The organism is uncultured Microbacterium sp. (assembly GCF_945952435.1).
Classification (GTDB): domain Bacteria; phylum Actinomycetota; class Actinomycetes; order Actinomycetales; family Microbacteriaceae; genus Microbacterium.
In genome coordinates this window covers 1-55,577 of sequence record NZ_CAMFHZ010000019.1, presented here as the reverse complement: position 1 = coordinate 55,577, position 55,577 = coordinate 1, and the positions used below count along the sequence as shown (strand labels likewise).

Below are 55,577 nucleotides of genomic sequence, written 5' to 3'. Positions count from 1 at the left end.
TGCGGTAGCCCATCGCGGGGTTCAGGTCCATGACTCTCTCCTTCTTCGGTACCCCTACGCTCGTCCCTAAGGCCCCCTCGCCCCATCGGGCAGATGCCCTAATCCACGCAGGCGGGCACCTCAGATCCGGATCCCCGCCCACCGACCGCGGCCCGCCGGAGGGCGTGTGGCCTGCCGCCGACTACCGTGGAGGCATGCGCACGCTGGCCGCCCTCCGCTCCGCTCGCCGCGCGCCGCTGCTGCAGGTGGCGAAGTCGGCGGCGGCCACGATCGCGGCCTGGCTCGTCGCCGGATGGCTCGTCCCCGGGCATCTCCCGGTGTTCGCCGCGATCGCGGCACTTCTCGTCGTGCAGCCGAGCGTGAACCAGTCGCTCGCGAAGGCGATCGAGCGCAGCATCGGCGTGATCGCGGGGGTCGTGATCGCGGTGCTGCTCACGATGGTGCTCGGAGGGCTCAGCTGGGTCGTCCTGCTCGCCGTCGTCGTCGCGATGCTCGCGGCCTGGTCGTTCAAGGCCACGACCGGCACCGCGAACCAGGTCGCGATCTCCGCCATGCTCGTGCTCGCGCTCGGCGCATCGAGCCAGGACTACGCCGTCGACCGCATCATCGAGACGCTGATCGGCGCGGCCATCGGCTTCGTCGTGAACGTGTCCATCGTCCCTCCCGTGCTCGTCGCGCCGGTCCGCCGGGATCTCGCGCTGCTCGGCGGCGAGCTCGCCGCGAGCCTCGACCGGCTCGGCGAGGCGCTCCCGCGCGACACGGCGCCCGAGCGCCGTCAGGAGCTCATGCTGGAGGCGCGACTGCTGCGGCCCATGAAGGACGCCGCGGACGCCTCGCTGCTCGCTGCGGAGGAGTCGCTGACCCTCAACCCCCGCGGATCCGCCCATCGCGAGGAGCTCTCCTCGATGCGCGAGCTGCTGGACCGCCTCGGCCCGATCGTCACGCAGGTGATCGGGATGACCCGCGCCTACGTCGATCAGTACGACGACACGCTTCCCGCCGAGCCCTCGGTCCCCGCGATCGCCGAGCAGCTGCACCGGGCCGGGCACGACGTGCGCCTCGCCGTGCAGCTCGCGGAGGTGGTCGCCGAGCCCGAGGCCCTCACCTCCGCGATCCCGGCGCTGACGTCGCCGTTGGAGATCCGTCCGCCGTCCTCGCGGAACTGGGTGCTGATCGGCTCGCTCACCGAGGACCTGCGCCGCATCCGTGCGGGACTGCGGGACGAGCCCTAGGCGACCCCGCGCTGCGCGAGCCGGACGGAGAGCGCGGGGTCGGATCCCGGCTCAGTAGCCGATGAACTCCTCGACCGGCCCGAAGTCGGGGGCCTCGCGGATCTCCACGGCGGATCCGAGCCCGTCGGTGTCGAGGACGTGCACCGTGTTGCGCCCCGCACGCCAGAGCGGGCCGGGAGCGTAGAGCGTGACCTGCGGACCGATCGCCGCATATCGGCCGAGCAGGAATCCGTTCAGCCAGACGAGGCCCCTGACGCCGTCCGGGAACGCGAGCCAGGCGTCCGCCGGATCCGCGACGTCGAACACGGCGCGCGCGAGGCCGTCGGGGGCGGATCCGCCCGCGGGCGTCACGTCGGGAACGTCGAGGCCCAGCAGGCGGTGCGTCCACCCGTGCGCGAAGCGGCGCCCGATGAGCACTCCGCCGGGGATCCCCTTGCCCTGCCCCGTGAGCGGCCCGTAGTTGATGCGCCCGAGACTCTCGACGACGATCGTGAGCACGCCCGACCGCAGGGAGAGGTCCCCGGCCGAGGACACGCCCGGCAGCGTCAGCGTCCGCTCTCCGTCGCGCTCCAGCACGCCGAGACGCTCGTCGTCGACGTACACCACCGCGCGGTCGTGCAGCACGGGCAGCGCAAGGGTCGCCCCGGGAGCGAAGTCGATGCGCGACTCGTAGGCGACCAGCCCGTCCTCCGCACCCAGCTCCTCGAAGCTCAGCGGCTGCGGGGAGAAGGATCCGGCCGGGGCCGACCTCACCACCTCGAGCAGCGACGCGTCCCGCGCGAGCGGAGCGGTCGCCGCGGGCTGCCGGCGCGGGGGTGCGGGGATCTCCGGCAGGTCGCCGTCGTGGAACGGGGCGAACAGGGCGCGCAGCGCGTGGAACTTGTCGTTCAGCGTGCCGTCCTCGCCGATGGGCGCATCGGAGTCGTAGGAGGTGACGGTGGGCTGCAGCACGCCGTCGTGGTTCGCGCCGGCCCAGAGCCCGAAGTTCGTCCCGCCGTGCGCCATGTAGAGGCTGACGGATCCGCCCGCCTGCAGCAGCTCCTCGACCGTGCCGATCATGCTCGCCGCGGACCGGACGTGATGGCGTTCGCCCCAGTGGTCGAACCAGCCGCCCCAGAGCTCCGCGCAGACGAGCGCGTCGCCGGGCGCGCGCAGGTGCACGGCCTTGTCGACGCCCGTGCCGAAGGTGAACGAGCCCATCGCCCCCGCCACGCTGCCGTTGCGCACCATGTCAGCCGTGGTGCCGTCGGCTGTGGTGAGCAGTTCGACGATCCCCCGCGCGCGCAGACCGTCGCGGAGGTGTTCGAGATAGGCCGTGTCGCTGCCGTACGAGCCGTACTCGTTCTCCACCTGGACGGCGGTGATCGGACCGCCGTACGCCGCCTGCAGCGGGGCCAGGCGCGGGATGAGCTCGTCGCACCAGGCGTCGACCGCGGCGAGGAAGGCGCGATCGCTCGTGCGGACCGCACCGGTGCGGCCGCTCACCCAGAACGGGATGCCGCCGTTCGACCACTCCGCGCAGATGTACGGGCTGGGTCGCAGGAACACGTCGAGGCCGATCTCGCCCGCGAGACGCACGAAGCGCTCGACGTCGCGGCCGCCGGTGAAGTCGCGGACGCCCTCGACACGCTCGTGGAAGTTCCACGGCACGTATGTGTCGACCGTGTTCGCGCCCATCGCGGCCAGGCGACGGAGCCTGTCCTCCCACAGGTCGGGGTGGATCCGGAAGTAGTGCACCGCTCCGGACAGCATGCGGAACGGGCGCCCGCGCTTGAGCAGGGCGCCGTCCTCGACGGTGAGCGCAGCGGGCGGGGTGTCGACGGCGGAGTCGGTCATGGCTCTCCTGAACGGCGTATGTTTACGTCACCATTGTGGACCATGCACGGCCGATCCTGCACGATCCCGTCGTGACCGGGGACCGCACGACGAACGCCGGAGGCTCCGAGACGGGGTCTCGGGCGCCTCCGGCGTTCACGGTCCGGCCGATCGAGCGCCGAATGCTCTGCCGTCGTCAGTTGCGGCTGGTGCGGTTCTTCGTGATGAGGCCCCAGACGAACGAGAAGACGAGTGCTCCGATCACGGCGATGAAGAACGAGCCCCACGACCACGGGTCGCTGAACACGGCGCCGATGCCCTTGCCGCCGAACAGGCCGAACAGCAGGCCTCCGACGAACGCGCCGATGAGGCCGAGGATCATCGTGCTGATCCAGCCGCCTCCCTGCTTGCCCGGCAGGACGAGCTTGGCCAGCGCACCCGCCAGCAGACCGACGATGATCCATCCGATGACAACCATGATGTGTCCTTCCACTCCCAAGGAACGAGCGCATCGCTCCCCCTCATTGTCGCCAGGACGGGGATTCGACGCCCCTTCGCGCCGGGGGGTTGACGGGGCGCCGTCGAAGCCGCTACCGGGTGCGGCTTCGGTCGCCGCACACGACGCCGCCCCGCGCAGGCGCGGTCGATACGCTGGCGGGATGAGCACGCACATCGCCGCCGCCCCCGGCCAGATCGCCCCTCTCGTCCTGTTCCCCGGCGATCCCCGCCGCGCGCAATGGATCGCGGAGAACTTCCTCCAGGACGCGGAGTGCTACTCCGAGGTGCGCGGCATGCTCGGGTTCACCGGCACCTGGAACGGGCACCGCGTCTCGGTGCAGGGCTCCGGCATGGGGCAGCCGTCGATGGCGATCTATGCGAACGAGCTGTTCCGCGACTACGACGTGCAGTCGATCGTCCGGGTCGGATCCTGCGGGGCGCTCACCGAGAAGGTCGCCCTGCGCGACATCGTCATCGCGAACGGCGCGTGCACCGACTCGGGGATGAACCGGATCCGGTTCCACGGCCAGGACTATGCGCCCGTCGCCGACTTCCCCCTCCTCCGGGCAGCCGTCGATGCGGCCGAGCGTGCGGCCGAGGAAGACGCCCTCGCGGGGAAGGTGCACGTCGGCCTGCTGTTCTCGAGCGACCAGTTCTACAGCACCCGCCCCGAGCTCACCGACCCGTTCGTCCAGCACGGCGCGCTGGCGGTCGAGATGGAGACGAGCGGGCTCTACACCCTCGCCGCGTTCTACGGCCGACGCGCACTGAGCATCTGCACGGTCTCCGACCACCTCGTGACCCACGAGGAGACGACGGCTCTGGAGCGCGAGCAGACGTTCGGAGACATGGTCCGGATCGCCCTGGGGGCCGCGACCGCCGTCTGACCCGGTCCTGCGTCTCGCCGCGCGACCGTGCTCAGGGGCGTATCTCGCGCAGCCGCGCGATCCGCCCCTGGATCGGCCGGTTGCGGCATTCGGTCCTGAGAACGCACCGGCACTCCGCTCGCCCGCCTCCCGTCCGGCGGGTGGGATGATCGAGGGACCATGTCTGCGCGCCTCGATCCGTCGTCCGTCCGCCCGGTCGAGGGAGCCCCGGATCCGGACGAGGTCTACCTCGCCTTCGTGGACTGGGCGGAGCACTCGGGCATCTCGCTCTACCCCGCGCAGGACGAGGCGGTCATCGAGATCGTCTCAGGCAAGAATCTGATCCTCTCCACGCCCACGGGCACGGGAAAGTCGCTGGTCGCGGTCGCCGCGCACTTCGCCGCGCTGGCCGACGGCCGCCGCACGTACTACACCGCTCCCATCAAAGCCCTGGTCAGCGAGAAGTTCTTCAGCCTCCTCGATGTCTTCGGCGCCGAGAACGTGGGCATGGTCACGGGCGACTCCGCGGTGAACGCGGACGCGCCGATCGTGTGCTGCACGGCGGAGATCCTGGCGAACCTCGCCCTGCGCGAGGCGGGCGCCGCCGACGTCGGGCAGGTCGTGATGGACGAGTTCCACTTCTACGGCGATCCCGACCGCGGATGGGCGTGGCAGGTGCCGTTGCTCACGCTGCCGCAGGCCCAGTTCGTGCTCATGTCGGCCACGCTCGGCGACGTCACCACGCTCGCCGCCGACCTCACCCGCCGCACGGGGAGGAAGACGGCGGTCGTGACAGGGGTCGAGCGCCCGGTGCCTCTGCACTTCCATTACGAGACCTCTCCGATCCACGAGACGATCGACGAGCTGCTGCACACCGACAGGGCCCCGGTCTACGTCGTGCACTTCTCTCAGGCCGCGGCGATGGAACGAGCGCAGGCGCTCGCGAGCGCGAAGGTCGCGTCGAAGGAGCAGCGGGAGGAGATCGCGGCGCTCATCGGGGGATTCCGATTCACGACCTCCTTCGGCAAGACGCTCTCGCGCCTGCTGCGCCTGGGCATCGGCGTGCACCACGCCGGGATGCTGCCGAAGTACCGGCGACTCGTCGAGCAACTGGCTCAGCGCGGGCTGCTCCGCGTCATCTGCGGCACCGACACGCTCGGGGTGGGCATCAACGTGCCGATCCGCACGGTGCTCCTCACGGCGCTCACCAAGTTCGACGGCACCCGCATGCGCCAGCTCAACGCGCGGGAGTTCCATCAGATCGCCGGACGCGCGGGCCGCGCCGGTTTCGACACCGCGGGAACGGTCGTCGCGCAGGCGCCCGAGCACGAGACGGAGAACCTGGCGGCGATCCGCAAGGCCGGGGACGACCCCAAGAAGAAGCGCAAGATCATCCGCAAGAAGGCGCCGGACGGATTCGTCTCGTGGGGCGAGCCGTCCTTCCAGAAGCTCATCGCGGCCGAGCCGGAGACGCTGACCTCCCACATGCAGATCACGAGTGCCATGGTGCTCAACGTGATCGCGCGCGGGGGAGACGTCTTCGCGAATATGCGCTCTCTGGTATACGACAATCACGAGCCGCGAGCCCGGCAGCGAATCCTCGCGCTGCGCGCGATCGGCATCTTCCGGACCCTGCGCGAGTCGGGCATCGTCGAACGGGATCCGGACGGCGCGATCCGCCTCACCGTCGACCTGCAGCCGAACTTCGCCCTGAACCAGCCGCTGTCGCCGTTCGCCCTCGCCGCGTTCGATCTGCTCGATCCCGAGGATCCGGCCTTCCCCCTCGACATGCTGTCGATCGTGGAGGCGACCCTCGACGATCCGCGCGCGATCCTCTCCCAGCAGGAGTTCCTCGCGCGGGGGGAGGCCGTCGCCGCGATGAAGCGCGAGGGGATGGAGTACGACGAGCGCATGGAGGCGCTCGAGGACATCACCTACCCGAAGCCCCTCGACGAGTTGCTGACGACCGCTTTCGAGACGTTCGGCGCGGCGCAGCCGTGGATCCGCGACTTCTCGGTGCGCCCGAAGTCCGTCGTCCGAGACATGTACGAGCGAGCCATGTCGTTCGGGGAATATGTCGCTCAGTACAAGGTCGCGCGTTCCGAGGGGGTCGTGCTGCGCTACCTCTCGGATGCCTATCGCGCCGCCTCCCAGACCATTCCGGAGCACCTGAAGACCGAGGAACTGCGCGATCTCATCGAGTGGCTGGGCGAGCTCGTCCGCCAGGTCGACTCGTCGCTGCTCGACGAGTGGGAGGAGCTCGTCGCGGGGCACCCCCTCGACCACGAGGACGGACCCGTGGTGCCGCCCGCGCCGAAGCGGCTGACCGCCAACGTGCGCGCGTTCCGGATCCTCGTCCGCAACGAGCTGTTCCGCCGGGTCCAACTGGCGGCGCGCGAGGACGTGACGGCCCTGGCCGAGCTGGATCCCGAACTCGGATCCGACGGATGGGATGCCGCGCTCGACGCCTACTTCGCCGAGCACGACGAGATCCGCACCGGGCCGGACGCCCGCAGCGCGTCCCTGCTCCTGTTCGACGAGAAGGGCGACCCGGAGCACCCTGGCCGCACCTGGCGCGTACGGCAGATCCTCGACGATCCTGCGGGCGACCACGACTGGGGCCTCGACGCCCTGGTCGACCTCGACGCGTCGGACGAAGCCGGCGACGCGGTCGTGCGCGTCACGGCGTTCGACCGGCTCTGAGCGTCACGCCACCGGCAGCACGATCTCGGTGACCGCGGCGGTCGGACGAGTGGTCGCGGGGTCGGTGCGGTAGATCTCGAAGACCGGCTCGTCGCGCGGCGCGTGCCCCGACGCGGGAAGCCAGGCGCCGTAGAGGCTCCGGTAGGCGCGGTGCATGGCGGAGTACGGGCCGACGTACCGCAGCACGGCGTGACGACCTCCGGGGATCGTCCTGCGCTCCAGGCCCTCGGGAAGCTCGGCATCGGCGGCGAGCACCACCCCGGCCCACGACCGCAGGGCGGCCGCGGGCGTGGCACCGGGATCGTCGCGGTAGACGGCGACGAGATCCCCCGGCACGGCGACCCCCAGTCGAGGATCCGTCGAGCGCGGCACCCCGGAAGGCGCGGGCATCCGGTCCCTGACGTGCGCGAAGGCCTTTCCGATCGCGAGGTAGTCGCCGTGATGCGGCGCCACGGCGAGGACGGCGGGCGCGAGCTCGCGGATCTCCACGTCGACCGCGGCGACTCCCGCGTGGGCGGTCGTCTCGGTGGTCGTCGCGGCCGCCTCGGGAAGCGAGCCCGACGACCTCAACGCGGAGGGCGTGAGGCCGTACGCGCGCACCAGGGCACGACCGAACGTCTCGGCCCGTCCGAACCCGGCCCGACGGGCGATGCGCCCGACGGGCAACGAGGTCTCGACGAGCATCGCGGCCGCGCGCTCCAGACGCAGCCGCTGCACGGTCTGGGCGGCCGTCTCCCCTCGCACGGCGCGGTAGACGCGGTGCCAGTGATAGGGCGAGAACCGCGCGACCTCCGCGAGGATCGAGAGATCGAGGTCGTCGTCGAGGTGGGCGTAGATGTACGCCGTGACGTCGTCGAGCTGGCGTTGGTACTGCTCGGCTCTCACTCTGCCGAGCGTAGTCCGAGGGAGATCTCGATCGCGCCCTCCGGGCCGTAGCGCTCGAAGTCGGAGACGTAGGTGAGCGCGAGGTCGTCCCTGGCCCAGATGCGCTGCCAGGCCTCACCGACCAGATCCGGCCTGGCGGGTTCCAGCGCGATCACCTCCCGCTCCGAGGCGGGGATCTGGGCGGCGGAGAGCCCGTCCGGCACCGCCGTCCCGGACGGCACCCTGTGGCCGATCACGAGCGTGTACGCGCCGAGGTTGTCGACGCCGGAGTGCTCGTGGTCGGTGTAGACCGCGAACACCTCCTGGGCGTCCGCCAGCCCCAGCCGCGCCGCGACGTCGGCGCGCGAGAAGGCGGCCCAGTGCGGCGGGATCGTGCGCAGCGCCTCGCTGTTGCGGGTGCGCAGGGGGAGTCCGATGACCGTGAAGGCGTCCTGGTGGGTTCTCATGCCCTCACGTTCGCGGATCCGGGATGACGTTTCTTGCGCAGCAGGATCCCGTGTCGGTGCCGCGGCGTATCGTCGGGGACACGGATCGTCGGGGGCACGGATCGAACGGAGGGCCGTCATGAGCGAAGACGCAATCGGGGGCGCACGGCACACGGAGGAGGGGACGTCGGCACGGCAGGGCACGGAGGAGGGGACGCCGATCCGGCAGGGCATCGTGCCTTCGTATCTGTTGTCCCGGCTGGCCGAGTCGGGCCTCTATCGGCAGGCCGCCCAGGCGGCGCGGCAGACCTTGATCGCGCCGTCGCCGCTGCAGCATCGCACGCAACTGCGGCTGTCCATCGACGAGCACGGTTCGCTCGTCGCCGAGGTCGAGGCGGCGCCCGACCGCACGATCAGCGATGCGCACAACACCGAGGAGCTGCCCGGCACGGTGGTGCGACGGGAGGGCGACGCGCCCGTCGCGGACACGGCGGTCGATCAGGCCTACGACGGCCTCGGAGCGACGTTCGCGATGCTCCTCGATGCGTTCGAACGGAACTCGATCGACGGCGCGGGCGCTCCGCTGGACGCCAGCGTGCACTACGGCACCGATTACGACAACGCGTTCTGGAACGGGGAGCGCATGGTCTTCGGCGACGGGGACGGCGAGGTGTTCCAGCACTTCACCGCGTCGACCACGGTGATCGGGCATGAGCTCGGGCACGGCGTCATCCAGTCGACCGCGAACCTCGAGTACGCGGGCCAGCCCGGTGCCCTGAACGAGTCGATCGCCGACGTGTTCGGCGCCCTCACCGAGCAGCATCTGCGGGATCAGACCGTGGATCAGGCGACCTGGCTGATCGGCGCGGGGATCTTCACGAAGAACGTCAAGGGCGTCGCCCTCCGCTCGATGCTGCACCCGGGCACCGCGTACGACGATCCCGAGCTCGGCAAGGATCCGCAGCCGGCCGACATGAGCGGCTACGTGCAGACGACCGACGACAACGGCGGCGTGCACATCAACTCGGGCATCCCGAACCGCGCCTTCGCGCTGTTCGCGGTGGCGGTGGGCGGCAAGGCCTGGGAGACCGCCGGATCGGTGTGGTACCGCGCCCTCACGGGAACGCTCTCGCCGAAGGCGACGTTCGCGGAGTTCGCCGAGGCGACGATCCGCGAAGCCGAGGCGGTGGGCACGTCGACCGCCGATGCGGCGCGCGCCGCGTGGACGTCGGTGGGGGTCGTGGCCACCGGGGCAGGCGCAGACTCCTCGACGCGCACGAAGAAGGCGGACGCTCCGAAGAAGGGCGAGGCTCCGCGGAAGGGCGAGGCTCCGAAGAAGCCGAAGAGCGGCAAGAAGTCCCCGAAGGGCGAGAAGAAATCTCCCGAGGGTGAGAAGAAGCCCGCGAAGCGCGAGACTGGGAAGGCGGGGAACGCGTAGGAGCGATCGAGGAGCGGGAATGCCTGAGTCGGCTGACGAGACGGATGCCGCCTCGGGTGCGCTCACGATCCTCGTCGTGCGCTCCGGCGGTCTCGCGGGCATCTCGCGACGCTGGACCGTGGAGGCGCCTCCCGGCGATCCCGCTCACTGGGAGGGTCTGGTCGACCGCTGCCCGTGGAACGACGATCCCGGCTCCGAGTCGGGTGCCGATCGATTCGTCTGGCGGATCGACGTCCGCCGAGGGAAGGCGCAGCACGAGCGCACGATCCCCGAGGAGGCGCTGACCGGTCCGTGGCGCGAACTCGTCGACGCCGTCCGGGCGGCGGGCCCCGCCTGAGCGTCCACCGCGGAGTCGAGACACCGCCGGCGACGGCACCGACCCGGCCCGCTGACGATGTATCGCGGCTCGCGCCCGTCGGAGGGTGCAGCGTATCGAGCGCAGCGCGCCTTCGGTCAGCTCACCCGTCGCTCAGCGCACCGGTCCGAGCTCACGCTGCGCTCAGCCCGCCCGTCGCTCAGCGCACCGCTCCGAGCGCACCGGTGTCTCACCTCACCGGGTCGTCTTCGGGGCCCGCGTCGTCTTCGTCGTCGCTGCGGGTGTCGTCGTCCTGATCGGACCGTCCCGGCGCCGCAGCGCCGGTGCGTGCCTCCTCGGCGGCGGCCGACACCGCACCGCTCACGTCGATCGACACACCGGTCCCACCGTCGAGACCGAGCGCGAGGGGGTCCAGCACGGGCGCCTCCGGAAGGTCCGTGGCGTCGTCGCGGTCGAGCGGCTCGGACGGAAGCGGCGCCCACGCGGCCTTCTCCTCCGGTTTCTGCGAGAACATGCCCATGACTCCATTGTGCGCGCCCCGCCCCGCCCCCGCGCGAGGACGCACACAGGATCCGATCCGGGGCAAGATCGTCGAGCGCGGCGGATCAGCCTCGCAGCGAGGCTCTGGCCGATGGCCGCGACACGTCGGGCACGAGCACGGCCAGCACCCGCACGAAGGTGGTCATCCACACCAGGCCGAGTCCGACCGCGACGGCTTCGAGGCCGGTGGCCGAATACACCCCGAGCGGCACACACAGCAGGATGGCCCCCGCGAACGACGGACCGAGGCCGATCGTCGTCACCAGGATCGCGGTCGGCGGGCCGGGGAGCGCGAACGCGGTGCTCAGGGCCGCGGCGGCGAAGAGCACGAGGGTGCCGATGGCCGCGACCCAGTGCACGGCTCTGTCGAGCGTGATCGGCACGACGCCGACGCCGGCGAGCGCGACGCCGGTCGACGCCCAGAGCACGACGACGGTTGCGATGCGCCGCAGACGCTCATCTCCGAGGAGGCGGTGGAGGTCGCGCCCGATGTACGAGCCGATCGTCGCGAACAGGAGCCCCGCAACGATGAGTGTGCCGTTGAACGCCCAGCCGCCGACCCCGAGACCGAGCTGGGAGAAGTTGCGCTCCCACCAGAGCGGATCCGCCGCCGTCGCCATCGCGAACAGCGTGCCGATCGTGAGGAAGCCGAACAGCAGCGTCGAGAGGTCGCGCGTGCGCACGCCGACTCCCGCGGTGTAGGCGAAGCGCCCACCGGTGGCCGCGGCGACCCCGCACAACAGCGCGCCGCCGAGCGGCGAGAGCGCGAATCCCTGCAGTCCCTGCGTCAGGATCACGCCGGCAAGCAGGACGCCGAGCGCGGACACTGCGGCCACCGCGACCGTCAGCGCCGCCGCGGACAGATGGGAGACGGTCGCCTGCCACGGCGGCATCGGCCGGGTCTCCCCCCGCCGGTTCTGCAGGCTGCTGATCACGAACGCGGCTGCGGCGATGCCCGCCGCGATGCCCGCGATCGGCCCACTCGCTCCCCCCGGCCCGTCGAGCGGACGCGCGCCGCCCCGCAGCACCACGGCGCCGATGCCGGCCCCCAGCACGAAGGCGATCGCGGTGGCCCAGACCGTGCGAGTCTCCTGCCGGAGGCGATCCTGCATCGTGTCAGCCGTTCCCGATCAGCCCGAGCGCCTCCCCGCGCAGGGGCCAGCGCCCCTTCTGCCGGCGGAACTCGATCGCCATGAGAAGCGGCGTCATGTCGTAGAGGCGCAGGTTGAGGCGCAGCAGGGGTCCCGAGGACGCGCGGACGGTGAGGACGAGCTGCATCCCCGACGGCTTGATCACGTAGTCGGTGATGTCGGCGTAGGCGATCACCGCTTCGCGTCCGAGCACGGTGCGGAAGGCGACCTCGTCGGCGCGCGGCGCGACGTAGAAGTTGCGATACATGACGAGGAACGCGATCCCGCCCACGGCGATCGCGACGGACGCGATCCGCATGGGCAGCAGCACGCCGTCGTGATCGTCCGCCGTGAAGGAGGAGAGACCGAGCAGCAGCCCGGCCGCGAGCAGCGTCCATCCGGCGATCGGAACGAGCAGCGGCATGCGCTGGCGCTCCGGTCGTTGCCGGGACCGGTTCGGGCGGCGGCGCAGCCGCGAGACGGCCGCGGCGACGAGGATCAGCACGGCCAGGACGAGGAGCACCTTCATCACGACACCGGACACACTCCGACCGTACCAACGGCTGGCGACGCCGCGACCGCGACCGCGAACGAGGCGGCACCTCCGGGGCATCCCGCGGAGGTGCCGCCTCGCGTGCCTCAGACGAGGACGACGGACTCCATCCGCGCGTAGGACGCCTCCATGCCGTCGACCATGCCGGTCGCGAGGATCGTGTCGCGCGTCTCCTGGTCGGGGTACTCGACGAGGAGCGTGACGAGGGTCGCGCCGTCCTCCTCGTAGAGGTTGAGGTCGTTGAGCGTGGTCGGCCCCTCGGTTCCCTGCATGCGCTCGGTCGTGACCGCGCGGCGCGGGGCGTCGATGAGGATCACCTCCCCCTCGAAACCGAACGGCTGCCCCTCGGTGTCGCCCACGGGAGCCCAGGAGGTGCGGTAGGTCTCGCCCACGACGGTCGAGTCCGTGTTCTCGGTCATGACCCAGCCGTCCGGGCCGGTCATCCACTGCTTCACGAGCTCGGGATCGTGGTGCGCGCGCCACACGAGTTCGCGCGGGCCGTCGATGAGCCGGGTGATCCGCACGTGCGTGTCGTCGAGCAGTTCGAGCCGGGTGCCCTTGCCCTGCGCGTAGTCGCGCAGATCCTGCAAAACGACGTCGAGCTGGCTCATCGCCATCTTCGTGCCCTCGATGACGCCCATCGACACGACCTGCTCGAGCGCCTCGACCGAGTCGAAGTGGCTCGTGCCGGTCATGCGCGTGCCCTCGGCGGTGGGGGTCAGCGCGATGGTCATGCGCATCGCGGAGAACCCGTCGATGGGCTCGCCGGCGTCATCGACGAACGAGTCGAGCACCTCGAACACCGTCGGCTCCTCGATCCGCGTGAACTCCCACCGACCCGAGGAGCGCTCGCCGCGCGGCCCCGTGAGGTGGTACTGCGCGATGCCGCCGACGGTGTGGTCGAAGGCGGTGAACGTCGCCGGCCATCCGGGAGGGCCCCAGAACCGCTCCAACTGCCGCGGATCGGCGTAGGCATCCCACACGCGCTCCACGGGTGCGGCGAAGTCGGCGATGATCGTGAGGGTCAGGTTGTCGGGGTCGGTGATCACATCGGTGACGGGCATGTCACGCTCCTTCTGTTTCGGTGATGCTGTTTGTGTCAGGCGGGTTCGGTCAGGCGCCGTGCGGATCGCTCGTCGGGGCCGGATCCTCGGCGAGCAGATCGTCGAGGCGGGCGATGCGGCTTCGCCAGAGCTCCTCGTAACGGGAGAGGAGCAGGCGTGCGCGGGCGATCATCTCCGGATTCGCGCGGACGAGCCGCTCGCGTCCCTCGGCGCGCTTGATGATGAGCTCGGCCGCCTCGAGGACGGCGACGTGCTTCTGCACGGCCGCGAACGACATGTCGTAGTCGCGCGCGAGGTCGGAGACGGACTGCTCGCGGTCGATCGTGCGGCGCAGGATGTCGCGCCGCGTGCTCGCCGCCAGGGCCTGGAACACACGGTCGATCTGCTCATCGCTCACTTCATTTCGTACAACCATTTGGTTGTACGTTAAACGGGCCGGTCAGCGATGTCAAAGGATCCTTTAGTCGGATCCGCCTTCGCCGCGATCGACGCCCGCGATCCTCGTGTCAGCGCGGCCGGCGTCCCCGGAACATCCCGGCGAACACGGCGTGGAGCAGCGGCAGCGCGGAGACGCTCATGAGGACCACGCCCAGCGGGGGCGCCGGCGTCAGCACGAGCGCACCGCCGATGAGCAGCGCCGCGAACATCAGCGCCGAGACCCCGCGGCGCACCAGGGCGTCGATGTGGTCGAGGCGCCTCTCCAGCCGCGACGTGTCGATCGTGAGCGTGCCCTGCTCGAGGCCCGTGAGCGCAGCGTCGACGCGTTTCGGCAGCCGCGCGACGATCCCCATCGTCGACATCGCCTGCCGGGCCAGGTCCTGCAGCATGGTGCCGCTCTCGTCGCGCAGCAGCCGCGTCGCATAGGGCTCGACCGACTCCCAGATGTTGAACCGCGGATCCAACCCGCTGCACATCCCGGACGTCAGCGAGACGGCGCGGATCAGCAGCAGCAGACCCTCCGGGAGCTGCACCGGCAACCCGCGGACCATGTCACCGAACTCGTTCGCGAAGTCCTGGAACTCCCGCGGATCCACGTCGCGCAGCTCCGCGAAACCCATCCCGCCGAAGCGGGCGAAGAGGGCGGTCAACGCGCGCTCCAGCTCGCGGGTGTCCGCCGAGGGCAGGAGCACGCCGATCTCCTGCGCCGCGTCCACGAGACCCTTCCCGTCCCGCGCGGCGACCGCGATGAACAGGGTGCGCAGGCCCTGACGGATCCCGTCCGGTACCTCGGCCATCATGCCGAAGTCGATGAAGGTGAGGCGCCAGGGAGGCGTTCGATCGTCGACGGGTCCCTCTGCCGGTGTCACGAAGATGTTCCCCGGATGCGGATCCGCGTGCACGAAGCCGTACGTGAACACCTGGTCGAACATGACCTCCGCGAACACCCGGGCCACCTCTGCGGGGTCGATTCCGGCCGCTCGCAGCGCGTCGACGTCGTTGATCTTGATGGCCGTGACGTCGGAGAGCGTGAGCACCCGACGCGTGGTCCGCTCCCAGGCGACGAGCGGCGCATCGACCCGCGGATCGTCGGCGAAGTCCTCTCGGAACCGCTCCGCCGCCGCGCCCTCGTGCAGGTAGTCGATCTCCTCCAGGCTCGTCTGCGCGAACTCCTCGACGAGCGCCGGAGCGTCCACGCGGTCGGCCACGAAGCGGATCCGGCGGAGCCACCCGCTCACCCGCCGGAGCGCGGCAAGGTCGGTCGCGACGACCCGATCGATCCCGGGTCGCTGGACCTTGACGACGACGTCGGCGAAGCCCGCCTCGGCCGCATCGGTCGGGGCGAGCCGGGCTCGGTGGGCCTGGCCCAGCGAGGCCGCGGCGAGCGGGGTCTCGTCGAAGAAGGCGAAGGCCCGGCCGAGCGGCACGCCCAGTTCGGCCTCCGCGAGCGCGCGGATGGCGGGGAACGGGACGGCCGGGACCTCGTCCTGCAGGCCCTCGAGCTCCTTCGTGATCTCCGGGGGCAGCACGTCGAGGCGCGAGGACAGGAACTGGCCGACCTTGATCATGAGCCCACCCAGCTCGACCGCGAGGACGTGGAACCGTTGGGCGAGCCGGCGCATCCGCTGCTCGCGGCCGCGCTCCGCGACGCCGACGAGGCCGATCCGCGGGAGTGCGATCTCGAACCACCACACCTGGAACAGCGCACGCCCCGCGAACCCGAGGATTCTGCGATAGCGCGCCTTCAGCGTGCGGTCGGCGGCCGGATCCCCCACCCCGACCGCGCGCGGCCCTGGCTCCGGGAGCACTTTTGCCGACGCCGGTCTGCCGTCGACGTCACGTCCCGGCGACGGCGCGGACGCTCGATCCGGCTCGGCGGAGGAACCGCGACCGTCCCCGGGTGCGGCGGCTTGAGCCGGCGCAGGGCCGCCTCCGGGTAGTCGATGCGGCTCGCCGTCGCGATCGGGATCCGCCGTCTCGGGCGAGCCCGGACCTGTCCTGCGATCCTGCACGCCGGGGGCGTCGTCGATCTGCTGCGTGCGCGCAGCCGCGTCCTGCTCCGCGCGGGCGGCCTCTTCGGGCGCACCAGGTTGCCGAGGCGCCGGCACACCACTCAGGAACCACTCCGCATCGCTCTCCCCGTCCGGCATCAGTCGGCGAGGATCGCGTACAGCTTGCGCCGGGCCTCGTCGAGGACCGCGATCGCCTGCTCCACCTGCTCCGGCGTCCCCGTCCGGGCGACCTGCGCGGCGGCGCCGGCCAGATCCATGCCCGCCTTGGGGAGTGCGCCGAACTGCGCAGCCCCGGCACGAGCGCCCGGCGCCTCCCACGGCGCAGGGTTCTCGGACGCCTCGTCGGCGACGGCGCGTCCCGCTTCGGTGAGCGAGTACGTCTTGCGGCCGCCCTGCTCCGAGGCCTCGATGAGGCCCTCGTCGGCGAGCAGCTGCAGGGTGGGGTAGACGGATCCCGCGCTGGGCTTCCAGGCCCCGCCGCTGCGCTCGGAGATCTCCTGGATGATCTGATACCCGTGCATCGGAGCTTCGGCGAGCAGTGTCAGGACGGCTGTGCGCACGTCCCCGCGCCCCATGCGCCCGCCGGATCCCGCCCTCTGTTCGAAGGAGGCGCGCAACTGCTCCATCGCTTCCCAGATGCCCCCGCCCGGACCACCGGGGCGCCCGCCGAACCCGCGTCCGCCGAAGCCCGGGCCGCCGAAGCCCCGGGGTGCGTATGTGCCGTTCATGATGACCTCCTCGTTGGTCCGCCCTGGTTCTGAGCGATGCTCAACGATATGTCGTTATGTATCGGAAGGGAAGGCCTCGCGCGACCCTCTCCGCAGATTCATCACCACCCGCGACGACCTTGCAGGTTCGTTCGCACCCCGGCGCGCGGCCTACACGGGCCGCCACCCGGCCGCCTCGCGCGACGGAGTTCCAGCCTGTACCGTCCGAATGCAGGAGATTTCGTCGTCTAACCCCGTACGTCGCCGCGCCGTGCCACTTTCTCCTGCAAACGGCACGCCGAGCGCCGCGTCCCGGGAGCTGGGCGCCCGGATCCCGGAAAGGATGGGTAGCGCCACGCCCGGGCATCGGTCCGTCGCACCGTACGTTAGAGGAATGACGATCACCGCCGCGGCCGACGGATCCGCCCTGGGCAACCCCGGCCCCAACGGCTGGGCCTGGTACATCGACGAGCAGAACTGGGCCGCCGGGGGATCCCCGCACGGCACGAACAACCAGGGCGAGCTGCAGGCGGTGCTCGAGCTGCTCCGCGCAACGGCGAGCACGGCGGACGAGAAGCTCGTGATCGAGTGCGACAGTCGGTACGTGATCGACTCCGTGACGAAGTGGATGCCCGGCTGGAAGCGCAAGGGGTGGCGCAAGTCGGACGGCGGACCGGTGCTGAACCGCGAGTTGCTCGAGGGGATCGACCAGTCCCTGGTCGGCCGCGACGTGTCGTTCACCTGGGTGAAGGGCCACGCCGGGCACCCCCTCAACGAGGCCGCGGACGTGCGGGCGAACGCGGCCGCGACCGCGTATCAGCGCAGACAGGATCCGGACCGCGGCCCCGGCTACACGCGTGCGTCGCAGGCGACCGGATCGGCGCCCGCGATCCCTCCCGCCGCGACGAACCGGGCCGGAGCAGAGCGGCCCTCCGCAGCGGGGGCATCCCGTACCGCCACGGCGCCCGCGCTGTGGGCGGAAGCATCCGATCTCCTCGACGGACTCGATCTGCCGGCCGCCGCAGCACCGATCACGCTCACGGTGGCCTTGACGGGCGATGAGCACGCGCGCCTCCGCGACCGCGCCGACGCCCAGGGTGTTGCGCTGGAAGAGGCTCTCCGCCGGCTCATCTGACGCGCTGCCGACAGCGATCCGCCTCGGGACGCTGCCGTGTCGAACGGGTCGACCCGCGCGCCCACCCCTGCACCGGCCACGCCCCGCCGAGGCGTCACGGCGCCGCACGAGGAAGGGTGTCATCGGCGGACTTGTGCGGATCGAGGCCGGGTCACCACTCGCTGCGGTCTCGCGCGGCCTGCAGGTCGCGGTAGCCCCTCTCGATGTCGCGGTCCACGCGGCCGCCGCGCTGCAGGATCTCACGCGGGAACCAGCGCCAGAGCGCGAAGCGCGCGGTCGACACATGCGGCTGCCCCGTCGCGCGCGGGATCGCGCGGTCGATGGTGCGGACGGCTCGGACGGAGCGGGGTGCAGTGATCTCAGTCATGTCTCTGACGTTACGAACATAAGGATCCGGCCACGATATGGCCGACGGTCTATCTTCATAAAGATCCAGCCAGTACAGTGTCGGCATGATCCGTTCGATCGCCGTTCCGATCGTCGACGGCGTCGCCGCCTTCGAGTTCGGCCTGCTCAGCGAGGTCTTCGGCCTCGACCGCAGCACGTACTCCGACGTCCCCGCCTTCGACTTCCGCGTGTGCGGCCAGGAGGCGGGGCGGCCTGTGGCGAGCCCGATCGGGGTGCAGATCACGCCCCCGTACGGCTTTGAGGCGATGGACGACGCCGACGTCATCGCGATCCCCGCGCTGAGCCTACGACCCGACTCCGAGTACCCTCCCGCACTCGTCGACGCCGTGCGACGGGGTGCGGAGCGCGGCGCGATCCTGCTCGCCGTCTGCTCCGGAGTGTTCGTGCTGGGCGCTGCGGGGCTGCTCGACGGTCGTCGATGCACGACGCACTGGCGTTACGCCGCGGAGCTGCAGCGACGCCATCCGCAGGCGCGCGTGGATCCGGACGTGCTCTTCGTCGACGACGGCGCGCTCATCACGAGTGCGGGCACCGCGGCGGGCATCGACGCGAGCCTCCACCTGGTCCGGCGTGAACTCGGCAGTGCCGTGGCGAACGTGATCGCCCGGAACATGGTGGTTCCTCCTCAGCGCGACGGCGGCCAGCGGCAGTACATCGATCGCCCCGTGCCCGACGCGGAGGGGGACGTGCTGGCGACGGTGATCCAGCACTTGAACGACCACCTCGCCGAGCCGCACTCCGTCGCCTCGCTCGCCCAGTACGCGCACATGTCGACGCGGACGTTCGCCCGCCGGTTCGTGGCCGAGACGGGCGTGACCCCGATGCAATGGCTCACCGCTCAGCGCGTGCTGCACGCACGGCTCCTGCTGGAGACGACGGACGCGTCGATCGACGAGATCGCGGCATCGAGCGGGTTCGGATCCGCGACGCTCTTCCGCCATCACTTCGCCCGCGAGGTCGGTATCGCGCCGAGCGCGTACCGCCGGTCCTTCGCCTGCACCGACGTTCCCGTCCCCGCCTGAGGCGCGATCCACGCGCCCGTGCACCGGTCAGCGGGGATCCTCCTCCGCGCTCAGTCGAGCGGCGCGAGGACAGCGACGCCGAAGCGATCGCGCCCCGCACGTGCCGCCGGCCCTCTCCTGCGCCGACGACCCGCCGCCGCGTGAGGGCGGGCCCGCTCGATGGGCCGACGGGGTGCCGCAGACGCGTCAGCGTCCTGCGAGCAGGTCGTCGAGCCGCGACGCCTCTCCGGGGGCCATCCCGTACCCGTGCTCGGCCGCCGGATACGCCCCCGATCGCACCTCCGCCGCGTAGGCCGAGATCCCGGCGACGGCTTCCGCGCGCAGCGATGCGTACCGTTTCACGAACTTCGGCGCGGGACCGTCGTAGATCCCGAGCAGATCGTGGAACACGAGCACCTGCCCGTCGACCGCGGCGCCCGCGCCGATCCCGATCACGGGGATCTCGAGCAGCGGCGTGAGCGCGGCCGCCACCTCGCCCGGCACCGCTTCGACGACGAGCACCGAGCATCCGGCGTCCTGCAGCGCCAGAGCGCTGTCGATCACCGCGAGCGCCGCCTCGGCCGTGCGGCCCTGCGCCCGGTAGCCGCCGAGGGAGGTCGCCGTCTGCGGCGTCAGTCCGACGTGGCCGACGACGGGGATGCCGGCCGCGACGAGCGCGCGGGCACGGTCCACCGTCGTGCCGCCGCGCTCGATCTTGACGAGGTCGCAGCCCGTCTCCTTCAGAAAACGCTGCGCGGTCGCGATCGCCTGCTCGTCGGAGGCCTCGTAGGATCCGAACGGCAGATCGGCCACCAGCAGAGGCCCGTGCAGACCCCGGCGCACCGCGCGCGTGAGCATGAGCATCTCGTCGACGGAGACCGGCACGGTGCTGTCGTAGCCGAGCACGGTCATCGCGGCGGAGTCGCCGACGAGCACCATGTCGACGCCCGCCTCTTCAGCGATCTGCGCCCCGGGATGGTCGTAGGCGGTGACCATGACGATCGGCTCGCCCGCCGCCTTCTTCGCCGCAAGGTCGCCGAGGGTCCGTCGGCGACCGGGTGCCGCGTGCACGCTCACGCGACGGCCTCCGTGAGCAGCAGATCCACGGCCGTGTCGACCTGGAGGATGCGGTTGCCTCGATCGACGTGCACGACGGTCGGAGCGTAGTCGTCCAGATCCGCGGGGGCGTAGGCGGCATAGGAGATGACGATGACGGTGTCGCCCTGATGCACGAGCCGCGCCGCCGCGCCGTTGACCTGCACCGTTCCCGTGCCGCGTTCGCCCGCGATCGTGTAGGTCTCGAAGCGCGACCCGTTGTCGACGTCGACGACGTGCACCTGCTCGTGCGGCAGGATGTCGGCGGCCTCGAGCAGATCGGGATCGATCGTGATCGACCCGACGTAGTGCAGGTCGGATCCGGTGACGGTCGCGCGATGGATCTTCGACTTGAGCATGGTGCGCTGCATCAGTGGTTCGCTTTCAGGAGGCGGTTGTCGATCAGGCGTGCGTCGCCGACCCGGGCGGCGACGGCGAGCAGGCCGTCGCGGTCGAGCCGGTCCATCGCCTGCAGGTCATGCGCGTCGCGCAGTTCGAGGTACTCGGGGCGGATGCCGGAAGCGGCGAGCACCTCGCGAGCGGCGGCCTCGATGACCACGGCGTCGCGTTCTCCCGCCGCCGCTCGCGCGGCGGCCGTCTCGAGCGCCCGGTTCAGCGCCGTGGCCCGCTGTCGGGCCGCGCCGTCGAGGTACACGTTGCGCGAGCTCATCGCCAGACCGTCCGCCTCGCGCACCGTCGGCACGGCCTCGATCCGGACGTCAAGGTCGAGGTCGCGCACGAGTCGCCGCACGACGAGCACCTGCTGCGCGTCCTTCTGCCCGAAATAGGCCACGTCGGGGGCGACGATCCCGAACAACTTGGCGACGATCGTGGCGACGCCGTCGAAGTGACGGGCACCGCGCTGCGCGCCGTCGAGCACGTCGGTGAGGCCGGAGACATGGATCGTCGTCGCGAAGCCGTCCGGGTACATCTCGGAGGGCTCCGGTGCAAACAGGATGTCGACGCCCTCGCGCTCCGCCAGCACGGCATCCCGGGCCTCATCGCGCGGATAGCGGCTGAGATCCTCGTTCGGGCCGAACTGCGTGGGGTTCACGAACAGCGAGACGACGACGAGACCGTTGTCCCTCCTCGCCGCGCGCATGAGGGCGAGGTGCCCCTCGTGGAAGGCGCCCATGGTCGGCACGAGGCCGACCCTCCTGTCCTGGCGCCGCGCGTCGCGGACCGCCTCGCGGACCTCGGCGATCGTCCGGATGATCCTCATGCGCGACTCTCCTCGGTGACGGTGACCACCCCTGGGGGTGTGGAGGAGTCGCGGCGGCCGATGCTTCGGTCGGCCCCTCCCCGGGGCGTCGAGCGCGCGCCGGCGCCGTCGAGCGCGCGCCTGGCGATCGTGCGGGTCTGCGCGGTCAGCGCGTCGACGACTGCGAGCAGTTCCGGGGCGCCGTCGGCGATGGCCGCCCTCTGCCGGGCGACGGTTCCCTCGTCTCCGCGGACGATCGGCCCGGTGAGAGCCGCCGCCGCTCCGCGCTCGGCCCAGTTCTCGACCGTCTGGCGCACAAGAGGCGCGAGAACCGCTCGTGCCTGCGTGGACGGGATCCCCGCGGCTCCGGCCGCCCGCTCGGCCGCATCGAGCACGGCGAGCAGCAGGTTCGAGGCGATCGACGCGGACGCGTGGTACCCCGCGCGGTGCGCATCGTCGACGGGGAACGGATCTGCACCGAGCGCGTCGGCCAGGTATCGCGCGGTGTCGAGCGCTTCCGGCGTGCGCCCGTCGACCGCCGCTCCGATACCGCGGAAGACGCCCGGCTCCTCGGATCCGGTGAAGGTCTGCAGCGGGTGGATGCTGAAGTCTGCCTCGTCGAGCCCGGTCGCGCCCGACGTGTGACCGACGAGCCCTGCATGCGGGCGAGTCGCGTCCGCCGCGTCGCGGATCGCCGCATCGGGCACGCACAGGATCGCGACGTCGACGGCCGGGATCGGGTCGTCCCGGCGGAGCGGCCCGATCACGGTGAACCCGGCCTCGCGCAGTGCCCGCGCGAACACGCCGCCGAGGCGTCCGGCACCGACGACGGCGATGCGGCGGTCGGGCGCGGCGGGCAGGAAGGGGGAGGTCTCGGTCATTGTTGGACGCCGGGCGGGATCGACGTCCGGGACGGGTCGAGTATCCGCCCGCGACGGGATCCCCGCCAAATCGGAGATCATTTCGTGAAGCAATAACGGCCAGATAATTGGCACAATGAATGAGAAAACGAGACTTGACCTGTAGTATCGATCTCCGAGACTGGACCGGAGTTCCGGTCGACCCGCTTCTCCCTGGAGTGATCGGGATGTGTGCCGCGAGCGTCGCGCGGCGACCCCCGTCGGCGCAGTCGCGGACATCCGGATGGGAACCATGTCCCGGGTCGGCGCCACGCGCACACGACGCGCCGGGAAACTCGGCAGACGCTGATTGGCTGGACGGATGGAGATCCCCACTCTGGTTCTGCTGGCCGTCGTCGCGGTGCTGGTCATCGCGTTCGCACTCACGGTGTGGGGTCTGATCCGCCGCAATCGACGAGTCGCGGATGAACTGCAGCGCCGCTATGCCGACGAGGAGAGCTCGCTCGTCGAGCGCCAGGCCAGTGCGACGCGCGAACTACAGAGCGCGCACGACGAGACGCTGGCCGGGCTGACCGCCCGCCACGACACGGAGACGAAGGAGCGCCTCGACGCTCATGCGGAGCAGGTGCGCACGCTCACCGCCGAACGCGACGCCGCCGTCGCCAACGAGGAGGGATCGCGGCTGCTCGCCGGCCGCGGTCTGCGCTGGGAGCTCGCGTCTCGCGAGGTGCTCGTCGATGCCTGCGAGGCGGCCGGGCTCGACGCGATCGTCGCGACCAACATCGTGTTCTCCCCTCAGGACGACGGATCCCTCGCCCCGTACTGCGCTCAGCTCGATCACCTCGTGATCACCGAGAAGGCCGTCGTGCTGGTCGACAGCAAGAACTGGAAGGGGCTCATCCTCGACGGGAAGAAGCCGTCGTCCCTCGCGGGGGCGCTCGGGGTGCTGTTCGACGAGAGCGCCCTGCCGACCTCGTTCGCGATCTCGGTGACACCGGACGGCACCGAGCGTCTCGACGTGCGCACCCATCTGGGATCCGATTCCCCCGCCTCGCAGGTGCGGCGGCAGGCGCGTCGCTTCCATCGGCACCTGCTCGCACAGCACGGCTCCGCGCCCTACGTGCAGACCTGCGTGTTCTACTCGCACCCCGACGCGCGCCTCTGGACGAGTGGCCTCGATGAGACGACGCGCGCGCAGCCGACCCGCATCGCGTCTGTCCGCACGATCCAGAAAGCCCTGATCGACTCCCAGACCGGCGGCCCCGCGGGCCCCTCGTCGCACCAGCTCACCCAGCTCGTCGCGACGGTGCGCGAACTCGGCGCCGACTTGCACGGCACGGGGCGCTTCGCCTCGGAGTTCCAGAGCTCTGTGCCGCTGACCTTCCGGATGCCGGCACACGGCGCGCTCTCGACCCCGGCTTCGGACGGACCGAGGATCCGGGCATCGCGAGGCGCTCGAATCTGATCCCTGGGGCGTCCCGGCGGGCGGAGACCGAGCGCCCTCAGCACCCCGGCGCCGGAGACCGTTCGGTGCAGGTGGCCTGGACGAGCGCCGTGTACGCCTTGACTACGCGGATCTCTCGACTCGCGGGGGGACCGGTCAGGGTGCCGTTGATCGGAACCCAGCCGGCGCCGAGGTCGATCTCTGCGGAGTAGGTGACTGTGGCGGTCACCGTGAAAGTGCCGGGCTCTGTGAAGACGTGGCTCGTGTCGGTGGGGGTGAATTGGGGCTGTCCACTTGCGTCCCAGGCCGCGCCCGGAGTGGTGCTCGTGCGCCGCTCGCCGTCGCCGTAGTCGAACGCGTAGCTCACCGGCGTGAATCGAATGGTCAGGGGCCGGCCGAGGATCGCGCCGGGGAGGGTCTCCGTCGCGGCGCTGCTAAGGAAGTTCGCGGGAAGACCGACGACCGCGACGTTGTCCGGTTCGCCGACGACCGTCGCCGTCGCGGGGACGAAGCGGGCCAGGTCGGAGATCGTGGCGCTCCAGCCGGGCGTCGCCGGAGAGGGTTGGCCGACGACCACACCGATGGGTCTGAGCGAGCGGCAGTATGCGCTGGGCGGACCCGGAGTCGCCAAGCAGACCTCCTGCGGGGATGGCGTCGGGGTGGCATCGTCGGAGGACGCACCCGGATCGCCGGAACCGCCAAAACCACTGCCGTCAGAGCCATTCGTATCGGAATTCCCCGTGCCCCCGTCCCCGTTGGTCCTGGTGTCACCGATTCCAACCCCGGTTCCGTCCGAGCGGCATTCGCCAGACCTAATCTCTGCGATCGAACACGATGCGCCAGCTCGCACCTGAATCGCGGCGCCTAGTGAATTTGGCGCGTGCCAACCAAGAATGACTGCCGCAACGGCAATCCCAACGAGTGATGCGCCAGTTGATCTCATGAACATGGCTCGTTGCTGGCGCTCATGCCGACGATCTTGAACGCGGCAGACACCAATGTCATTGACACTGCAACAGCCACGACCGGCGGACGATCTTGCGGTGTGATGTCATTGCCGTTCGCATCCAGAATCCGCGAAGATGACACATCTAGGCACACGAAGCTCTTCACAGTCGTCGATGCGGAGTCGTATGACTCGGACCTGTATAAAGCGACTTCAGTTGCGCCGACGATCTTTTTACCAGACAACTCTTGATCACGAACGGAGGAAATGTCTTCTTCAAGTGCGCCTCCGGCGAGGTACCGCTGCGGGTCGGAAGCCGGATCGGTCTCATGCGCATTAACGGACTCGATGTAATCCCGATAGACCTGCTCCGCCGCCTTGAACGCATCGGCCTCGCTCGTGAACAACGGTGTCGGAGTCGGCTTCGGGGCTGGTCCGGGAGCGCATCCCGCGAGACCGATCGCGACAACACCGATCGCGACGACGAGGGCCGACGCGATGCCGGCACGGGGCGCCCGCGCGGCGCGCCTGCGGCCACGCGACGGGATGCCGAGAGCACTGCGCCGAGGGTTCATCCCCACACCGTAACGGCACCCGCCCGAGGGCTGAGAAAGTTATCCACAGGCGCCGCGCTCCGCAACCGGCGAGCGCACGACCCGTCCGTAGTGGCGGACTCGATCAGCCGCCGAGTCCGTCGTCGAACACCTGCAGCGCCGAGGTGTCGTTCGTCGCGTCGGCGCGCGCCAGGCGCTGGCCGCGGAAGAAGTCCGGCGACGCCTTCGCCTGCACGAACATCAGGATCACGCCGAGGCCGAGCACGGTCACTCCGATGATGCCGACGAGACCGATCCCGCCGATGCTGCTGCCGGATCCGGCGTTGGGATCCATCGCGTCGATGGTCGTCTTCACGAACACGATGAGCAGCAGGATCCCGCCGATGCCGGGCAGCACGATCTTCATCAGGATCGACCCGAAGCCCTCGCGGAACGCCGACTTGCGGAAGTACCAGGGGCTCGCGAGCGCGGTGACGCCGTAGTAGAAGCAGACCATCATCCCGAGGGCGGTGATCGTGTCCCAGAGGACGTCCTCGCTGATGAAGCGCATCACCGCGTAGAACACGGAGGCGACGATCGAGGAGAGCAGCAGCGCCACGTATGGCGACTTGTACTTCGGGTGCACCTTCTTCAGCGACGGCGACAGCGCCCCGTAGTGCGACATCGCGAGCAGGGTGCGTGCGGGCGAGATCGCCGTCGAGTTGATCGACGCCATCGCGCTGACGAGGATCGCGAGGGAGAGCAGGATCGCCGCCGGCCCCATCACGGGGTGCGCGAGCGCGGCGAACACGTTCTCCACGATGTCGACGTTGCCGAGGCCCGTCGGCCCGTCGCCGAGGCCCGCGAAGGCCACCGTCGCGGTCGCGGTGCCGACGTAGAGGACGACGAGGATCGCGACGAGGATCATCGCCGCCTTGCTCTCGGTCGAGAGGCGTCCCTTCGAGGGCTTGGTCTCCTCGCCCATGGTGAGCACCGTGTCCCAGCCCCAATAGACGAAGATCGACACCGCGATACCCGCGGCGAAGGCGCTGAAACTCGACACCTCGAAGGGGTTGAACCAGCTCAGCTCCGGAAGCTTCGCCTCCTTGTTGGCCGGGTCGGCGGCGCCGATGAACATCGCGACGACGAACCACACCATGACCGCCATCTGGAAGATCACGGTGATGTACTGGAACACCTTGGTCGACGTCATGCCGCGGTAGGAGATGAGCGTGGCGAGCGCCATGAACGCGAGGCACACGGCGATGTTGATGAACTTGTTCGCCGCAAGGTCGGCGATCGACGGATCCCCGACGAGGATGCTGATCGACTGGAACAGGAACTCCACGGCGATTCCGGCGAGGTTCGACAGCACGAGCACGGTCGCCGCGATGAGACCCCAGCCGGCCATCCACCCGATCCACGGGCCGAACGCCCTTGTCGCCCAGGTGAACGACGTGCCGGAGTCGGGCATCGCCGAGTTCAGGGCGCGGTAACCGAGCGCCACGAGCAGCATGGGGATGAAGCCCATGAGGAAGATCGCGGGGGTCTGGTACCCGACCTCGCTCGCCGCCGGTCCGACCGCGGCCGTCAGCGTGTACGCCGGCGCGCACGTCGAGATGCCGATCACGAGTGCGCCGAGCACCCCGACCGTGCCGGTCGGCAGACCCTTCTTGCTGATGCCGGTGACGGAATCCAGCGTCCGCGTCGCCGGATCCGGCGTTCCCTGGTCGTACTTCACACTCATGCGAGTCCTGCTTCCTGCGCTCCGTCGCGCACCCCACGTCGGCACGATGCACGGACGGTGCCGCTCCCCGATTCTATGCGCCGGCTGAATTCGGCGTCACGCGGCCCGGACCCCGGAGCGGATCCGGATCCCCGCCGCCGGTAGACTGGATCCCGCCCCGCCTCGCCTCGTTCCAGGAGCCCGCGTGACCGCCAACGCCACCGCCCCCACGCACGTCCCCGACTCCGTCGCCAACGCCGCGGCGACGCCCGAGAAGGAGCAGCCGTACGCGGCGCTCGGCCTCAAGGACGACGAGTACGCGCGGATCAGGGAGATCCTCGGCCGCCGCCCCACGTCGGGCGAGCTGGCGATGTACTCGGTCATGTGGAGCGAGCACTGCTCCTACAAGTCGAGCAAGAACTACCTGCGCCGGTTCGGGCAGAAGGTCTCCGACGAGATGCGCAAGCGCCTCATGGTCGGCATGGGCCAGAACGCCGGCGTCATCGACGTGGGCGAGGGCTGGGCCGTCACCTTCAAGGCCGAGTCGCACAACCACCCCTCCTTCATCGAGCCGTTCCAGGGCGCCGCGACCGGCGTCGGCGGGATCGTGCGCGACATCATCTCGATGGGCGCGCGCCCGGTCGCCGTGATGGACGCGCTGCGGTTCGGGGCGCTCGACGACCCGGACACCGCTCGCGTCGTGCACGGCGTGACCGCCGGCATCAGCTTCTACGGCAACTGCCTGGGCCTGCCGAACATCGGCGGGGAGACGGTGTTCGACGCCGTCTACCAGGCGAACCCGCTCGTGAACGCGCTCGCGGTGGGCGTGCTGCGTCACGAGGACCTCAAGCTCGCGAACGCCACTGGCGTCGGCAACAAGGTCGTGCTCTTCGGCGCCCGCACCGGCGGCGACGGCATCGGCGGTGCCTCGATCCTCGCCTCCGATTCTTTCGACTCGACTGGCCCGACCAAGCGCCCCGCCGTGCAGGTCGGCGACCCGTTCGCCGAGAAGGTGCTCATCGAGTGCTGCCTGGAGCTCTACCGCGACGAGCTCGTCGAGGCGATCCAGGACCTCGGCGCCGCCGGCATCTCCTGCGCCACCTCCGAGCTGGCCGCGAACGGCAACAGCGGCATGCACGTCTCGCTCGACAACGTGCTGCTGCGCGACCCCACGCTCACGGCCGAGGAGATCCTCATGTCGGAGTCGCAGGAGCGCATGATGGCCATCGTCGCCCCCGAGAAGCTCGACGCGTTCCTCGCCGTCGTGAAGAAGTGGGACGTGGAGACCTCGGTGCTCGGCGAGGTGACCGGCGACGGCCGCCTCGTCATCGACTGGCAGGGCGAGCGGATCGTCGACGTGGATCCGTCCACGGTCGCCGTCGACGGCCCGGTCTACGACCGCCCGGTCGCCTACCCGACCTGGATCGACGCGTTGCAGGCCGACGCGGCCGAGCTGCTCCCCCGCGACAACGACCCGGAGGCTCTGAAGCAGCAGTTCCTGGCGCTGCTGGAGAGCCCGAACCTCGCCGACACCCGCTGGATCACCAACCAGTACGACTACTACGTGCTCGGCAACACGGCGCTGAGCTTCCCGGACGACGCCGGCATGATCCGCGTCGACGAGGAGTCGGGCCTCGGCTTCTCGATCTCGACCGACGCCAACGGCCGGTACAGCCAGCTCGACCCCTACGCGGGAGCGCAGCTCGCCCTCGCGGAGGCGTACCGCAACGTCGCCGTCACCGGCGCCGAGCCCACCGCGATCACCGACTGCCTCAACTTCGGATCCCCGGAGAACCCCGAGGTCATGTGGCAGTTCGGTCAGACCGTCGACGGCCTCGCCGACGGCTGTTTCGAGCTCGGCACCCCGGTCACGGGCGGCAACGTCTCGTTCTACAACCAGACCGGCGACGTCCCGATCCATCCGACCCCGTTGGTCGGCGTGCTCGGCATCATCGACGACGTCTCCCGCCGGATCCCGTCGGGCTGGCAGGACGAGGGCCAGAACATCTACCTGCTCGGCACCACCTCGACCGAGCTTTCCGGATCCGCCTGGGCCGACGTCGTCCACGGCCACCTCGGCGGCCTGCCGCCGCGCGTCGACCTCGCCGGCGAGAAGCGTCTCGCCGGACTCATCGGCGCCGCGCGCGACGAGTGGCTCATCTCCTCGGCGCACGACGTCAGCGAGGGCGGTCTCGGCCAGGCCCTCGCCGAGGGCGTCATGCGCTTCGGCGTCGGCGCCCGCGTGTGGCTGACCGAGCTCATGGAGCGCGACGGCGTGGATGCCGCGACGGCGCTGTTCTCCGAGTCGACGGGCCGCGTGATCGTGACCGTGCCGCGGGAGGACGACGTGAAGTTCCGCGGACTCTGCGAGGGCCGCGGCTACCCGGTGCTGCGCATCGGCGTGACCGACACGGAGCCCGCGCTTGAGATCCAGGACGTGTTCACGATCCCCGTCGCCGAACTGCGCGCCACGTCGCAGGCGACGCTCCCGGCCGCTTTCGGCCCCACCGTCGCGGAGCCGATCGACGCATGAACGCCGACCCCGACGAGACCGAAGACCTCTCGCTCTACAGCGATCGGCGCCAGCGCCGCATCCGGATCACGGCGTGGGTCGTGATCGTGGCCCTGATCCTCGTCGGCGGCGGATCCTCCCTCCTCGCCGTCCTGCTGAACTGAGGTTCCGGGCGGGTGGGCGAGCAGGACCGGCTGCGAGCGCTCCTCGACGAGCGCCGCGTGCAGGCGGAGGCGCGCGTCGCGGCGTCGGACCTCGCACTCGTTGCGTTGCTGCGTGAGCGCGAGGGATCGAACGATGACGACGAGCACGATCCCGAGGGCGTGACGCTGTCCTCCGAGTGGTCGCGCCTCACGGCCCTCGCGGAGGACGCCGCCGCGGAGCTGCACCAGGTCGACGACGCGCTGACCCGCATGAACGCGGGGACGTACGGCGTCTGCGCGGTCTGCGGAAGGCCGATCCCGACCGCGCGACTGGAGGTGCGCCCGTTCGCCGAGCACTGCGTCGCGTGCGCGGAGAAGCTGGGTCGCTGAGCGCGCCGGGCGGATGCGGAGCACACCGTTTCGCCGCCGACCGACCGGATTCGCGTGCGGAGCAGACTCATCATCTCCCGGGCGCCGGCACGGAATAGGCTGGGCGGATCATGGACTTCTGGCACTTCGTGGGCGGCTACTGGTGGATGATCTTCCCGATCATGGGCGTCGCCGGCGGGATGGCGAGGCGGTGGCAGGTGATGTCACGGCAACGCCACCTGCAGCGGCTGGAGACCCTGCGGCTGAAGAGCGAGATCAAGGCCGCCGAGCTCGCGGCCCGCGGCCAGGTCGTGTCTCCGACCGCGCCGGTCGTTCCGGCACCGCCGTCGGAGTCCTCCCGGGATCTGCTGGAACGCCTGTTCCGCGAGCACGACGAGATCACCGCCCGCTGGCTCGACTACGAGCTCGACGTGGCCAAGATGATCGCCTACCCGGCGATGAGCGATGGGCGCCAGCCTCTCACCGCCGCCTTCCTGCGCGCCAAGAAGGCCGCCGACGCCCTCCGCCCGGCGTCGGCCGAGGCGCACCTGAGCGAACGGCAGGTCGGCGAGTACCTCGACGCGGTCGGCACCTACGCGGTCGCGTTCGAGATCGCGGAGAAGGACGCCCGACGTCTGCGCGACTCGACGTTCACCGCCGAGGAGCGCAAGCGCCTGGAACGGGCGCAGCACATGCTCAAGGTCGCCGTGGACGAGTCGGCGACGACCGCCGAACGGCAGACGGCCTACCGGCGTGTGCGCGAAGAGCTGGACGGTCTCATCGACCTCTCCGACGCCGCGGTGGAGAACCTGGAGAAGAAGGTCGCGCTGCAGCTCGGAGCCCCCGCGGAGGCCGGGACCTCGGCGGACGGTGCCCCGACGCCCAGTACCTCGACGCCCGGTGCTTCGACGGATGGCGCCGTGCGCAGCGACGCCACCGAGGCGCCGAGGTCGGCTCCGAGCGAGGCACCGCCCGCGCGCCCGGAGACCTCCGCGCGCCCCGATCCCGCCCGCGCGGACCCGCTGCCCCACCCCGATCGCTGATGAGGGTCGGTCTCATCGGCGCGGGAGGGATCGCCGCGGCGCATCTCGACGCCTGGCGCGCGCAGGGCGCGGAGATCCTCCTCGCGTCGCGCACCCGCCCGACCGCCCTCGCCGCGCGGTACGGGGCCGAGGCGGTCGACGACGTCGACGAGCTCGTCGACCGCGTCGAGGTCGTCGGGATCCTCTCCCCCACCCCGACGCACCTCGATTACGCGCTGCGGGCGATCGCGCGCGGCCGCCACGTGGTCTGCGAGAAGCCGCTGACGATGACGGCCGCCGAGGCCCGGCTGCTCGCGGATGCTGCGGAAGCCTCCGGTGTGCGACTGTTCCCGGCGCACGTCGTGCGCTACTTCGACGGGTATCTCGGGATCAAGCGGGCCGTGGACGCCGGAGCGATCGGATCGGTGCGGTCCATCCGGATGAGCCGGTTCGGGGCGGGTCCCACGGCGCCGTGGTTCTTCGACGAACGCGCCGGCGGCGGGCTCGTCCGCGACTTCCTCATCCACGACATCGATCAGGCGCTGTGGCTCGCCGGACCGGTCGCGCGGGTGCGCGCCGCGCAGGATCCCCCGAGCGTCTCCGGGCGCCTCGCCGCCCCCGTGCGCGCCCGGATCACGCTGACGCACACGAACGGCGCGGAGTCGCGGATCGACGGAGGGTGGCTCGGCGCGGGCACGCCCTTCCGGACGACGATCGCGGTGGGCGGCGGGGGCGGCACGCTCGCCTTCGACAGCGCGGCGTCCGGCCCCGCCGTCGACGGGTTCCTCCCTCCCGCGACCGACGAGGACCCGTACCGCGCCCAGATCGCGGACTTCGCGGAGGCGATCCGCTCCTCGCGTCCGGCGCGGGTGGGACCGGGCGACGGCGTCGCCGCGGTCGCCGTCGTGGACGCCGCGTACGCCTCGATCGCGGCCCGCGACGCGATCGATCTCTGAATCCGTCACCGGTGCGGGGGCGACCGTGCGGGATGCGGCGCCCCCGATCGCCCTGCGTCGTCGGAGCCGTCGCCGGGACGACGCGACGCCTGCGCGATCCGATCGCGGATCCGGTCAGGGACCCGCGTCGAGATCGTGCAGGCGTCGCGGTGCGACGGCCCTGCGGCCTACTTCTTGATCCAGTCGAACTCGTCGCCGTGCTCCGCGATCCAGGCGTCGATCGCCTGGGGCTCCTTGCCCTCGCCGAAGGTGTTGACCACCGTGTCCTCGAGCGAGCCGTACTGGGCGTCGTCGAGCACGATCTTCGAGATGAGCTTCGCGGCGTCGGGATGCTTCTTCGCGAAGTCCTTCGAGCCCAGGAAGTGCAGGCCCTCCGGCTTGCCCATCGCGCCCTTCGGATCCTTCAGATCCTTGACGGGGAAGGCGCTGTTGGCCCAGAACGGACGCCACAGCGTCACCGCGATGTCCTGCTTCTTGTCCGTGGCCGACTTCAGCTCCGTGAGCATCGCGGCGGTCGACGATGTGACGAGCTGGTACTCGCCGTTCAGGCCGTACTCCGGCATCATCTTCTGCGTCTGGGCGGTGAGGCCCGCGCCCGGCTCGATCCCGATGATCTTGCCGTCGAACTGCGAGCCCTTGCCCTTGAGCTGATCGATCGAGTCGATGTCGCTGTACTCCGGCACCGCGATCGTGAGTCGGGCGTTGTCGTAGTAGGTGCCCAGATCGTCGATCGAGCCGGCGTACTTGTCCATGTAGGCCTTCTGCGTGACCTCGGGCCAAGCGGAGGGGAACACGTCCACATCGCCCTGCGAGAGACCGGCGTAGAGCGGACCGGCGTCGGAGAGCGTCTGCATCTTGACGTCGTACCCGAGCTTGCCGAGCTGGTCCTGCAGCAGGTACGCGGTGCTCAGGCCGTCCGTCCAGCTCGGCAGGAAGCCGAGGGTGATCGTGCCCTTGTCGCCCGAGCCCGCGGCCTTCTCGGGCGCCTTGCCCGCCATCTCGAGGGTGCCGCCGGCGCCGTCGCTCGCACACCCCGCCAGGGTGAGGGCGGCCGCGACGCCGAGCGCCGCGAGGGTGGTGATCCTGCTCTTACGCATTCTGCAGCTCCTTCTCTTCGACGGCCATGTCCGGGGTCTGCGGCGCGGGCGCCGCGGACATCGCCGCGAGTCGGCGCGCGGTGCGGCGGCGCCGCAGCAGGCCGAGCAGCGAGCGGGGGTGCTCGCCGAGGGATCCGAGCGACGCGGTGACCCGGTCGAGGAACACGGCGATCAGCACGACGCCGAGCCCCGCCTCCACGCCCTTGGCGATGTTGACGGTCGAGATCGCCTCGACCACGAGCTTGCCGAGTCCGTCGGCGCCCGCCATACCGGCGATGACCGCCATCGACAGCGAGAGCATGATGACCTGGTTCACACCGGCGAGGATCGTCGGCATGGCGAGCGGGAGCTGGATCCCGCGCAGGATCTGCCCGGGGGTGGCGCCGAAGGACTGACCGGCCTCGACCGTCTCGGAGTCGACGCCGCGGATCCCGAGCTCGGTGAAGCGCACTCCGGGGGGAAGCGCGAAGATCACGGTCGCCACCATGCCCGGGACGACGCCGATGCTGAAGAAGACGATCGCGGGGATGAGGTAGACGAACGCGGGCATCGTCTGCATGAAGTCGAGCACGGGCTTGAGGATCGCGCGCACCGTGGCGTTGCGCGCGGACCAGATCCCCAGCGGGATCGCGAGGAGCACGGCGACCGCACCCGCGACGAGCACGAGGGCGAGCGTCTGCATCGCGGGGACCCAGAGCCCCATCGCGACGATCAGCCCGAACGAGATCACGGTGCCGATCGCGAGGCGCCAGGAGCGCACGAGCCAGGCGATGAGGGCGGCGACGAGGATGACGACGTAGAACCACGGCATCAGCAGCAGGAAGCTCAGGCCGTCGACGAGGAAGGACACGACCGTCGAGACGACGTGCAGCAGCCCGTCGAGGTTGGCCTTGATCCAGTCGACCGCGACGGCGACCCAGGTTCCGAGGGGAAGGACGTTCATCGGGCGACCTCCTCGGTCGGTGCGTCCGGCGTGGCCGACGTGGGCGCGGGCACCGACTCGGCGGTCCAGCCGTCGTCGAGCACGGCGTCGATCTCCGCCTGGGGCAGCGGCAGCACGGGCAGGTTGATCTCGCCCGTGGCACCGGGACCGGGGCCGAGGGCGGCGAGCAGGGTGATGCGGGGGATGACGCCCACGAGTCGCCCCTCCGCGTCGGCCACCGCGAGGGGGAGCGGGGACTCGACCGCGGGGATGAACAGGTTCATGAGGATCTCGTCCTCGTTCACGACCTGCGAGGCGGGCTTGAGCACCGAGGTGATCGTGCTCTCGCCGCGGCGGATGAGCTTCACGACGTCGCGATCGGTCACGACGCCGACGAGCGTGCGGTCGCGCCCGACGACGTAGGTCGCCGACATGAACGCGTCGCGCATCTGCTTGAGCGCCGTGCGGGGGCCGGCGGTCTCGGCGACGACGGGACGCGGGCGCTCCATGACGTTCGCGGCCGTGAGCACGCGCGCACGGTCCACGTCCTGCACGAACTGCTCGACGTAGCTGTTCGCGGGATCGGTGAGGATGTCCTCGGGAGTGCCGATCTGCACGATGCGCCCGTCGCGCATCACGGCGATGCGGTCGCCGAGGAACATCGCCTCGTTGAGGTCGTGCGTGATGAAGACGATCGTCTTCTGCAGCTTCTGCTGCAGCTCGAGCAGCTGCTCCTGCATCTCGCGACGGATGAGCGGATCGAGGGCGCTGAACGCCTCGTCCATCAGCAGGATGTCGGTGTCGGCGGCGAGCGCCCGGGCGATGCCGACGCGCTGCTGCATGCCCCCCGACAGCTCGGAGGGAAGCTTCTCGCCCTGTCCTTCGAGCCCGACGAGCGAGAGGATCTCCTCGGCCTTGGCCAGGCGCTCCGCCTTGGGGACGCCCTTGAGCTCGAGCGGGTAGGCGACGTTCGCGGCCACGCTGCGGTGCGGCAGCAGGGCGAAGTGCTGGAAGACCATCGACACGCGATCGCGGCGGATCTCGCGCAGACGCGAGGCCGGGATGCCGGTGATCGGGTCGCCGGCGACGAGGACGGATCCGTCGGTCGCCTCGTGCAGGCCGTTGAGCATGCGGATGATCGTGGACTTGCCGGATCCGGACAGTCCCATGATCACGAAGATCTCGCCGCGGTTGACGGTGAAGCTCGCGTCGATGACGGCGGCGGTGCCCGCGTCGGACACGGCGGTGCGGGTCTCGCCGGACTTGAGGCGCCGGACGGCCTGGTTCGGGTTCTTCCCGAACACCTTGAACAGATGACGCGCTTCGAGAGCGGTTTCGGACACGTTTCCCCCGTGCGGCCTCCTCGGGTACGCGAGGCCGGCATCGGTCACGCCCGGGTGACGATCACGGGGCCGCTTCGACGAAGCCGTGCTGGCGGCGCAGGCGGAGGATTCGGATCCTCGGCAGAGATCATCGACCGTACGCCCACGCCTCTTCGTGCACAGCGAGTCGAAAGAAGGACGCGGCCGCGGACTGGTCTAGGGGCCGTGAGGCCCGCATTCCAACGTAACGAGAAGGTTCGCCTCTGGCAAATCAGGGGATCGTGGTCTAAGGTTCCGCGATCACCGATCGGGAGCGCATCAGCGGCGGACCGATCGGGTCACGACGAACTTCGGCGTGCGGGCGAGCTGCTCGGTCGGACCGACGGCCGCGGCGAGCGCGCGGCGGTGGTCGAGGTGGGCGTTGAAGACGGTCCAGACCTCGCCGCCGGGACGCAGGATCCGCGCCGCGGCCTCGATCAGCCGGCGCCCCGCGCCCTCGTGCACGCTCGCGCCGAGGTGGAAGGGAGGGTTCAGCAGCACGAGGTCGACCGAGGCGTCGGGGATCGCGGATCCCGCGTCGTCCAGCGTCACGGTCACGCGATCGGCGAGGCCGTTGGCCGCCATCGTCGCCCGTGCGGAACGGGCCGCCGAGGCCGAGCGGTCCGTGGCGATGACCTGCCCCGCGACGGCCCGCGCGAGCGACGCCGCCAGGGCGCCGGTGCCGCAGCCGAGGTCGACCGCGCTGAACCCGGGGCGGGCCGAGAGCGCGGAGAGCTCTGGCTCACGCTCGTGCAGGACCTGCAGCAGCACGCGGGTCCCGATGTCGATCCGATCCCCCGCGAACGCCCCGCCGTGCGCCGCGAGCACGAGGCCGACGTCCTCGTGGCGCGTCGTGACAGGGAAGAGCGGCCGGTCGGCGACCGGCCGCGGATCCGACGCGAGGATCAGACGGGACTTCCGTTCGGCGCGCTGCGGCTGGATCCGCCCGAAGAAGCGACCGAGCACCTCGTTCTGCGCGAGGGTCATGTGCTTGACGCGTCCGCCGGCGATGAGCGTCACGTCGGGATCGGCCCAACGGGCGATGGCGTCCGCGACCTCCTCGAGCTCGGCGAGGCTCCTCGGCAGCTGCAGGAGCACGAGCCGCGCCCCCCGCAGCAGCGTCTCGTCGAGCCCGTGCGCCGCGAAGCCCGGCTCCTCGGGGTCACCGTCGTCCGCGAGCGACCGGGCGTTGCGGACGAGGGCTCGCCGTCCGGTCACGAGGTCCTGGTGAACCCGGATCCCGCGCCATCCCGCCGCCACGAGCGGCAGCGTGAGCGCGCCGTAGCCGTCCCCGATCACGGTGATCGCGGATCCGTCGAGCCCCCGGCCGGACGCGGACTCGGCGGACGCGGAATCGAGAGCGCGGGTCACGAGCAGCTCATCCGTGGCGTCCCACGCCTGCAGGTTCGCGGCCTCGACGTCGGGGAACCGGCGCAGGCGCGCGAAGGGGAAGCCGGGCATCCGATCAGCGTACGCGGGGAATGCTCGGCCACGGGTGCGGAGCGGCGCGGAAAACCACGGCTCCTGCGAGGGCGTGAATTCGCGGTCAGGCGAGATACTGGTTCGGATGAGTGCAACGCTGACCGTCACCGAGGTCGTCCTCCCCTCCGCCGCCGTCGGACCGGTGAATCCGCTCCCCGCCCTCGCCGCGATGCCGCAGGCGCCCTACGAGGCGTCCACCGAGCATCTGCCCGCCGGGATCGCGGCGAACATCCGCTACGGGCAGGTCTCCTCGATCCACCCCTACCTCCTGCAGGACGGCTACGACCGCACGCGCACGCCCGCCCCGATGCGGATCGCCGTGCTGGAGAACAGGCACCTGCGCGCCGAATTCGCGCTCGAACTCGGCGGACGTCTCGTGCGTCTGTACGACAAGGCCGCGGGGCGCGACCTGCTGTACCGCAACGAGATGCTGCAACCGGCGAACCTGGCCCTGCGCAACGCCTGGTTCTCGGGCGGCGCGGAGTGGAACATCGGGATCCGCGGCCACTGGCCGCTCACCTGTGACCCGCTCTACGCGGCCGTCGTGACCGGCGATGACGGCGAGCCGATCCTGCGGATGTGGGAGTACGAGCGGATCCGCGGCCTGATCCTGCAGATCGACGCGACGCTCGACGCCGACGCCCCGGCGCTGCACGTGCGCGTCCGCGTGCGCAACCCCCGCGACCGGGAGACCGGCATGTACTGGTGGACGAACATCGCGGTCGCCCAGGAGGCGGGAAGCCGCGTGTTCGCCCCCGCGACGCACGCCTACGTCACCGACTACGACGGGCGGATCGGATCCGTCGACCTCGCCGACGTCGACCCCCGGCACCCGGCGCGTGCGACGGCCGCGGCCGACTTCTTCTTCGACCTCGACGCGGGCGCCCGCCCCTGGATCGCCGCGCTGGACGGCGACGGCTCCGGCCTCGCCCACGTGTCGACGGCACCTCTGACCGGGCGCAAGCTCTTCGTCTGGGGCGACACCGCCGGCGGGCGCCGCTGGTGCGACTGGCTCGGCGGCGAGACCGGCGCCTACTTCGAGATCCAGGCCGGCCTCGCGACCACGCAGTACGAGCATCTGCGCATGCCCGGCGGCGCGACATGGGAGTGGACGGAGACGTTCCTGCCCCTGCGGGTCGAGGATCCGGCGCTCGACGGATCCTGGGCGGACGCCGTCGAGGCCGTCGGCGCCGTGGTCGCGCAGGCCGCGGACGGGATCGGATCCGACGCTCGCGCGCGGCTGGAGCGGGCGGCAGAGGCGGAGCCCGGAGAACTGCTGTCGACCGGGTCGCCCTGGGGTGCGCTGGAGCAGGAGCTCGCCGCCCGCGCGGGTCTGCCGTTCGCGCCGCTCGCCGGCGTGCGCTTCGCGCGCGAGGGCGCGGAGGGCGCGTACTGGGCGGCACTGCTGGACGGCTCCGCGGACGGATCCGCCGACGACGCGGACGCGCCGCTCGACGCCCCGGCCTCGTACGTGCGCGGCGAGGAGTGGGACCACCTGCTCGCCGAGGCGCCCTCCACCTGGCTCACGCACTATCACCGGGCGGTGGCCGCGCACGCCGAGGGGGAGCACGGCACCGCGATCTCGCACTACGAGGCCTCGCTGCGCCACCGCCGCACGCCGTGGGCGCTGCGGGGGCTCGGACTCGCGCTGCGTCAGTCCGACGGAGGCCGGGCCGCCGCCGCGGCCGGCGTCGCGCGGCTCGTCGAGGCGCGCGAGCTGGCTCCCGGCTCCGGGCCGATCGCGCTCGAACTCGCCGAGGCGCTCCTCGCCGATAACCGGCCGCAGGAAGCCGCAGCACTCGTCGAGGGCCTGGATCCCGCACAGCGCGCGCAGGGTCGCTTCCGCCTGGTCGCGGTCCGCGCCGCTCTCGCCCGGGGCGACAGGGAGGGCGCGGGACGGATCCTCGCGGAGCACATCGAGGTCCCGGATCTCCGCGAGGGCGAGGTGAGCCTGTCCGCGCTCTGGCGCGAGGCCCACCCCGACCGCCCGGTCCCCGCCTTCTACGACTTCCAGATGGCGCCGGAGGACTGACGGCCGTGCGCTGACGCGGGACGACGGCTCTGTCGGCCAGGACGGCTCAGTCGGCCAGGACGGCTCAGTCGGCCAGGACGACGTCGTAGCCGGCGTCCTGGAGCGCCGTCCGCGCGTCGTCGCCCAGCCCGGCATCGGTGAGCACGGTGGGGAAGAGCGCCGCGTCGCCCACGGTCGCGAACGCCGCCGCGCCGACCTTCCCCGAGTCGGCGACGATCACGGCGCGACGGGCGCGGCTCGCCATCATCCGGTTGACCGCGGCCTCGCGTTCGTCGTGCGTCGCGGCCCCGTCCGCCGCGGAGAGCGCGTTCACGCCGATGAAGGCGATGTCCAGCGCGATCCCGGAGAGCAGCTGCTCCACGAACGGGCCGACCAGCTCGTAGCTGCGCGAGTGGATGACGCCACCGGTCACGACCACCTTGATGTCCGGGCGGGTCGCCAGCTGGGCGGCGATGTTGACCGCGTTCGTGACGATCGTGAGTCCGTGCTCCGCGAGATCCTCGCGCGCGGCGAGCGCCGCAGCGATCGCCGTCGTCGTCGTCCCGCCGGAGAGCCCCACGACGGATCCGGGGGCGACGAGCGCCGAGGCGGCGCGCGCGATCCGTTCCTTCTCCTCGGTGCGCTGGTGGCTCTTGTACCGCACCGGTAGCTCGTAGGCGACGGACTGCGCGACCGCGCCGCCGTGCGTTCGGGTGAGCAGCCGCCGCTCCGACAGGCTGTCCAGGTCGCGGCGGATCGTGGCCGCGGAGGCGTCGAATCGCTCGACGAGCTCCTCGACCGAGACGTCGCCCTGTGCCGCGAGCAGGTCGAGGATCGCGGTGAGGCGGTTCGCTCGGTTCATGCGTCGACGGTATCGGATCCCGCGGAGCTCACCGGACGCGCCTGCTCACCGTCCTGCGCGGATCCGGGTGCAGGGCGCAGCGCGAACAGGCTCAGCAGTCGCGCTGCCTCCGCCGCGACCGCGTCCCGCGCGGGACCGAGGTACTTGCGCGAGTCGACGAGGCGCTCGTCCTGGTCGAGTCGGGCCCTGACCGCACGGGTGAAGTAGCCGTTGAGGTGGGTGGAGACGTTGATCTTCGTCATCCCGGCCTCGATCGCGGCGGCGATCGAGGCGTCGGGCACGCCACTGGACCCGTGCAGCACGAGCGGCACGTCCGCGCCGCCGCGTCCCGCGCCGCGCAGAGCGGCGCGGAGGCGGGCGATGAGGTCGAGGTCGAGCGCGGCGGAGCGATCGAGCATCGCGTGCGAGGATCCGACGGCGACGGCCAGCGCGTCGACCCCGGTCTCCGCGACGAAGGCGCGCGCCTCGTCGGGATCGGTGCGGACGCCCGGCGCATGCGCCCCGTCCTTGCCGCCGACCTCGCCCAGCTCCCCCTCGACGTAGACGCCGGCGGCGTGCGCCCGCTCCGCGACGTATGCGGTGAGGGCGACGTTGTCGGCGTAGTCGAGCGCGCCGCCGTCGAACATGACGGATCCGAACCCGAGGGCGATCGCCTCGTCGACGAGCTCCGGCCGCTCGGCGTGGTCCAGGTGCACGGCCACCGGCGTCTCGGCACGGCGGGCGACGGCGAGCGTCGCGAGCGCGATGGGTTCGAGCGCCCCGTGGTAGTCGGCGCAGTTCTGCGAGATCTGCAGGATCACCGGGAGCCCGGCCTGTGCCGAGGCGGCCACGAGCGCCTCCGCGGTCTCCAGGTGGATGACGTTGAAGGCGCCGACGCCGGTTCCGCGGCGGGCGGCGGTGGTCACGAGGTCACGGGCGGAGACGAGGGTCATCGGGGGTCCTTCCCAGAGGCGGGGCGCTCGCGAAGCGCGGCGCGGAGGGCGGTCGGAGGGCGGTGACGGCGGGATGCTCGACGATCAGCTCTGACTCGAGCTCGGTCCAGGACGGGTCGATCTCGCCGGCGAGCGGCATGAGCACGGCCGCGGCGGACCAGGAGGTCGCGCGGCGCAGGATCGCCTCGGGTTCGGTGATCCCTTCGGCCATCAGCACGGCGCACGCGGCGACCGCGGCGTCCCCCGCACCGGTCGGGTTGCCGGCGAGCGGGACGGCGAGACGCGCCCGCACGATCACGTCGGAGGTGATCGCGAGCATCCCGTCCGCACCCTGCGAGAGCAGGATCAGCGACGCGCCGCGGCGCAGCAGCTCGAGCGCGCCGTCGAGCGGATCCGCGATCCCCGTCGCCTCGGCGAGTTCGTCCGCGTTGGGCTTCAGCACGGTCGCCCCGGCATCGGCCGCGCGGAGCAGCGCAGGGCCGGAGGTGTCGGCGATCACGACGGCTCCCGCCTTCCGCCCCGCCCGGATGAGCGACGGCAGCAGATCCTCCGGCGCGCCGGGCGGCAAAGATCCGGACAGCACGAGCACGGGCCGCCGGCGCCGGCGGCCGGCGGCGGCCCCGCGTCCGTCGGTCGCGTCCTCGGCCTCGCCGTCCCGGCCGAGCGCACGCACCACCGCCTCGGTGAGCGCGGCCCACTCCTCCGCGCTCGGGTTGACGCCGCGTTCGTTGATGACGGTGGTGTCGCCGAGGTCCTCGTCCACGAGGGCGATGCTGCGCCGGGTCGCTCCCCGCACGGCGAGCAGCTCGTGCGGGACGCCGCTGGCCACGAGCTCCTCGGCCAGCTCCGCGCCGGTCGGTCCGCCGACGGTCGCGAGCGCCAGCACCGGCGCGCCCTGGGCATGCGCGACGCGGGCGACGTTGAGGCCCTTGCCGCCCGCACGGGCGACGCCCGCCTCCGCGCGGTGCGTCGCCCCGGGCACGATCTTCGGGACGTGCCAGGTGAGGTCGACGGCCGGATTGGGGGTGACGGTGACGATCATTCCAAGCTCCTCGCCCGCAGTGCCGCGCCGAGGATCCCGGCGTTGCCGCGCAACTGCGCGGGAACGAGGTCCGGGATCCGATGGAAGCTGAGCCGCGCCTCGAGGCGGGCGCGCAACTCGTCGAAGAGCGCCCCGCCGGCGCGGGAGAGGCCGCCGCCGATCACGACGGCCTGCGGCGCGAGCACCGCGGTGAGCTGCGCGATCGAGAGCGTGAGCGCGTGCAGCGCCTCGTCCCAGACCTGCGCGGCGATCCGGTCACCCGCCGCGGCGCGCGCGATGACCTCCTTCGCCCCGTCGACCGGCGATCCGCTGCGCTCGGTGTAGCGGCGCGCGATCGCACCGGCCGAGGCGATGGCCTCGAGGCAGCCGCGGGCGCCGCACGCGCAGACCGGCTCGTCGGCGACCGGCGAGTGGCCGATCTCCCCGGCGAACCCGCCCGCCGTGTGGATCCGCCCGTCCAGCAGCAGCACGCCGGCGATCCCCGTGCCGATGATGAGCACCACCACGTCGTCATAGCCGCGGGCGCCACCGAGCTCGTGCTCGGCGAGGCCGCCGCCGCCGACGTCGTGGCCGAACGCGACGGGCAGGCCAAAGGCGGCTTCGGCGAGCGCGCGGATCGGTGCGTTGCGCCAGCCCATGTTGCTCGCGAAGACCCCGATGCCCGACTCCTCGTCGACGATCCCCGGAACGACGAGCCCGACCGCGGCCGGCTCGACGTCGGGATGCTCGGCCCGCAGCTGCGCGGCGAGGTCGAGGAGCCGTGCGATCAGCCGCTCGGGCAGATCCGGTCCGGGCGGCGGGGTGGGCGTGCGCCGCAGCCCGAGCGCCGCGCCGGTCTCGTCGAACAGCGCGGACTTGATGTCGGTCCCGCCGACGTCGAACGCGAGCACGGCGCGCCCGGGACCGAGTTCTGCCGCGGGTCCGGCCGCGGCACGCGCGTCGCGGCCGCGTTCCTCCCCTGAGCCGTCCGCGGCGCGACCGTGGTCCGCGTCGCCCGGGAACCGCTCGGCGCCGCGCGGCTCCCCGCCGTACGCACGGGCCTGCGCGGCGGGGTACGTCCCGCGGTCGAGTGGGGAGGGGATCGTCATGGCCGGTCCGTTCAGGCGTCGAGGATGACCGACCGCGTCAGGTTGCGCGGCTCGTCCGGGTTGAGACCCTTCGCCAGCGCGCGGTCGAGCGCGACCCGGTGCAGACGGGCGAGATCGGCGAGGGGGTCGATCGGATGCTGCACGAAACGTCCGCCGGTCGCGGCGACCTGCGCGTCGAGTCCCTCCGGGGCGACGCCGAACTGCCAGGTGATGCGCCCGGGGGCAGCGATCGCGATCGGGCCGTGCCGGTAGTCCATCGACGGGTACGACTCGGTCCAGGACTGCGAGGACTCGCGCATCTTGAGAGCGGCCTCGTGCGCCAGGCCGATCGTCCAGCCCCGGCCGAGGAAGGTGTACTGCTCGGCGCCGGCCAGCGTCGGGTCGACGTCGGCGATCGCGACGCGCGCATCCTCGATCGCCTGCGTGAGGTCTTCGCCGAGCGAAGCGCGGAAGAGCGCCAGCGCGGTCGTGGCGAACCGGGTCTGCACGACCGAGCGCTCGTCGGCGAAGGGCAGCAGCACCGCGTCGTCGACGAGGCCGACCAGCGGAGAGGTCTCGTCTCCGATGACCCCGATGACGCGCGGGCCGCCGCCGGACGCCTTCAGATCGGAGACGAGTTCGAGCACCTCGGTCGTCGTTCCGGAGCGGGTCAGGGCGACCACGGCGTCGTAGTCGCGATCCAGGAACGCCTCGCTCGCCGCGTAGGCGTCGGTGATCCCGAAGCCCGCGGTCTCGCGCAGCGCCGCGTAGGACTGCGCCATGAACCAGGACGTGCCGCAGCCGACCACGGCCACGCGCTCGCCCCGGGTGGGCAGCAGGGCCTGCTCGGCGCGCATGCCGACGGCGCGCTCCCAGGTCTCGGGCTGCGAGTCGAGCTCGGCGCGCATGTACGCGCCGGGGGCGACGGTCTCGGTCGAATCGGTCATGCGGATCCTCCTCGGTCGGAGTGGTCTGGAGGCTCACGAATGCGTGAACATGCACGATGTTAGCGCATATCAATCACACTCGCTCATATCTTTACCCAGGGGTGACTCCGGAGCCGCCCGTTCCCGGAACCGGCTTCCGGAAGCGCGCCCGAAGCCCGCTCCGGGACGCTCGAGGGATGGCGGACGGCTCAGCGCGATGCGGCCTCGGTGTGGTGGCGGATGACCTCGGCGACGACGAAGTTGAACCACTTCTCCGCGAACTCCGGATCCAGATGGGCCTCCTCCGCGAGCGCCCGCAGTCGCGCGACCTGCTGCTCCTCGCGGCGCGGGTCCGAGGCCGGCATCTCGTGCTCCGCCTTGAGCACGCCCACCTGCTGCGTGCAGCGAAAGCGCTCCGCGAGCATGAAGATGAGGGCCGCGTCGATGTTGTCGATGCTGGCGCGCAGGCGCAGCAGCTCGGCCTGGGGATCGGGGACGGTCATGGCGGGCTCCTCACCGCGCGACGGACGGAACCCTCCGACGATAACGCGTCCGACCCGCGCGCCGCGCACCTCTCCCCTACAGTGAGAGCCATGAGCCGCGACGACCGCACGCCCGCCGATCCGGCCGAGGGTTCCGCCCCCTCGACGCCTTCGGGATCCCCCTCCGCGTCGACCGTCGTCGAGGGCGCGGAACCGGGGGCGGATGCGCTCGGCACGGCCCCCTCTGCCGGCACCCCGGCGCGGAAGAAGTACGTCGAGGCGAGCACGCCGCGCGGGTCCTTCTGGACGCGCATCGACAAGCCCTTCGTCTTCGGATTCCTCGTCACGCTCGGCGGCCTCGCCGCGATCCTGCTCGGACTCGCGCTGTCGAACATCTCGACCGTGCTCATCTACATCGCCTTCGCCCTCTTCGCCGCGCTCGGCCTCGACCCGGCCGTGCGCTGGCTGGAGCGACGCGGCATGAGCAGGGCCTGGGGCGTCGTGACGGTCATCGTCGCGTTGACGATCGTGCTCGGCGTGATCGTGCTCACGATCATCCCGACGGTGATCGATCAGATCGCATCCTTCGTGACGTCGATCCCCGGGACGATCCAGACCTTTCTGCACAGCGACTTCTACCACGGCCTCGAGGAGCGCTTCGGGGTCGGCCTGACCGACGTCGTGACGGAGCTGCAGAAGTTCCTCAGCGACCCGGGCCGTATCGCCCAGATCGGCGGCGGCGCGCTGCAGATCGGCGGCGCGGCGCTGCAGATCGGCGCCTCGATCGCGACGGGGCTGTCGGGAATGCTCATCGTGCTCGTGCTCACCCTCTACTTCCTCGCGACGCTTCCGTCGATGAAGGCCGGGCTGCTCCGCCTCGCGGCCGCGCGGGACCGCACCGGCATCTCCGAGATCGCCGATCAGATCACCGAGTCGGTCGGCGGCTACGTGATGGGCATGGTGGGCCTCGCCTTCATCAACGCGGTCATCGTCTTCCTCCTCTACCTCGTGCTCGGCCTGCCGTTCCCTCCGCTCATGGCGACGGTGGCCTTCCTCATCACGCTCATCCCGCTGGTCGGATCCGTGCTCTTCTGGGTGATCGGCACGGGGATCGCGCTCTTCTCCTCACCGGTGCTCGCGCTGATCTTCGCGATCGTCTACCTCGTCTACATGCAGGTGGAGGCGTATCTCATCACGCCCCGGGTCATGAACAAGGCGATCTCGATCCCCGGCTCGCTCGTCGTGATCGGAGCGCTCGTGGGCGGCACGCTCCTGGGTCTGCTGGGTGCGCTCATCGCGGTGCCGGTGACCGCGTCGATCCTCATCATCATCAAGCAGGTGTGGATCCCGCGGCAGGACGCACGCGTCTGACCCGGTTCGGCGGGGTCGGGTTTCCGAGTCCGTCTGCGCGCCAGGAGCGGCGTCCGGCGGCGTGGTGCACCGTCCTAGGCTGAGGGCATGACGCGGATCTGGGTGGTGCGGCACGGTCAGAGCATGCTGAACGCGGCGGAGCGGATGCAGGGCTGGTCGGATGCGCCGCTCACCCCCCTCGGCCGTGACCAGGCGACGGCCCGCGGTACGGACTTCGCGGCGGCGGGGATCCGATTCGACGCCGCCTTCTCGGGCGACGGCCTACGGCATCGCGAGACCGCGGCAGGACTGTTGCGCGCGGCCGGATCCGACCTCGTCGCTGACGCGGACGCCCGCTGGCGCGAGATCAGCTTCGGCGCGCTCGAAGGCGCGAGCGCCCGCCGGTTCTTCCGCCTCCTGGAGGCCCATCGCAGCGCCGAGAACCCCCTCGTCGCCGCACTCGACGACCTCGCCGCGCACGACCCCCTCGCAGAATCCCCCGGCGCCGTCGCGGAGCGGGCGCTCGACGCTCTGCACGAGGCGTCCGGGGCCGGATCCGAGGTGCTCGTGGTCACGAGCGGCATCACGATCATGTCGCTCGCGCGCCGGCTCGGCGCCGACCTCTCCCACCTCACGACCGGCCCCGCGAACCTCTCCGTGACCACGGTGCAGCGCGTCGACGACGGGTGGCGCGTGGACCGGATCGCCTCCCCCGCCCCCGTCGCGAGCGCCCCGGACGCCCCCTCCCGCTGAGCGCGCCCCATGCGTACCGGGTCCGCCGGGTCAGCCGGGTCGGCCGACGCCGGGCACCCGCCGCGTCCGACACGCTCGTCCGGACTCCGATATTCCGATACTCCGATACTCCGCGCAGAACCCGCCGCGATACCGCCGATATTCCGGATCGTGGCAGGTATGTCGGCCCGCACAGCGGATCCGGTCCGACATACCTGCACCGCTCCTGCACCCGCACCCGCACCCTCAGCCGCACCCGCAGCCTCACCCGCGTGGATCCCCGCACAATCGTGCCCGCACAACTGCGCCCTGGCCAACCGTGCCCGGGCCTCTACTGCCGATATTCCGGATCGCCCCACGCATGTCGGCCCACACAGCCGATCTAACCCGACATACCGGCATTGATCCGAAATATCGGATGGGTACAACCACGGCCCACACGAGTACGACCACGGCCCACACGGGACGCAACCACGTTCACCACGCGAAAGCCCGAACCTCGTTCACCGCCGTACGACACGACCACACCCACCACGCGAAAGCCCGGACCGCGCCCACCCCACGTAAGTCCGCGCCCCATTCACCGCGAAACGACAAGACCACACTCACCACGCGAAGGCCGGTCCACACCCACCACGGGAATCCCTCGGACCACATTCACCGCGCGAAGGCCGGTCCACATTCACCGCGCGAAGGCCGGTCCACATTCACCGCGCGAAGGCACCCATCGCCCGCACCGCCGGGAGCAGCCCGCCGTCCTCACCGCAGCAGTGGCGCTCAGTGCGCGTAGCGGTCCACCACGGTGAGCGCGTCGTCGATCGCGGCGAGACCGCGGACCAGCTCGTCCTCGGTGATCACGAGCGGCGGCGCGATGTGCGTGCGGTTGAAATGGACGAACGGCCAGACGCCGCCCTTCTTCGCCGCCGTGGCGAACTCGCCCATAGGGGCCGCGTCCGCGCCCGACGCGTTGAACGGCACGAGCGGCTCACGGGACTCTTTCGACCGCACGAGCTCGACCGCCCAGAACAGGCCCTGACCGCGCACTTCCCCGACACTCGGGTGCTTCTCGACCCACGCGGCCAGAGTGGGCGCGACGACCCGCGCGCCCAGGTCGCGCACGCGCTCCAGGATCCCGTCGCGGCGGAACACCTCGAAAGTCGCGACGCCCGCCGCGCAGGCCAGCGGGTGCCCGGAGTAGGTGAGTCCGCCGGCGAACGGCACGGTGTCGAACGCCGAGGCGATCCGCTCGGAGATCACGACGCCGCCGAGCGGCACGTAGCCGGAGTTCACGCCCTTCGCGAAGGTGATGAGGTCGGGCTTCGCGTCGAAGGCGTCGACGCCGAACCACTCGCCCAAGCGACCGAACCCGACCATGACCTCGTCGGCGATGTAGACGATGCCGTAGCGGTCGCACAGCTCGCGCACGCCCTGGAGGTAGCCGGGCGGCGGCACGAGCACGCCGTTGGTGCCCACGACCGTCTCGATGATGACCGCGGCGATCGTCGACGGACCCTCGAGCTGGATCGTCTGCTCGAGATGCTCGAGCGCGCGCTGCGACTCCTGCTCCAGGGTCTCGGAGTGGAACGCGGAGCGGTACAGGTACGGACCGAAGAAGCGCACCGTGCCGGTGTCGACGGTGTCGTTCGCCCAGCGCCGTGGATCGCCGGTCATCGAGATCGCGGTCGCCGTGGACCCGTGGTAGCTGCGATACATCGAGAGCACCTTGCGGCGTCCCGTCACGCTGCGCGCCATGCGCACGGCGTACTCGTTCGCGTCGGCACCGCCGTTCGTGAAGAAGACCTTCTCCATGCCTTCGGGAGCGACCTCGGCGATGAGCCGGGCGAGCTCGCCGCGCACGTCGTTCGCCATCGACGGCTGGATCGTCGCCAGGCGACCCGCCTGCTGCTGGATCGCGGCGACGAGGTCGGGATGCTGGTGGCCGAGGTTGAGGTTCACCAGCTGGCTGGAGAAGTCGAGGTACGCGTTGCCCTCGTAGTCCCAGAACGTGGATCCCTCCCCCGCGGCGACGGGCACCGGGTCGATGAGCGCCTGCGCGCTCCAGGAGTGGAAGACGTGCGCGCGGTCGTCGGCGCGCACCCGCGCCTCGGCGGCGGCCGCCGGCAGGGCGTGCGCCTCTCCGTGCCGGTCGATCAGCCGAGCGGTCTCGGTGGCCGTGGTCGTGGTCATGATCGGATCCTTCCTCGTCAGTGGTTGCTGGGGAAGCCCAGGTCGACCTGGGCGGCGGTGTGATCGGGCCAGCGCGTGGTGACCACCTTCGACCGCGTGTAGAAGTGGATCGACTCCGGGCCGTAGATGTGCGAGTCCCCGAAGAGGCTCGACTTCCAGCCGCCGAAGGAGAACGCACCGACCGGAACGGGGATCGGCACGTTGATGCCGACCATGCCGACCTCGATGTCGAACTCGAACTGACGGGCGGTGCCGCCGTCGCGGGTGAAGATCGCGGTCCCGTTGCCGAACTGGTGCGCGTTGATGAGCTCGACGGCCTCGGCGTACGTCTCCACGCGCACCACCGAGAGCACGGGGCCGAAGATCTCGTCCTCGTACAGCTTCATGCCGGGCTTCACGTGGTCGATGAGGCTGATGCCGGTGAAGAAGCCGTCGCCGGCGAACGTCTGCGCGGTGCCGTCGATCAGGACCGTCGCGCCCTCGGCCTCGGCGCCGTGCACGTATCCCTCCACGCGGTCGCGGTGCTCGCGCGTGATGAGCGGGCCCATCTCGCTCGCGGCGTCGGTGCCGTCCCCGATCCGCAGGTCCGCGACCTTCTCGGTGATCGACGCGATGAGCGGATCCGCGACGTCGCCCACGGCGACCAGCACGGACACCGCCATGCAGCGCTCGCCCGCCGAACCGTACGCGGCGGAGACGGCGGCAGCCGCCGCGCCGTCGACGTCGGCGTCGGGCATGACGACCATGTGGTTCTTGGCGCCGCCGAGGGCCTGCACGCGCTTGCCGTTGGCCGAGGCGCGCTCGTAGATCGACTTCGCGATGGGAGTGGATCCGACGAAGCTCACGGCCTTGACGTCGGGCGCGTCGAGCAGGGTGTCGACCGCGACCTTGTCCCCGTTGACGACGTTGAGCACGCCGTCGGGGAGCCCCGCCTCCTGGAACGCCTTGGCGAGCCAGATCGCCGCGGACGGATCCTTCTCGCTCGGCTTGAGCACCACCGTGTTGCCGCACGCGATCGCCGAGGCGACCATCCACAGCGGCACCATCACCGGGAAGTTGAACGGGGTGATGCACGCGACGACGCCGACCGGCTGCTTGACCGAGTGCACGTCGACGCCGCGCGCGACCTGTTCGGCGTGCTCGCCCTTGAGCAGGTGCACGAGACCTGCGGCGAACTCGACGTTCTCGATGCCGCGCGAGACCTCGCCGGCGGCGTCGGAGAGGACCTTGCCGTGCTCGCTCGTGACGATGGCGGCGAGCTCGGGCGTGCGCTCGGCGAGGATCTGACGCAGCCGGAAGAACACGTCGGCGCGCTTGATGAGGCTGGTTGCGCGCCAGGCGGCTCCGGCGGCCTTGGCGGCGTCGATCGCCTGCTCCACCTCCTCGACGCTCGCGAACGCGACCGTGCGATGCGCCTCCCCCGTGGCGGGGTTGTAGACCGGCCCGGTACGGACGGTCGCGCCGGTGTCTGCGCCGTTGATGAAGTGACGGATCACGCTCACGGTGATGCTCCTCGGAGTCGGGTCCGGACACTCTGATCGATGGTGTCCGCGAGCTTGTGCTCCCATGCTCGCAACACGCAGGATGGATCCGTGCTCCCAGATCGTATGGACTTCGCAGGCGATCGAACAGATCGTCCGGACGGTGCGGACCCTGGCCTGCCGACGGTCGCGGACGTCCTCGGCGTCGCATCGTTGCAAGCGGGCGTACCGGAGGTGCTCGCCGGATCGGTCGACGTGCCGGTGCGCTGGGTGCACGTGTCGGACAGCAATCGCGTGCCGGGCCTGCTCGACGGCGGCGAGCTGCTGCTCACGACGGGCGCCGGCTGGGCGGGGGACTCCGGATCCCTCGCGCGTCTCGTGGCGCAGCTCGCCGACGCCGGGCTTTCCGGCATCGTGCTCGAGCTGGGCACGCGCTTCGCCGTCGTGCCCCCCGCGCTGGTCTCCGCGTGCCGGGACCGCGACCTCGCGCTCGTGACCCTCGAACACGAGGTGAAGTTCGTGACGGTCACCGAGGAGGTGCACCGCCGGATCATCGCAGGGCAGGTGGAGGCGCTGCAGGAGCGACAGCGGCTGCACCAGCTGTTCACCGGGCTCAGCCTGCGCGGAGCGCCCGTCGAGGTCGTCATCCGGGAGACCGCACGCGCCCTCAAGGCGCCGGTGGTCCTGGAGGACCTGGCCCACGAGACGATCGTCGCCGACACGTTCGACCTCGCCGAGGCCGATGCGCTGGGCGGCTGGACCGAGCGCTCACGGCGCCTGCCCGCGGACTGGACCAGAGTCCCAGTCGCCGCCCGGGGCACGCGGTGGGGCGAGCTCGTGGCGCTGCCGGGTCCGCCGCATCCGGCCGGGCGGGCCACGGTGCTGGAACAGGCCGCGACCGCCCTCGCTCTGTCCCGCCTGGCCGACGGCGAGGGCGCGTGGGCGCGGCTGCGTGCCGACACCCTGCTCGCCGCGCTGCTGGGCGAGCAGTACGTCACTCCGGCCGACATCGAGGCCCGGCTCGAGTCGGCCGGGTTCCCCGTGCGGGGCCGCACGCTGTACGCCGCCGTGTCCACCTCGCCCGCTTCCCCGTCCGCACCGGGGGCGCAGGAGCGGGACGATCCGCACACGCCGCGACGATCGGCACCCGAGTTCCCTCTCCGGGTCCGCGAATCGTCGCCGGGCGGGCGGATCGTCTCGGATCCGGATCGCCTCGCCGTCACAGACGTGCGCCTGCTCGGGGGATCGGCGGGGCCCGAGCGGATCCTGCTCCTGTCGATCCCCGCCGGATCCGTCTCGCCGACGGCTCCCCCGGCCGAGCTCATCGCGGCGTTCGGCACCGGTGCGCTGAGCGATCCCGCGCTGTCGATGGCGGAGCTGCTCTCCGCGCTGCCGGTCGTCCGTCGGCTCGCCCGACAGGCCGGGTCGGAGGGTCTGCTGCGGGTGGCGGATCGACCGCTCGCGCGCCTCGCCGCCGAGCTCCGCGGCGACCACCGACTGCAGGAGCACAGCGCGCGGCTGCTCGCACCTCTGATCCGCCATGACGACGCGACCGGCGGAGATCTGCTGCGCGTGCTGAGCGCCGTCGTCTCCCACCCGGGCAATCGCACCGCGGCGGCCGCGGCCTCGCACCTGTCCCGCTCCGTGTTCTACCAGCGGCTGGCGCTCATCGCTGATCTGCTGCAGGCCGACCTCGACGACGGCGAGACCCTCTCCGCGCTGCACCTCGCGCTCCTCGCACACGCGCGCTGAGTTACGCCCGCTGAGTGAGGAGTCCGAGGTCGTCGAGCGGCACCGGCGAGACGCGCCGATCAGGCGATGTTGACCTTGCGCAGCGTCTCCGTGACGGTCCAGGTCGTGCGCATGCCCTCCGCGAGACGGACGACGGATCCCGGGCCCACGGTCAGGTCGTCGAGCGACGGATCCGCGAACGCGATCGTGGCACGGCCGGAGAGCACGACGAACAGTTCGTCGGTCTCGGTGTCGGTGGCCGTGCCCGGCGTCATCTCCCAGACGCCGATCTCACGGTCGCCCGTGTCGTCGAGCACCGCGCTCGCCGTGGTCGGAGCTCCGGCGACGACGTCGGAGAGGGGCACCTGCTCGTGCGTGAGGGCGGGATCGGTCATCGCGGTCCCGGGTGCGGGGAGCGTCGTCACGAGTCGAAGCCCATGCCGAGCGCGTCGAGCGTCTTGAGGAACGGGCCTCGCCGGCCCTCGTAGTGATCCGCCCGGTCCATCGCGGCGCGGACGAGGTTCACCCCGATCGACGCGGCGGGCTCCGGAGGGAACGGGATCGGACGCTCGCGCACCATCCGCAGCGTCGTGCGCTCGGTCTCGATCCCGGCGAGACGGTCGAGCATGACGTCGGCGGCGAAGCGACTCGCCCCCACTCCCAGACCGGTGAAGCCCGTCGCGTAGGCGACCCTTCCGCCGCGGGCCGTGCCGAAGAACGCGCAGAAGCGGCTGCACGAGTCGATCGCCCCCGCCCAGCGGTGCGTGAACCGCAGGCCCTCCAGCTGGGGGAAGGTCGTGAAGAAGTGCGAGGCGAGCCGGCGGAAGCTCTCGGGACGCTCCTCGTACTCCGGACGCACCTTGCCGCCGAAGTGGTAGACCGCGTCGTAGCCGCCGAAGAGGATCCGGTCGTCCGCGCTCAGCCGGTAGTAGTGGAACTGATTGGCGCTGTCGGCGAGACCCTGGCGGTGCTCCCATCCGATCGCCTCACGCTGCTCTGCGGTCAGCGGCTCGGTCATCAGCGCGTAGTCGTACACGGGCACGGTCATCAGCCGGTTGCGTCTGAGAAGGGAGGGGAAGACGTTCGTGGCGAGGGCGACGTGATCGGCGAGGACGGATCCTCGCTCCGCCATCAGCGTCTGCCTCCCGGAGCCGTGCAGGCGCGTGACCCTGGTGCGCTCGAAGATCCGCACGCCCAGCTCGGTCGCGACGCGCGCGAGCTCGAACGCGAGCTTGGCGGGGTGCACCATCGCGCACCCCCGGCGGTCCCAAGATCCGGCGAGGTAGGTCGGGGAGTGGATCTCGGCGCGCACGGCGGTCTCGTCGAGGAAGTCGTCGCCCTCCATCCAGGCGATCTGGTGCGGCTCGACCGCGACCGCGAGCTGTCCGGTGCGCTCCCAGTCGACGTCCATGCCGTAACGGGCGACCGTCTGCTCGATCCCGTCGAGGTTCTCCAGGCCGAGCCGGGCGAGCTCTGGCATCTCCTCGGGCCAGCGGTTCTCGCCGTTCTCCTCGCCATGCGTCAGGCTCGCCTCGCAGAAGCCGCCGTTGCGCCCGGAGGCGGCCCAGCCCACGCGGTTGGCCTCGAGCACGACGACGCTGCGCTGCGGGTCGCGCTCCTTCGCCCTGATCGCCGTCCACAGACCCGCGTAACCTCCGCCGACGATCGCGAGGTCGGCGCGGATCTCGCCGCGCAGCGTCGGATACGCGGTGCGCGTGACGTCATCGAGCCAGAAGGCCTCCGGCACGGTCGACTGAAGGGAGCGCTCGATGACCGCCGCGCTCGGCAGGTGTCGTTCGAAGACGGTCGTTCCCATGTTCTCTGTCCCTTGGTTCCTCGGTCGGATTCCTTGTTCCGGTTCCTCGTTCGGGCGGGCGGGATCCTCAGCGGATCAGCGCGTCCCCCAGTTGTAGAGGTCCTTGTGCAGGCCGGCGTAGAGGAAGGTCTCGGTGTGGCTGATGCCCTCGATCGTGCGGATCTTCGTTGCGATGAGGGCGAGGAGGTCCTCGTCGCTCTCGCAGATCGCCTCGGCGAGGATGTCGAAGGATCCCAGCGTCACGTTGACATATGCGATCTCCGGAATATTCGCGATGGCCTCGGCCGCGACCCGCGGATCCCCGTCGACGCGGATCCCGAGCATCGCCATGGACGAGAAGCCGAGCTGGCGCGGGTCGGTCACGGCGACGATCTGCACGACGCCGCTGTCGGTCAGCCGCTGCACCCGTTGACGGACCGCGGCCTCGCTGAGCCCGACCGCCCGCCCGATCTCGGCGTACGGTCGACGGCCGTCCTCCTGCAGCAGTTCGATGATCCGCTTGGAGACGTCGTCCAGCACCGGCGCTTTGGGCTTATCACTCATATGTCGATCTTGACATTTGTGACTGTCGAATGCAACTGATTCCGCAGATTTCAATTCGTGATTCTTCCGATTTCGTTGTTCCTCCTCTATTCTGTCGACATGACGAACCTGCTCCAGAACTTCATCGGGGGCCGATCCGTCCCCGCCCACGGCGAGGGGCGCATGGACCTCGTCGACCCGGCGACCGAGGAGATCTACGGCCAGGCTCCCGTCTCGGACGAGGCCGACGTCGATGCCGCCTACGCCGCCGCGGCCGCCGCCTTCCCGCAGTGGCGCGAGAAGACCCCCGCGGAGCGTCAACTCGCGCTCTTCCGGATCGCCGAGGAGATGGCCGCGCGTGCGGAGGAGTTCGCGGACCTCGAGTCGCATGACACCGGCAAGCCGCGCGCGACGCTCGTCGCGGACGAGATCGAGCAGTCGATCGACCAGTTGCGCTTCTTCGCCGGCGCGGCACGCAGCCTCGAGGGCCGTGCCGCCGGAGAGTACCTGCCGGGGCACACCTCCTACGTCCGGCGGGAGCCGATCGGCGTGATCGGCCAGGTGACTCCCTGGAACTACCCGTTGAACATGGCCGTGTGGAAGATCGCGCCCGCCCTGGCCGCGGGCAACACCGTCGTGCTGAAGCCTGCCGAGGCCACCCCCCTGACGACGCTGCTGCTGGCCGAGATCGTCGCGGAGCACACCCCGGCCGGCACCCTGAACGTCGTGCTCGGCGATCGTGAGACCGGCGCGGCACTCGTCGCGCACCCCACCGCTCAGATGGTGGCGATCACCGGATCGGTCCGCGCAGGCATGGCCGTCGCGGAGGCCGCCGCCGCCGACGTCAAGCGCGTGCATCTCGAGCTCGGGGGGAAGGCCCCGGCGATCGTCTTCCCCGATGCGTCGATCGAGAAGGCGGCGGAGGGCATCGTCACCGGCGCGTTCTTCAACGCCGGCCAGGACTGCACGGCGGCGACCCGCGTCATCGTGCACTCCTCGGTGCACGATGAGCTCGTCGCGGCCCTCGTGGAGCGCACCCGCACCCATGCGCGCACCGGAGGCCCCCACGAGGACGGCGTCTTCTTCGGCCCCCTGTCCAGCGCGGCGCAGCTCGCGCAGGTGCAGGGCTTCGTCGACCGGCTCCCGGATCACGCGGTGGTCGAGACGGGCGGGAAGCGCCAGGGCGACACGGGATTCTTCTTCGAGCCCACCATCGTCTCCGGGATGCGACAGGACGACGAGGCCGTGCAGAGCGAGATCTTCGGCCCCGTCCTCACCGTGCAGTCGTTCGAGGACGACGACGAAGCCCTGGCCTTCGCGAACGGCGTGCCCTTCGCCCTGGCCGCGTCGATCTGGACGAAGGACCACGCCCGGTCGCTGCGCTTCTCCCGCGACCTGGACTTCGGCTGCGTCTGGATCAACACGCACATCCCGTTCGTCTCGGACATGCCGCACGGCGGCTTCAAGCACTCGGGCTACGGCAAGGACCTCTCCCAGTACGGGTTCGACGACTACACGCGCATCAAGCACGTGATGAGCGCTCTCGACTGATCCATCCCGGCTGTTGAGCGAGCACACCGCCGGCGCCCGAGACGAAACGC

53 protein-coding genes (1 of these 53 running past the window's edge) are annotated in these 55,577 nt (G+C 71.0%); 18 read left to right on the top strand and 35 right to left on the bottom strand.

The window, feature by feature from the left end; all coding sequences use genetic code 11:
- Positions 1-31, bottom strand: the start of a protein-coding gene (locus tag Q0P88_RS11065; RefSeq protein WP_295014080.1) for a hypothetical protein. Its footprint begins 293 nt before the window's first position; only the first 31 of its 324 coding nucleotides appear in the window; it begins with the start codon at positions 29-31; its stop codon lies beyond the left edge, outside the window.
- A gap of 163 nt (positions 32-194) precedes the next feature.
- Here Q0P88_RS11065 and Q0P88_RS11060 point away from each other — a divergent pair, with 163 nt between their 5' ends.
- The gene (locus tag Q0P88_RS11060; protein ID WP_295014078.1) at positions 195-1,232 is read left to right on the top strand and encodes an aromatic acid exporter family protein; all 1,038 of its coding nucleotides are present in this window, start codon (positions 195-197) and stop codon (positions 1,230-1,232) included.
- A 51-nt stretch (positions 1,233-1,283) separates the two neighbouring features.
- Here the strand turns inward: Q0P88_RS11060 and Q0P88_RS11055 are convergent, their stop codons facing one another.
- Together Q0P88_RS11055 and Q0P88_RS11050 are read right to left on the bottom strand one after the other, a co-directional pair.
- Entirely contained in the window at positions 1,284-3,068 is a 1,785-nt protein-coding gene (locus Q0P88_RS11055) for a beta-galactosidase (protein WP_295014076.1), read from the bottom strand.
- A gap of 175 nt (positions 3,069-3,243) precedes the next feature.
- A complete protein-coding gene (locus Q0P88_RS11050) occupies positions 3,244-3,525 on the bottom strand; it encodes a GlsB/YeaQ/YmgE family stress response membrane protein (protein ID WP_295014074.1) in 282 nt (93 codons plus the stop codon).
- Between the two features lie 181 nt (positions 3,526-3,706).
- Here Q0P88_RS11050 and deoD point away from each other — a divergent pair, with 181 nt between their 5' ends.
- Both deoD and Q0P88_RS11040 read left to right on the top strand, forming a co-directional pair.
- Positions 3,707-4,432, top strand: a complete 726-nt coding sequence (gene deoD, locus Q0P88_RS11045; protein WP_295014072.1) for a purine-nucleoside phosphorylase — start codon at positions 3,707-3,709, stop codon at positions 4,430-4,432.
- A 159-nt stretch (positions 4,433-4,591) separates the two neighbouring features.
- The gene (locus Q0P88_RS11040) at positions 4,592-7,114 is read left to right on the top strand and encodes an RNA helicase (RefSeq protein WP_295014070.1); all 2,523 of its coding nucleotides are present in this window, start codon (positions 4,592-4,594) and stop codon (positions 7,112-7,114) included.
- 3 nt (positions 7,115-7,117) lie between these two features.
- On the opposite strand, the gene Q0P88_RS11035 is transcribed toward Q0P88_RS11040, so the two are convergent.
- Together Q0P88_RS11035 and Q0P88_RS11030 are read right to left on the bottom strand one after the other, a co-directional pair.
- Positions 7,118-7,999 carry a GyrI-like domain-containing protein gene (locus Q0P88_RS11035; RefSeq protein ID WP_295014068.1) on the bottom strand — a complete coding sequence of 294 codons (882 nt, stop codon included), beginning with the start codon at positions 7,997-7,999 and terminating at the stop codon, positions 7,118-7,120.
- A complete protein-coding gene (locus Q0P88_RS11030) occupies positions 7,996-8,445 on the bottom strand; it encodes a GyrI-like domain-containing protein (RefSeq protein ID WP_295014066.1) in 450 nt (149 codons plus the stop codon). The genes Q0P88_RS11035 and Q0P88_RS11030 overlap by 4 nt, the downstream gene beginning before the upstream one ends.
- A 118-nt stretch (positions 8,446-8,563) precedes the next feature.
- Between Q0P88_RS11030 and Q0P88_RS11025 the strand changes: the two genes are divergently transcribed.
- Together Q0P88_RS11025 and Q0P88_RS11020 are read left to right on the top strand one after the other, a co-directional pair.
- Entirely contained in the window at positions 8,564-9,862 is a 1,299-nt protein-coding gene (locus tag Q0P88_RS11025; protein ID WP_295014065.1) for a M4 family metallopeptidase, read from the top strand.
- Between the two features lie 19 nt (positions 9,863-9,881).
- Complete coding sequence (locus Q0P88_RS11020; protein WP_295014063.1) at positions 9,882-10,199, top strand: protealysin inhibitor emfourin; 318 nt, start codon at positions 9,882-9,884, stop codon at positions 10,197-10,199.
- 208 nt (positions 10,200-10,407) lie between these two features.
- Here Q0P88_RS11020 and Q0P88_RS11015 read toward each other — a convergent pair whose 3' ends face one another.
- From Q0P88_RS11015 to Q0P88_RS10985, 7 genes are all read right to left on the bottom strand, one after another.
- The gene (locus Q0P88_RS11015) at positions 10,408-10,698 is read right to left on the bottom strand and encodes a hypothetical protein (RefSeq protein WP_295014061.1); all 291 of its coding nucleotides are present in this window, start codon (positions 10,696-10,698) and stop codon (positions 10,408-10,410) included.
- 85 nt (positions 10,699-10,783) lie between these two features.
- Complete coding sequence (locus tag Q0P88_RS11010; protein ID WP_295014059.1) at positions 10,784-11,830, bottom strand: DUF998 domain-containing protein; 1,047 nt, start codon at positions 11,828-11,830, stop codon at positions 10,784-10,786.
- A 4-nt stretch (positions 11,831-11,834) separates the two neighbouring features.
- Positions 11,835-12,392, bottom strand: coding sequence for a hypothetical protein (locus Q0P88_RS11005; RefSeq protein ID WP_295014057.1), 558 nt, complete (start codon positions 12,390-12,392; stop codon positions 11,835-11,837).
- A 95-nt stretch (positions 12,393-12,487) separates the two neighbouring features.
- Positions 12,488-13,465, bottom strand: a complete 978-nt coding sequence (locus Q0P88_RS11000; RefSeq protein ID WP_295014055.1) for an SRPBCC family protein — start codon at positions 13,463-13,465, stop codon at positions 12,488-12,490.
- Between the two features lie 49 nt (positions 13,466-13,514).
- Complete coding sequence (locus Q0P88_RS10995; protein ID WP_295014053.1) at positions 13,515-13,880, bottom strand: helix-turn-helix transcriptional regulator; 366 nt, start codon at positions 13,878-13,880, stop codon at positions 13,515-13,517.
- 91 nt (positions 13,881-13,971) lie between these two features.
- Positions 13,972-16,053, bottom strand: a complete 2,082-nt coding sequence (locus tag Q0P88_RS10990; protein WP_295014051.1) for an AarF/ABC1/UbiB kinase family protein — start codon at positions 16,051-16,053, stop codon at positions 13,972-13,974.
- Positions 16,053-16,643: a PadR family transcriptional regulator gene (locus Q0P88_RS10985; RefSeq protein WP_295014050.1), complete on the bottom strand. Its 591-nt coding sequence runs from the start codon at positions 16,641-16,643 to the stop codon at positions 16,053-16,055. Before Q0P88_RS10985 ends, Q0P88_RS10990 begins: the two co-directional genes overlap by 1 nt.
- A gap of 373 nt (positions 16,644-17,016) precedes the next feature.
- Here Q0P88_RS10985 and Q0P88_RS10980 point away from each other — a divergent pair, with 373 nt between their 5' ends.
- Positions 17,017-17,757, top strand: a complete 741-nt coding sequence (locus tag Q0P88_RS10980; protein WP_295014049.1) for a ribonuclease H — start codon at positions 17,017-17,019, stop codon at positions 17,755-17,757.
- A 151-nt stretch (positions 17,758-17,908) separates the two neighbouring features.
- Here Q0P88_RS10980 and Q0P88_RS10975 read toward each other — a convergent pair whose 3' ends face one another.
- Complete coding sequence (locus Q0P88_RS10975) at positions 17,909-18,124, bottom strand: hypothetical protein (protein ID WP_295014048.1); 216 nt, start codon at positions 18,122-18,124, stop codon at positions 17,909-17,911.
- Positions 18,125-18,209: 85 nt separating this feature from the next.
- Between Q0P88_RS10975 and Q0P88_RS10970 the strand changes: the two genes are divergently transcribed.
- Positions 18,210-19,187, top strand: coding sequence for a helix-turn-helix domain-containing protein (locus Q0P88_RS10970; RefSeq protein WP_295014047.1), 978 nt, complete (start codon positions 18,210-18,212; stop codon positions 19,185-19,187).
- Between the two features lie 186 nt (positions 19,188-19,373).
- Here Q0P88_RS10970 and panB read toward each other — a convergent pair whose 3' ends face one another.
- From panB to Q0P88_RS10950, 4 genes are read right to left on the bottom strand one after another with little or no spacing between them, the layout of a single operon-like run.
- Positions 19,374-20,243, bottom strand: coding sequence for a 3-methyl-2-oxobutanoate hydroxymethyltransferase (gene panB / locus Q0P88_RS10965; protein WP_295014046.1), 870 nt, complete (start codon positions 20,241-20,243; stop codon positions 19,374-19,376).
- Entirely contained in the window at positions 20,240-20,632 is a 393-nt protein-coding gene (gene panD, locus Q0P88_RS10960; RefSeq protein ID WP_295014044.1) for an aspartate 1-decarboxylase, read from the bottom strand. Before panD ends, panB begins: the two co-directional genes overlap by 4 nt.
- The gene (gene panC / locus Q0P88_RS10955; protein ID WP_295014042.1) at positions 20,632-21,483 is read right to left on the bottom strand and encodes a pantoate--beta-alanine ligase; all 852 of its coding nucleotides are present in this window, start codon (positions 21,481-21,483) and stop codon (positions 20,632-20,634) included. Before panC ends, panD begins: the two co-directional genes overlap by 1 nt.
- Positions 21,480-22,343: a Rossmann-like and DUF2520 domain-containing protein gene (locus Q0P88_RS10950; protein ID WP_295014040.1), complete on the bottom strand. Its 864-nt coding sequence runs from the start codon at positions 22,341-22,343 to the stop codon at positions 21,480-21,482. Before Q0P88_RS10950 ends, panC begins: the two co-directional genes overlap by 4 nt.
- A 340-nt stretch (positions 22,344-22,683) precedes the next feature.
- Between Q0P88_RS10950 and Q0P88_RS10945 the strand changes: the two genes are divergently transcribed.
- Positions 22,684-23,787, top strand: coding sequence for a nuclease-related domain-containing protein (locus Q0P88_RS10945; protein WP_295014038.1), 1,104 nt, complete (start codon positions 22,684-22,686; stop codon positions 23,785-23,787).
- A 37-nt stretch (positions 23,788-23,824) separates the two neighbouring features.
- On the opposite strand, the gene Q0P88_RS10940 is transcribed toward Q0P88_RS10945, so the two are convergent.
- The 3 genes from Q0P88_RS10940 to Q0P88_RS10930 form a co-directional block, all read right to left on the bottom strand.
- Positions 23,825-24,397 carry a hypothetical protein gene (locus tag Q0P88_RS10940; RefSeq protein ID WP_295014036.1) on the bottom strand — a complete coding sequence of 191 codons (573 nt, stop codon included), beginning with the start codon at positions 24,395-24,397 and terminating at the stop codon, positions 23,825-23,827.
- 308 nt (positions 24,398-24,705) lie between these two features.
- Positions 24,706-25,287, bottom strand: a complete 582-nt coding sequence (locus Q0P88_RS10935) for a hypothetical protein (RefSeq protein ID WP_295014034.1) — start codon at positions 25,285-25,287, stop codon at positions 24,706-24,708.
- A gap of 103 nt (positions 25,288-25,390) precedes the next feature.
- A complete protein-coding gene (locus tag Q0P88_RS10930; protein WP_295014032.1) occupies positions 25,391-26,992 on the bottom strand; it encodes an APC family permease in 1,602 nt (533 codons plus the stop codon).
- Positions 26,993-27,176: 184 nt separating this feature from the next.
- Between Q0P88_RS10930 and purL the strand changes: the two genes are divergently transcribed.
- From purL to Q0P88_RS10905, 5 genes are all read left to right on the top strand, one after another.
- Complete coding sequence (purL, locus tag Q0P88_RS10925) at positions 27,177-29,504, top strand: phosphoribosylformylglycinamidine synthase subunit PurL (RefSeq protein ID WP_295014031.1); 2,328 nt, start codon at positions 27,177-27,179, stop codon at positions 29,502-29,504.
- Positions 29,501-29,647, top strand: a complete 147-nt coding sequence (locus tag Q0P88_RS10920; RefSeq protein ID WP_295014029.1) for a hypothetical protein — start codon at positions 29,501-29,503, stop codon at positions 29,645-29,647. The genes purL and Q0P88_RS10920 overlap by 4 nt, the downstream gene beginning before the upstream one ends.
- A 12-nt stretch (positions 29,648-29,659) precedes the next feature.
- On the top strand, positions 29,660-30,016 hold the full coding sequence (locus tag Q0P88_RS10915; protein WP_295014027.1) for a TraR/DksA C4-type zinc finger protein: 357 nt from the start codon (positions 29,660-29,662) through the stop codon (positions 30,014-30,016).
- A gap of 110 nt (positions 30,017-30,126) precedes the next feature.
- Positions 30,127-31,038: a hypothetical protein gene (locus Q0P88_RS10910; RefSeq protein WP_295014025.1), complete on the top strand. Its 912-nt coding sequence runs from the start codon at positions 30,127-30,129 to the stop codon at positions 31,036-31,038.
- Positions 31,038-31,973, top strand: a complete 936-nt coding sequence (locus Q0P88_RS10905; RefSeq protein WP_295014023.1) for a Gfo/Idh/MocA family protein — start codon at positions 31,038-31,040, stop codon at positions 31,971-31,973. Before Q0P88_RS10910 ends, Q0P88_RS10905 begins: the two co-directional genes overlap by 1 nt.
- Before the next feature lie 167 nt (positions 31,974-32,140).
- Here Q0P88_RS10905 and Q0P88_RS10900 read toward each other — a convergent pair whose 3' ends face one another.
- From Q0P88_RS10900 to Q0P88_RS10885, 4 genes are all read right to left on the bottom strand, one after another.
- Positions 32,141-33,070 (bottom strand): glycine betaine ABC transporter substrate-binding protein, encoded by a 930-nt coding sequence (locus tag Q0P88_RS10900; protein ID WP_295014021.1) that lies wholly within the window; start codon positions 33,068-33,070, stop codon positions 32,141-32,143.
- Positions 33,063-34,013: a proline/glycine betaine ABC transporter permease gene (locus Q0P88_RS10895; RefSeq protein ID WP_295014019.1), complete on the bottom strand. Its 951-nt coding sequence runs from the start codon at positions 34,011-34,013 to the stop codon at positions 33,063-33,065. Before Q0P88_RS10895 ends, Q0P88_RS10900 begins: the two co-directional genes overlap by 8 nt.
- A complete protein-coding gene (locus tag Q0P88_RS10890; RefSeq protein ID WP_295014017.1) occupies positions 34,010-35,335 on the bottom strand; it encodes a glycine betaine/L-proline ABC transporter ATP-binding protein in 1,326 nt (441 codons plus the stop codon). Before Q0P88_RS10890 ends, Q0P88_RS10895 begins: the two co-directional genes overlap by 4 nt.
- Before the next feature lie 297 nt (positions 35,336-35,632).
- Positions 35,633-36,814: a class I SAM-dependent methyltransferase gene (locus Q0P88_RS10885; protein WP_295014015.1), complete on the bottom strand. Its 1,182-nt coding sequence runs from the start codon at positions 36,812-36,814 to the stop codon at positions 35,633-35,635.
- Between the two features lie 106 nt (positions 36,815-36,920).
- Between Q0P88_RS10885 and Q0P88_RS10880 the strand changes: the two genes are divergently transcribed.
- Positions 36,921-38,867 carry a DUF5107 domain-containing protein gene (locus Q0P88_RS10880; protein WP_295014012.1) on the top strand — a complete coding sequence of 649 codons (1,947 nt, stop codon included), beginning with the start codon at positions 36,921-36,923 and terminating at the stop codon, positions 38,865-38,867.
- 64 nt (positions 38,868-38,931) lie between these two features.
- On the opposite strand, the gene Q0P88_RS10875 is transcribed toward Q0P88_RS10880, so the two are convergent.
- The 6 genes from Q0P88_RS10875 to Q0P88_RS10850 all read right to left on the bottom strand — a co-directional run bounded on the left by Q0P88_RS10875 (position 38,932) and on the right by Q0P88_RS10850 (position 44,178).
- Entirely contained in the window at positions 38,932-39,708 is a 777-nt protein-coding gene (locus tag Q0P88_RS10875) for a DeoR/GlpR family DNA-binding transcription regulator (RefSeq protein ID WP_295014010.1), read from the bottom strand.
- Positions 39,705-40,640, bottom strand: coding sequence for a class II fructose-bisphosphate aldolase (locus Q0P88_RS10870; RefSeq protein WP_295014008.1), 936 nt, complete (start codon positions 40,638-40,640; stop codon positions 39,705-39,707). Before Q0P88_RS10870 ends, Q0P88_RS10875 begins: the two co-directional genes overlap by 4 nt.
- Entirely contained in the window at positions 40,618-41,682 is a 1,065-nt protein-coding gene (locus tag Q0P88_RS10865; protein ID WP_295014006.1) for a 1-phosphofructokinase family hexose kinase, read from the bottom strand. The genes Q0P88_RS10870 and Q0P88_RS10865 overlap by 23 nt, the downstream gene beginning before the upstream one ends.
- Positions 41,679-42,770, bottom strand: coding sequence for an ROK family protein (locus Q0P88_RS10860; RefSeq protein WP_295014004.1), 1,092 nt, complete (start codon positions 42,768-42,770; stop codon positions 41,679-41,681). The genes Q0P88_RS10865 and Q0P88_RS10860 overlap by 4 nt, the downstream gene beginning before the upstream one ends.
- Before the next feature lie 11 nt (positions 42,771-42,781).
- Positions 42,782-43,696 carry an SIS domain-containing protein gene (locus Q0P88_RS10855; protein ID WP_295014002.1) on the bottom strand — a complete coding sequence of 305 codons (915 nt, stop codon included), beginning with the start codon at positions 43,694-43,696 and terminating at the stop codon, positions 42,782-42,784.
- 188 nt (positions 43,697-43,884) lie between these two features.
- The gene (locus Q0P88_RS10850) at positions 43,885-44,178 is read right to left on the bottom strand and encodes a chorismate mutase (protein ID WP_295014000.1); all 294 of its coding nucleotides are present in this window, start codon (positions 44,176-44,178) and stop codon (positions 43,885-43,887) included.
- A 90-nt stretch (positions 44,179-44,268) separates the two neighbouring features.
- Here Q0P88_RS10850 and Q0P88_RS10845 point away from each other — a divergent pair, with 90 nt between their 5' ends.
- Both Q0P88_RS10845 and Q0P88_RS10840 read left to right on the top strand, forming a co-directional pair.
- Positions 44,269-45,528, top strand: a complete 1,260-nt coding sequence (locus Q0P88_RS10845; protein ID WP_295013998.1) for an AI-2E family transporter — start codon at positions 44,269-44,271, stop codon at positions 45,526-45,528.
- An 87-nt stretch (positions 45,529-45,615) separates the two neighbouring features.
- Positions 45,616-46,260, top strand: a complete 645-nt coding sequence (locus tag Q0P88_RS10840) for a histidine phosphatase family protein (RefSeq protein ID WP_295013996.1) — start codon at positions 45,616-45,618, stop codon at positions 46,258-46,260.
- Between the two features lie 756 nt (positions 46,261-47,016).
- On the opposite strand, the gene Q0P88_RS10835 is transcribed toward Q0P88_RS10840, so the two are convergent.
- Together Q0P88_RS10835 and Q0P88_RS10830 are read right to left on the bottom strand one after the other, a co-directional pair.
- On the bottom strand, positions 47,017-48,426 hold the full coding sequence (locus Q0P88_RS10835; protein ID WP_295013993.1) for an aspartate aminotransferase family protein: 1,410 nt from the start codon (positions 48,424-48,426) through the stop codon (positions 47,017-47,019).
- A 17-nt stretch (positions 48,427-48,443) separates the two neighbouring features.
- Entirely contained in the window at positions 48,444-49,928 is a 1,485-nt protein-coding gene (locus Q0P88_RS10830; protein WP_295013992.1) for a CoA-acylating methylmalonate-semialdehyde dehydrogenase, read from the bottom strand.
- Positions 49,929-50,018: 90 nt separating this feature from the next.
- Between Q0P88_RS10830 and Q0P88_RS10825 the strand changes: the two genes are divergently transcribed.
- Entirely contained in the window at positions 50,019-51,659 is a 1,641-nt protein-coding gene (locus Q0P88_RS10825; protein ID WP_295013990.1) for a PucR family transcriptional regulator, read from the top strand.
- A 59-nt stretch (positions 51,660-51,718) separates the two neighbouring features.
- On the opposite strand, the gene Q0P88_RS10820 is transcribed toward Q0P88_RS10825, so the two are convergent.
- The 3 genes from Q0P88_RS10820 to Q0P88_RS10810 all read right to left on the bottom strand — a co-directional run bounded on the left by Q0P88_RS10820 (position 51,719) and on the right by Q0P88_RS10810 (position 53,997).
- Positions 51,719-52,063 carry a cupin domain-containing protein gene (locus Q0P88_RS10820; RefSeq protein WP_363316506.1) on the bottom strand — a complete coding sequence of 115 codons (345 nt, stop codon included), beginning with the start codon at positions 52,061-52,063 and terminating at the stop codon, positions 51,719-51,721.
- Positions 52,060-53,454 (bottom strand): FAD-binding oxidoreductase, encoded by a 1,395-nt coding sequence (locus Q0P88_RS10815; protein WP_295013988.1) that lies wholly within the window; start codon positions 53,452-53,454, stop codon positions 52,060-52,062. The genes Q0P88_RS10820 and Q0P88_RS10815 overlap by 4 nt, the downstream gene beginning before the upstream one ends.
- A 75-nt stretch (positions 53,455-53,529) precedes the next feature.
- The gene (locus Q0P88_RS10810; RefSeq protein WP_295013987.1) at positions 53,530-53,997 is read right to left on the bottom strand and encodes an Lrp/AsnC family transcriptional regulator; all 468 of its coding nucleotides are present in this window, start codon (positions 53,995-53,997) and stop codon (positions 53,530-53,532) included.
- A gap of 99 nt (positions 53,998-54,096) precedes the next feature.
- On the opposite strand from Q0P88_RS10810, the gene Q0P88_RS10805 reads away from it, so the two are divergent.
- Positions 54,097-55,527: an aminobutyraldehyde dehydrogenase gene (locus Q0P88_RS10805; RefSeq protein WP_295013985.1), complete on the top strand. Its 1,431-nt coding sequence runs from the start codon at positions 54,097-54,099 to the stop codon at positions 55,525-55,527.
- Positions 55,528-55,577: the final 50 nt, after the last annotated feature.

Excerpts from the sequence above, each read along its gene's own strand:
- Q0P88_RS10875 (WP_295014010.1), bottom strand. The coding sequence starts at position 39,708 with ATGAACCGAGCGAACCGCCTCACCGCGATCCTCGACCTGCTCGCGGCA.
- Q0P88_RS10865 (WP_295014006.1), bottom strand. The coding sequence starts at position 41,682 with ATGATCGTCACCGTCACCCCCAATCCGGCCGTCGACCTCACCTGGCAC.
- Q0P88_RS10905 (WP_295014023.1), top strand. The coding sequence starts at position 31,038 with ATGAGGGTCGGTCTCATCGGCGCGGGAGGGATCGCCGCGGCGCATCTC.
- Q0P88_RS10985 (WP_295014050.1), bottom strand. The coding sequence starts at position 16,643 with ATGAACGGCACATACGCACCCCGGGGCTTCGGCGGCCCGGGCTTCGGC.
- Q0P88_RS11050 (WP_295014074.1), bottom strand. The coding sequence starts at position 3,525 with ATGGTTGTCATCGGATGGATCATCGTCGGTCTGCTGGCGGGTGCGCTG.
- Q0P88_RS10810 (WP_295013987.1), bottom strand. The coding sequence starts at position 53,997 with ATGAGTGATAAGCCCAAAGCGCCGGTGCTGGACGACGTCTCCAAGCGG.
- Q0P88_RS10805 (WP_295013985.1), top strand. The coding sequence starts at position 54,097 with ATGACGAACCTGCTCCAGAACTTCATCGGGGGCCGATCCGTCCCCGCC.
- Q0P88_RS10895 (WP_295014019.1), bottom strand. The coding sequence starts at position 34,013 with ATGAACGTCCTTCCCCTCGGAACCTGGGTCGCCGTCGCGGTCGACTGG.
- Q0P88_RS10935 (WP_295014034.1), bottom strand. The coding sequence starts at position 25,287 with ATGAACCCTCGGCGCAGTGCTCTCGGCATCCCGTCGCGTGGCCGCAGG.
- Q0P88_RS10970 (WP_295014047.1), top strand. The coding sequence starts at position 18,210 with ATGATCCGTTCGATCGCCGTTCCGATCGTCGACGGCGTCGCCGCCTTC.
- Q0P88_RS10980 (WP_295014049.1), top strand. The coding sequence starts at position 17,017 with ATGACGATCACCGCCGCGGCCGACGGATCCGCCCTGGGCAACCCCGGC.
- panD (WP_295014044.1), bottom strand. The coding sequence starts at position 20,632 with ATGCAGCGCACCATGCTCAAGTCGAAGATCCATCGCGCGACCGTCACC.
- Q0P88_RS10900 (WP_295014021.1), bottom strand. The coding sequence starts at position 33,070 with ATGCGTAAGAGCAGGATCACCACCCTCGCGGCGCTCGGCGTCGCGGCC.
- Q0P88_RS11055 (WP_295014076.1), bottom strand. The coding sequence starts at position 3,068 with ATGACCGACTCCGCCGTCGACACCCCGCCCGCTGCGCTCACCGTCGAG.
- Q0P88_RS11060 (WP_295014078.1), top strand. The coding sequence starts at position 195 with ATGCGCACGCTGGCCGCCCTCCGCTCCGCTCGCCGCGCGCCGCTGCTG.
- Q0P88_RS10815 (WP_295013988.1), bottom strand. The coding sequence starts at position 53,454 with ATGGGAACGACCGTCTTCGAACGACACCTGCCGAGCGCGGCGGTCATC.
- Q0P88_RS10855 (WP_295014002.1), bottom strand. The coding sequence starts at position 43,696 with ATGACCGATTCGACCGAGACCGTCGCCCCCGGCGCGTACATGCGCGCC.
- Q0P88_RS11010 (WP_295014059.1), bottom strand. The coding sequence starts at position 11,830 with ATGCAGGATCGCCTCCGGCAGGAGACTCGCACGGTCTGGGCCACCGCG.
- Q0P88_RS10950 (WP_295014040.1), bottom strand. The coding sequence starts at position 22,343 with ATGACCGAGACCTCCCCCTTCCTGCCCGCCGCGCCCGACCGCCGCATC.
- Q0P88_RS10845 (WP_295013998.1), top strand. The coding sequence starts at position 44,269 with ATGAGCCGCGACGACCGCACGCCCGCCGATCCGGCCGAGGGTTCCGCC.
- Q0P88_RS10945 (WP_295014038.1), top strand. The coding sequence starts at position 22,684 with ATGGAGATCCCCACTCTGGTTCTGCTGGCCGTCGTCGCGGTGCTGGTC.
- Q0P88_RS10885 (WP_295014015.1), bottom strand. The coding sequence starts at position 36,814 with ATGCCCGGCTTCCCCTTCGCGCGCCTGCGCCGGTTCCCCGACGTCGAG.
- Q0P88_RS10850 (WP_295014000.1), bottom strand. The coding sequence starts at position 44,178 with ATGACCGTCCCCGATCCCCAGGCCGAGCTGCTGCGCCTGCGCGCCAGC.
- Q0P88_RS11030 (WP_295014066.1), bottom strand. The coding sequence starts at position 8,445 with ATGAGAACCCACCAGGACGCCTTCACGGTCATCGGACTCCCCCTGCGC.
- Q0P88_RS11040 (WP_295014070.1), top strand. The coding sequence starts at position 4,592 with ATGTCTGCGCGCCTCGATCCGTCGTCCGTCCGCCCGGTCGAGGGAGCC.
- Q0P88_RS10880 (WP_295014012.1), top strand. The coding sequence starts at position 36,921 with ATGAGTGCAACGCTGACCGTCACCGAGGTCGTCCTCCCCTCCGCCGCC.
- Q0P88_RS10910 (WP_295014025.1), top strand. The coding sequence starts at position 30,127 with ATGGACTTCTGGCACTTCGTGGGCGGCTACTGGTGGATGATCTTCCCG.
- Q0P88_RS10920 (WP_295014029.1), top strand. The coding sequence starts at position 29,501 with ATGAACGCCGACCCCGACGAGACCGAAGACCTCTCGCTCTACAGCGAT.
- Q0P88_RS10995 (WP_295014053.1), bottom strand. The coding sequence starts at position 13,880 with ATGGTTGTACGAAATGAAGTGAGCGATGAGCAGATCGACCGTGTGTTC.
- panC (WP_295014042.1), bottom strand. The coding sequence starts at position 21,483 with ATGAGGATCATCCGGACGATCGCCGAGGTCCGCGAGGCGGTCCGCGAC.
- Q0P88_RS10840 (WP_295013996.1), top strand. The coding sequence starts at position 45,616 with ATGACGCGGATCTGGGTGGTGCGGCACGGTCAGAGCATGCTGAACGCG.
- Q0P88_RS10835 (WP_295013993.1), bottom strand. The coding sequence starts at position 48,426 with ATGACCACGACCACGGCCACCGAGACCGCTCGGCTGATCGACCGGCAC.
- Q0P88_RS10930 (WP_295014032.1), bottom strand. The coding sequence starts at position 26,992 with ATGAGTGTGAAGTACGACCAGGGAACGCCGGATCCGGCGACGCGGACG.
- Q0P88_RS10990 (WP_295014051.1), bottom strand. The coding sequence starts at position 16,053 with ATGCCGGACGGGGAGAGCGATGCGGAGTGGTTCCTGAGTGGTGTGCCG.
- Q0P88_RS10870 (WP_295014008.1), bottom strand. The coding sequence starts at position 40,640 with ATGACCCTCGTCTCCGCCCGTGACCTCGTGACCACCGCCGCCCGCCGC.
- Q0P88_RS11000 (WP_295014055.1), bottom strand. The coding sequence starts at position 13,465 with ATGCCCGTCACCGATGTGATCACCGACCCCGACAACCTGACCCTCACG.
- Q0P88_RS11015 (WP_295014061.1), bottom strand. The coding sequence starts at position 10,698 with ATGGGCATGTTCTCGCAGAAACCGGAGGAGAAGGCCGCGTGGGCGCCG.
- Q0P88_RS10860 (WP_295014004.1), bottom strand. The coding sequence starts at position 42,770 with ATGACGATCCCCTCCCCACTCGACCGCGGGACGTACCCCGCCGCGCAG.
- deoD (WP_295014072.1), top strand. The coding sequence starts at position 3,707 with ATGAGCACGCACATCGCCGCCGCCCCCGGCCAGATCGCCCCTCTCGTC.
- Q0P88_RS11025 (WP_295014065.1), top strand. The coding sequence starts at position 8,564 with ATGAGCGAAGACGCAATCGGGGGCGCACGGCACACGGAGGAGGGGACG.
- Q0P88_RS10975 (WP_295014048.1), bottom strand. The coding sequence starts at position 18,124 with ATGACTGAGATCACTGCACCCCGCTCCGTCCGAGCCGTCCGCACCATC.
- Q0P88_RS11020 (WP_295014063.1), top strand. The coding sequence starts at position 9,882 with ATGCCTGAGTCGGCTGACGAGACGGATGCCGCCTCGGGTGCGCTCACG.